The 48,587-nt window shown below is 73.2% G+C and carries 40 protein-coding genes (1 of these 40 only partly in view); 17 read left to right on the forward strand and 23 right to left on the reverse strand.

Going from position 1 to position 48,587, the window contains the following annotated elements:
- Positions 1-5,848 carry the 5' portion of an amino acid adenylation domain-containing protein gene (locus tag AB0H71_RS32235; protein ID WP_357028727.1) on the reverse strand. 47 nt of this gene lie to the left of the window's left edge, so only the first 5,848 of its 5,895 coding nucleotides appear in the window; it begins with the start codon at positions 5,846-5,848; its stop codon lies beyond the left edge, outside the window.
- A gap of 107 nt (positions 5,849-5,955) precedes the next feature.
- Between AB0H71_RS32235 and AB0H71_RS32240 the strand changes: the two genes are divergently transcribed.
- Complete coding sequence (locus tag AB0H71_RS32240; RefSeq protein ID WP_357028730.1) at positions 5,956-7,386, forward strand: amidase; 1,431 nt, start codon at positions 5,956-5,958, stop codon at positions 7,384-7,386.
- 204 nt (positions 7,387-7,590) lie between these two features.
- A complete protein-coding gene (locus AB0H71_RS32245) occupies positions 7,591-8,751 on the forward strand; it encodes a lipase family protein (RefSeq protein WP_357028859.1) in 1,161 nt (386 codons plus the stop codon).
- 67 nt (positions 8,752-8,818) lie between these two features.
- Here the strand turns inward: AB0H71_RS32245 and AB0H71_RS32250 are convergent, their stop codons facing one another.
- Together AB0H71_RS32250 and AB0H71_RS32255 are read right to left on the reverse strand one after the other, a co-directional pair.
- Entirely contained in the window at positions 8,819-9,826 is a 1,008-nt protein-coding gene (locus tag AB0H71_RS32250; protein WP_357028734.1) for a hemolysin family protein, read from the reverse strand.
- Positions 9,819-11,153, reverse strand: a complete 1,335-nt coding sequence (locus AB0H71_RS32255; RefSeq protein ID WP_357028737.1) for a hemolysin family protein — start codon at positions 11,151-11,153, stop codon at positions 9,819-9,821. The genes AB0H71_RS32250 and AB0H71_RS32255 overlap by 8 nt, the downstream gene beginning before the upstream one ends.
- A gap of 268 nt (positions 11,154-11,421) precedes the next feature.
- Here AB0H71_RS32255 and AB0H71_RS32260 point away from each other — a divergent pair, with 268 nt between their 5' ends.
- Positions 11,422-12,165: a VTT domain-containing protein gene (locus AB0H71_RS32260; RefSeq protein WP_357028862.1), complete on the forward strand. Its 744-nt coding sequence runs from the start codon at positions 11,422-11,424 to the stop codon at positions 12,163-12,165.
- A 10-nt stretch (positions 12,166-12,175) separates the two neighbouring features.
- Here the strand turns inward: AB0H71_RS32260 and AB0H71_RS32265 are convergent, their stop codons facing one another.
- On the reverse strand, positions 12,176-13,426 hold the full coding sequence (locus AB0H71_RS32265; protein ID WP_357028740.1) for a helix-turn-helix domain-containing protein: 1,251 nt from the start codon (positions 13,424-13,426) through the stop codon (positions 12,176-12,178).
- Positions 13,427-13,547: 121 nt separating this feature from the next.
- Here AB0H71_RS32265 and AB0H71_RS32270 point away from each other — a divergent pair, with 121 nt between their 5' ends.
- On the forward strand, positions 13,548-14,789 hold the full coding sequence (locus tag AB0H71_RS32270) for a PucR family transcriptional regulator (RefSeq protein WP_357028743.1): 1,242 nt from the start codon (positions 13,548-13,550) through the stop codon (positions 14,787-14,789).
- On the opposite strand, the gene AB0H71_RS32275 is transcribed toward AB0H71_RS32270, so the two are convergent.
- The 3 genes from AB0H71_RS32275 to AB0H71_RS32285 are packed head-to-tail and all read right to left on the reverse strand — an operon-like array spanning position 14,786 to position 18,451.
- Positions 14,786-16,855 carry an MMPL family transporter gene (locus AB0H71_RS32275; RefSeq protein WP_357028746.1) on the reverse strand — a complete coding sequence of 690 codons (2,070 nt, stop codon included), beginning with the start codon at positions 16,853-16,855 and terminating at the stop codon, positions 14,786-14,788. The two genes, AB0H71_RS32270 and AB0H71_RS32275, sit on opposite strands and share 4 nt — an antisense overlap.
- Positions 16,856-16,904: 49 nt before the next feature.
- On the reverse strand, positions 16,905-17,993 hold the full coding sequence (locus AB0H71_RS32280; protein WP_357028749.1) for an NAD(P)-dependent alcohol dehydrogenase: 1,089 nt from the start codon (positions 17,991-17,993) through the stop codon (positions 16,905-16,907).
- Positions 17,990-18,451 (reverse strand): DUF4334 domain-containing protein, encoded by a 462-nt coding sequence (locus tag AB0H71_RS32285; protein WP_357028751.1) that lies wholly within the window; start codon positions 18,449-18,451, stop codon positions 17,990-17,992. Before AB0H71_RS32285 ends, AB0H71_RS32280 begins: the two co-directional genes overlap by 4 nt.
- An 84-nt stretch (positions 18,452-18,535) precedes the next feature.
- Between AB0H71_RS32285 and AB0H71_RS32290 the strand changes: the two genes are divergently transcribed.
- A complete protein-coding gene (locus AB0H71_RS32290; RefSeq protein WP_357028754.1) occupies positions 18,536-19,093 on the forward strand; it encodes a TetR family transcriptional regulator in 558 nt (185 codons plus the stop codon).
- A gap of 225 nt (positions 19,094-19,318) precedes the next feature.
- On the opposite strand, the gene AB0H71_RS32295 is transcribed toward AB0H71_RS32290, so the two are convergent.
- Positions 19,319-19,891, reverse strand: a complete 573-nt coding sequence (locus AB0H71_RS32295) for a TetR/AcrR family transcriptional regulator (RefSeq protein WP_357028757.1) — start codon at positions 19,889-19,891, stop codon at positions 19,319-19,321.
- Between the two features lie 251 nt (positions 19,892-20,142).
- Between AB0H71_RS32295 and AB0H71_RS32300 the strand changes: the two genes are divergently transcribed.
- Positions 20,143-21,564, forward strand: a complete 1,422-nt coding sequence (locus tag AB0H71_RS32300; protein WP_357028760.1) for an NAD(P)/FAD-dependent oxidoreductase — start codon at positions 20,143-20,145, stop codon at positions 21,562-21,564.
- Positions 21,557-23,359: an FAD-dependent oxidoreductase gene (locus AB0H71_RS32305; protein ID WP_357028763.1), complete on the forward strand. Its 1,803-nt coding sequence runs from the start codon at positions 21,557-21,559 to the stop codon at positions 23,357-23,359. Before AB0H71_RS32300 ends, AB0H71_RS32305 begins: the two co-directional genes overlap by 8 nt.
- Before the next feature lie 139 nt (positions 23,360-23,498).
- Here AB0H71_RS32305 and AB0H71_RS32310 read toward each other — a convergent pair whose 3' ends face one another.
- Positions 23,499-24,002 carry a DUF1992 domain-containing protein gene (locus tag AB0H71_RS32310; RefSeq protein ID WP_357028766.1) on the reverse strand — a complete coding sequence of 168 codons (504 nt, stop codon included), beginning with the start codon at positions 24,000-24,002 and terminating at the stop codon, positions 23,499-23,501.
- Positions 24,003-24,102: 100 nt separating this feature from the next.
- Here AB0H71_RS32310 and AB0H71_RS32315 point away from each other — a divergent pair, with 100 nt between their 5' ends.
- Together AB0H71_RS32315 and AB0H71_RS32320 are read left to right on the forward strand one after the other, a co-directional pair.
- Positions 24,103-24,627 carry a hypothetical protein gene (locus AB0H71_RS32315; protein WP_357028769.1) on the forward strand — a complete coding sequence of 175 codons (525 nt, stop codon included), beginning with the start codon at positions 24,103-24,105 and terminating at the stop codon, positions 24,625-24,627.
- Positions 24,585-24,893, forward strand: coding sequence for a hypothetical protein (locus tag AB0H71_RS32320; RefSeq protein WP_357028772.1), 309 nt, complete (start codon positions 24,585-24,587; stop codon positions 24,891-24,893). The genes AB0H71_RS32315 and AB0H71_RS32320 overlap by 43 nt, the downstream gene beginning before the upstream one ends.
- Positions 24,894-24,896: 3 nt before the next feature.
- Here the strand turns inward: AB0H71_RS32320 and fadD11 are convergent, their stop codons facing one another.
- Entirely contained in the window at positions 24,897-26,726 is a 1,830-nt protein-coding gene (gene fadD11, locus AB0H71_RS32325) for a fatty acid--CoA ligase FadD11 (RefSeq protein ID WP_357028775.1), read from the reverse strand.
- Positions 26,727-26,827: 101 nt separating this feature from the next.
- Entirely contained in the window at positions 26,828-27,592 is a 765-nt protein-coding gene (locus AB0H71_RS32330) for a 3-hydroxyacyl-CoA dehydrogenase (RefSeq protein WP_357028778.1), read from the reverse strand.
- A 215-nt stretch (positions 27,593-27,807) separates the two neighbouring features.
- Between AB0H71_RS32330 and AB0H71_RS32335 the strand changes: the two genes are divergently transcribed.
- Positions 27,808-28,461 (forward strand): class I SAM-dependent methyltransferase, encoded by a 654-nt coding sequence (locus tag AB0H71_RS32335; protein ID WP_357028780.1) that lies wholly within the window; start codon positions 27,808-27,810, stop codon positions 28,459-28,461.
- On the opposite strand, the gene AB0H71_RS32340 is transcribed toward AB0H71_RS32335, so the two are convergent.
- Together AB0H71_RS32340 and AB0H71_RS32345 are read right to left on the reverse strand one after the other, a co-directional pair.
- Positions 28,458-29,585 carry an MFS transporter gene (locus AB0H71_RS32340; protein ID WP_357028783.1) on the reverse strand — a complete coding sequence of 376 codons (1,128 nt, stop codon included), beginning with the start codon at positions 29,583-29,585 and terminating at the stop codon, positions 28,458-28,460. The genes AB0H71_RS32335 and AB0H71_RS32340 overlap by 4 nt on opposite strands.
- A 73-nt stretch (positions 29,586-29,658) precedes the next feature.
- Positions 29,659-30,579: a hypothetical protein gene (locus tag AB0H71_RS32345; RefSeq protein WP_357028786.1), complete on the reverse strand. Its 921-nt coding sequence runs from the start codon at positions 30,577-30,579 to the stop codon at positions 29,659-29,661.
- Positions 30,580-30,835: 256 nt separating this feature from the next.
- On the opposite strand from AB0H71_RS32345, the gene AB0H71_RS32350 reads away from it, so the two are divergent.
- Positions 30,836-32,089 carry an ATP-binding protein gene (locus AB0H71_RS32350; RefSeq protein ID WP_357028788.1) on the forward strand — a complete coding sequence of 418 codons (1,254 nt, stop codon included), beginning with the start codon at positions 30,836-30,838 and terminating at the stop codon, positions 32,087-32,089.
- A 120-nt stretch (positions 32,090-32,209) separates the two neighbouring features.
- Here AB0H71_RS32350 and AB0H71_RS32355 read toward each other — a convergent pair whose 3' ends face one another.
- Both AB0H71_RS32355 and AB0H71_RS32360 read right to left on the reverse strand, forming a co-directional pair.
- Positions 32,210-32,653, reverse strand: coding sequence for a roadblock/LC7 domain-containing protein (locus AB0H71_RS32355; RefSeq protein WP_357028791.1), 444 nt, complete (start codon positions 32,651-32,653; stop codon positions 32,210-32,212).
- Positions 32,650-32,988, reverse strand: coding sequence for a hypothetical protein (locus tag AB0H71_RS32360; RefSeq protein WP_357028794.1), 339 nt, complete (start codon positions 32,986-32,988; stop codon positions 32,650-32,652). Before AB0H71_RS32360 ends, AB0H71_RS32355 begins: the two co-directional genes overlap by 4 nt.
- Before the next feature lie 508 nt (positions 32,989-33,496).
- Here AB0H71_RS32360 and AB0H71_RS32365 point away from each other — a divergent pair.
- The 3 genes from AB0H71_RS32365 (at position 33,497) to AB0H71_RS32375 (ending at position 36,016) form a co-directional block, all read left to right on the forward strand.
- Complete coding sequence (locus AB0H71_RS32365; RefSeq protein WP_357028796.1) at positions 33,497-34,234, forward strand: hypothetical protein; 738 nt, start codon at positions 33,497-33,499, stop codon at positions 34,232-34,234.
- Positions 34,235-34,356: 122 nt separating this feature from the next.
- Positions 34,357-35,049 carry a CoA pyrophosphatase gene (locus AB0H71_RS32370; protein WP_357028799.1) on the forward strand — a complete coding sequence of 231 codons (693 nt, stop codon included), beginning with the start codon at positions 34,357-34,359 and terminating at the stop codon, positions 35,047-35,049.
- A gap of 52 nt (positions 35,050-35,101) precedes the next feature.
- Positions 35,102-36,016, forward strand: a complete 915-nt coding sequence (locus AB0H71_RS32375; protein ID WP_357028802.1) for a YihY/virulence factor BrkB family protein — start codon at positions 35,102-35,104, stop codon at positions 36,014-36,016.
- Here AB0H71_RS32375 and AB0H71_RS32380 read toward each other — a convergent pair.
- Complete coding sequence (locus tag AB0H71_RS32380) at positions 36,003-39,167, reverse strand: BTAD domain-containing putative transcriptional regulator (protein WP_357028805.1); 3,165 nt, start codon at positions 39,165-39,167, stop codon at positions 36,003-36,005. The two genes, AB0H71_RS32375 and AB0H71_RS32380, sit on opposite strands and share 14 nt — an antisense overlap.
- Here AB0H71_RS32380 and AB0H71_RS32385 point away from each other — a divergent pair.
- Complete coding sequence (locus AB0H71_RS32385; protein ID WP_357028808.1) at positions 39,166-39,891, forward strand: hypothetical protein; 726 nt, start codon at positions 39,166-39,168, stop codon at positions 39,889-39,891. The two genes, AB0H71_RS32380 and AB0H71_RS32385, sit on opposite strands and share 2 nt — an antisense overlap.
- Here AB0H71_RS32385 and AB0H71_RS32390 read toward each other — a convergent pair.
- The 3 genes from AB0H71_RS32390 to AB0H71_RS32400 all read right to left on the reverse strand — a co-directional run bounded on the left by AB0H71_RS32390 (position 39,846) and on the right by AB0H71_RS32400 (position 42,673).
- Complete coding sequence (locus AB0H71_RS32390; RefSeq protein ID WP_357028865.1) at positions 39,846-41,021, reverse strand: globin domain-containing protein; 1,176 nt, start codon at positions 41,019-41,021, stop codon at positions 39,846-39,848. The genes AB0H71_RS32385 and AB0H71_RS32390 overlap by 46 nt on opposite strands.
- 2 nt (positions 41,022-41,023) lie before the next feature.
- Positions 41,024-41,491 (reverse strand): Rrf2 family transcriptional regulator, encoded by a 468-nt coding sequence (locus tag AB0H71_RS32395; protein WP_357028811.1) that lies wholly within the window; start codon positions 41,489-41,491, stop codon positions 41,024-41,026.
- A 66-nt stretch (positions 41,492-41,557) separates the two neighbouring features.
- Positions 41,558-42,673, reverse strand: a complete 1,116-nt coding sequence (locus AB0H71_RS32400) for an acyl-CoA dehydrogenase family protein (RefSeq protein ID WP_357028814.1) — start codon at positions 42,671-42,673, stop codon at positions 41,558-41,560.
- Between the two features lie 92 nt (positions 42,674-42,765).
- Here AB0H71_RS32400 and AB0H71_RS32405 point away from each other — a divergent pair, with 92 nt between their 5' ends.
- Complete coding sequence (locus AB0H71_RS32405) at positions 42,766-43,455, forward strand: winged helix-turn-helix transcriptional regulator (RefSeq protein WP_357028817.1); 690 nt, start codon at positions 42,766-42,768, stop codon at positions 43,453-43,455.
- On the opposite strand, the gene AB0H71_RS32410 is transcribed toward AB0H71_RS32405, so the two are convergent.
- The gene (locus tag AB0H71_RS32410; protein ID WP_357028820.1) at positions 43,456-44,178 is read right to left on the reverse strand and encodes a 3'(2'),5'-bisphosphate nucleotidase CysQ; all 723 of its coding nucleotides are present in this window, start codon (positions 44,176-44,178) and stop codon (positions 43,456-43,458) included.
- Between the two features lie 113 nt (positions 44,179-44,291).
- Between AB0H71_RS32410 and AB0H71_RS32415 the strand changes: the two genes are divergently transcribed.
- Entirely contained in the window at positions 44,292-45,758 is a 1,467-nt protein-coding gene (locus tag AB0H71_RS32415; RefSeq protein ID WP_357028823.1) for an ornithine decarboxylase, read from the forward strand.
- Positions 45,759-45,761: 3 nt separating this feature from the next.
- Here the strand turns inward: AB0H71_RS32415 and AB0H71_RS32420 are convergent, their stop codons facing one another.
- The 3 genes from AB0H71_RS32420 to AB0H71_RS32430 all read right to left on the reverse strand — a co-directional run.
- Positions 45,762-46,976, reverse strand: a complete 1,215-nt coding sequence (locus AB0H71_RS32420; RefSeq protein WP_357028826.1) for a cytochrome P450 — start codon at positions 46,974-46,976, stop codon at positions 45,762-45,764.
- Positions 46,977-46,986: 10 nt separating this feature from the next.
- The gene (locus AB0H71_RS32425; RefSeq protein WP_357028829.1) at positions 46,987-48,225 is read right to left on the reverse strand and encodes a cytochrome P450; all 1,239 of its coding nucleotides are present in this window, start codon (positions 48,223-48,225) and stop codon (positions 46,987-46,989) included.
- Positions 48,222-48,587: ATP/GTP-binding protein (locus AB0H71_RS32430; RefSeq protein WP_357028832.1), on the reverse strand; the 366-nt coding region annotated here is incomplete at its 5' end. The genes AB0H71_RS32430 and AB0H71_RS32425, both read right to left, overlap by 4 nt.

Here is a 48,587-nt window from a genome sequence, read left to right on the forward strand (position 1 = left end):
ACCGCCGCAGGCACCGGTCGATCACCGCCGCGTCCACCGCCGGGCAGGTGATGCCGGTGCCGGTCAGCGCGCGCCGGGTGGCGGTGTCGTCGAGCACCAGGTCACCGACCCCGGAGTTCAGGTCGGCGTAATTGCCGACCAGCAGCGCGGCCCTGGCGAGGTCGTCGCCGGGCGCCCCGCCCGCGGCCAGCCGGGCCGCGAGCACCTGCTGCGCCTCGTCCGGCGTCACCGTGCGCAGCTCGTAGCCGAGCCGCTCCAGGCCGCGCAGGAGCTCCCGGACCGGGGTCGGCGCGGTATTCACCAGGTGGTACCGCTCCCCCGCCGGGACACCGCCGGTGACCAGCGCCGCGAGCGCGCGCGCCACGTAATCCACCGGCGCCAGCGACACCGCGGCCGCCGGCGGCACCGCGGGCGCGATGCCGAGCAGCGCGGCGGCCCTGACCATGGTCCAGAGCGAGTCGTCGGCCGCGATCAGCCCGGTGCGGGCCGAGGCCCCGACCAGCCCGGGCCGGTACACCGCGATCGGCAGGCCGCGCTCGCCCGCGCGCCGGACCAGCTGCTCGGCCACCCACTTGCTCGCCACGTAGCCGTGCCGGTTCACCTCGTCGGCGGCCAGCACGCTGCGCTCGGTGACCACGCCGGTGCGGTCCGCCCCGAGCACCGCGTCAAGGGTGCTCACCAGATGTACCGGCACCGCCCGCGCGGTGCTCGCCAGCCGCAGCAGCTCGCGGGTGCCGCCGACATTGGCGGTGCGCAGTTGCTCGTAGGTCGCCAGGTGGTTGACGAGCGCGCCGTTGTGCACGATCGCCGAGAGCTGCCCGGCCAGCGCCGCGAAGACCGGCTCGTCCAGCCCGAGCCGGGGCCGGGCCAGGTCGCCGGGGAGCACGGTGACCCTGGCCTCCAGCTCGGCGGTGGCCAGCTCGTAGTGCTCGAGCGCCCGGCGCAGCCTGCGCAGCCCGTCGGCCGGGTCGGCGGCCCGGACCAGGCAGTAGATCGGGCGCTCGGTGTGGTCCAGCAGCTCGCGCAGCAGGTGGCTGCCGAGGAAGCCGGTGGCGCCGGTGAGCAGCAGCGGCCCGGCGGGGTTCGCCGGTTCCAGCCCGTCGAACTCGAGATCGTCGGCGAGCGCCGCGTCCGCGGCCAGCCGGGCGGCGAAGGCGGCCGGGTCGTCCGCCGCGCTCGCCGCGGCCAGCGCCCGCACGGTGGCCCTGGCGAAGAGCGCACGCGGCTCCACCCGCAGCCCGAGCCGGTCGGCCAGCGCGGTGCGCAGCGTGAAGACGAGCAGCGAGGTGCCGCCGAGCTCGAAGAAGTCGTCCTCGGGGCCGACCTCGGCCAGATCGAGCACCTCGGCGAAGACCGCGGCGATGGCCTGCTCCCGCGCGGTCATGGGGGCGATCTCGCGGGCCGCGCGGCCGGTGTGCGCACCGCGCGCGCCGGCCGGGTCGGCCACCGCCTCGCCGCCCGCCTCGGCCAGCACCCCCACCGGGGCGGCCGGGTCGACCAGGGCGGCGGCCAGCAGCGCGCGGTACCCCTCGGCGAACCCCTCGACGCTGTCCCGGTCGAAGACCGCGGTGTCGTACCGGAAGACCGCGCGCGGCGGGTTCTCCCGCACCGTGAGGGTGAGGTCGAACTGCGCCGTCGGCTGCGGCACCTCCAGCACCTCGACCCGCAGCCCGGCCAGGGTGAGCGGCGGCGGTGCCGGCAGGTTCTCGTAGGAGAACACCGTGCGCAGCAGCGGGTGCCCGCCGTCCAGTCGGGGCGCCCGCACGGCCTGCACGATCCGGTCGAAGGGGACGTCGGACCGTTCGAAGGCGTCCAGCGCGGTGGCGCGCACGGCGGCGACCAGCTCGCCGAAGGTGGCCTCCGGGTCGATCCTGGTGCGCAGCGGCACGGTATTGACGAACATGCCGACCAGGGCGTCCAGCGCGGGGTGGCCGCGGCCGGCCACCGGGGTGCCGATCACCAGGTCGTCCTTGCCGGAGAGGCGGTGCAGCAGCACCGCGTAGGCGGCGAAGGCGATCATGAACGGGGTGCCGTCGGCGATGCCGCCCGCCGGGACGTCGAGCGGGATCTCCACCGCGGCGCCGTCGCCCGCCCGCTCCTGCGCCACCCGGGTCGGCAGCGGCAGGCTGTCCGGGACGTCGGTCAGCACCGTGCGCCAGTACGCCAGCTGCCGCGCGGCGCGGGATTCCGGGTCGGCCGGGTCGCCGAGGCGCTCCAGCTGCCAGAGCGTGTAGTCCGCGTACTGCAGCGGCAGCGCGGGAAGCTCCGCCGAGCCGCCGGCGTGCGCCGCGGCGTAGGCGGCGGTGAGGTCGGCGACCAGCGGGCCGAGCGACCAGCCGTCGGCCGCGATGTGGTGCGCGACCAGCGCGAGCACGTGCCGCTCGGGCTCGATCCGGAACAGCCGGAGCCGGACCGGCGGGTCCACCGCCACATCGAACGGCTCGGAAGCCAGCGCGTGCAGCGCGGCCCGCAGGTCACCGGCCGGGGCGCGGGGTTCGAGGTCGAGCCCGGCCAGCACCGCGGAGACCGGGAGCACCTGCTGCCTGGCCCCGGCGCCGGACTCCGGGTAGACCGTGCGCAGCACCTCGTGCCTGGCCAGCACCGCGCTCACCGCCGCGTGCAGCGCGGGCAGCGCGAGCGGGCCGTCCAGCCGGACCGCGACCGGGAGGTGGTAGGCCGCCGAGTCCGGGAGCAGCTGGTTCAGCAGCCAGAGCCGGAGCTGGGCCGGGGCGGGCGGGATCACCTCGGGGCGCTCGCCCGCCACCGGCTCCGGCCCGCCGGACTCGGTGCCGAGCAGCGGTGCGAGCCCGGCCACGGTCGGGGTGTCGAAGACCGCGCGGACCGGCACCCGGAGCCGGGCCGCGACCCGGGTGGCGGAGAGCGAGGTGCCGCCGAGCGCGAAGAAGTCGTCGTCCGCGCCGATTCGGCCGGAGCTCTCGAAGACCTCGGCGAAGACCTCGGCCACCCGCTGCTCGGCCGGGCCCGCGGGGGCGCGGAACTCGGTGCGGCCGAAGGTCGGGGCGGGCAGCCGTCGCGTGTCGAGCTTGCCGTTTGCGGTGAGCGGCAGGGTCTCCAGGATCTCGTAGGCGGCCGGGCGCAGGTACGCGGGGAGCGCGCGGGCCAGCTCGGCGCGCACCGCGGCGAGCTCGATCCGCTCGCCTTCAGCGGGGACCAGGTAGGCGACCAGGTGGGTGCCGGTGCGCGGGTCGGTGTGCGCGGTGACGGCGGCGCGGGCGATACCGGGCAGCGCGGTGAGCGCGGTCTCCACCTCGCCCGGCTCGATCCGGTGCCCGCGCACCTTGATCTGGAAATCGCCGCGGCCCCGGTAGTCGAGCGCGTACGCATCGTCGAGATCGGTGACGGTGACCAGGTCGCCGGTGCGGTAGAGCCGGCCGCCGGGCGGGCCGTACGGGTCGGCCACGAAGCGGCCCGCGGTGAGCGCGGGGCGGCCGTGGTAGCCGCGGGCCAGCGCGGGGCCGCCGAGGTACAGCTCGCCGAGCACGCCGGGTGGCGCCGGGCGCAGCGCGGCGTCGAGCACCAGCGCGTGGAAGCCGCGCAGCGGGGCGCCGATCGTCACCGGGCGGCCCGCGACCAGCTCGCCGATGGTGGCGATATCGGTGGCCTCGGTGGGGCCGTAGCCATTGCGCATGGCGCGGCCCGGCGCCCAGGCGTTCACCAGGTCGGCGCGGATGGCCTCGCCGCCCACGCCGAGCACCGTCAGCTCCGGCAGCTCGGCGGGGTCGAGGGTGGCCAGCACCGCCGGGGTGATGATCGCGTTGCTCACCCGCTCGCGGCGCAGCAGCGCGGCCAGGTCGGGGCCCGCCACGGTGAAGCGGGAGGCGACCACCAGGGTGGCGCCGCCCGCCAGGGCGCAGAGCTGCTCGCCGACCGCCATGTCGAAGCCGGGCGAGGCGTGGTGCAGGGTGATGGCGCCGGGGCGCAGGGCGTAGCGGTCGTGCCGCTCGGCGGCCAGGTTGGCGAGGCCGCCGTGGGTGACGACGACGCCCTTCGGGCGGCCGGTCGAGCCCGAGGTGTAGATGAGGTACGCCGGGTGCTCCGGGCGCAGTGGTGACAGCCGCTCCGCGTCGGTGATCGGGCCGTGCCCGGGCGCGTCCGGGCTGCTCTCCGCGAGGGCGTCGTCGATCAGGATGCGCGGCATCGCCGCGGGCAACCGGTCCGCGTACTCCGCGGTGGTGAGCGCGAGCGCGGCCCGGCTGTCCGCCAGGACGTAGGCGATCCGCTCCTCCGGATACCCCGGATCCACCGGGACGAAGGCGCCGCCCGCCTTGGTGACCGCCCACACCGCCGCCACCGACTCCGCGGAGCGCTCGAGCAGCGTCACCACCCTGGTCTCCGGCCCGACCCCCGCGGCGATCAGCGCACGGGCGAGCCGATCGGTCCGCGTGTCGAACTCCCGGTAACTCCAGCGCCGCTCCTCGTGCACCACCGCGGTGTGCTCGGGCGCCCGCGCCACCGCGGCGGCGATGATCTCGGCCAGCGGCCGCGCGGCCACCGCCGCCGGCCCCCGCCACGGCACCAGCGCGCGCCGCTCCTCCGGGTCGAGCGGGTCGAACCCGCCGAGAGTGGCGCCCGGGTCGTCGGTGAGGTGCGCGAGCAGCCGCAGGAACCGCGCGTGGTGCGCGGCCAGCTCGGCCTCGGTGTACCGGTTCGGATTCCCCTCGAACTCCACCCGCAGCCCGGACGCCGACCCGGGGTAGATGTTCAGCGTGAGATCCGGCACCGGACCGGTGGTGAGCAGGTGCAGCGTGCCGCGCGCCGGGCCGAGCTCGACCGTGGAATGGAAGTTCATGATGTTGACCGCGGGCCCGAACCCGGCCCCGGCCCCGCCGCGATCGCGCTCGATGTCCTCGCCGCGGTACCGCTGGTGCCGCAGCGCCCCGCCGACCTCGGAGCGGGTCGCCGCCACCAGATCGGCGGTGGTCGCCGCGTCCGGCACCGCGATGCGCAGCGGCACCACATTGCTCACCAGCCCCGCCGCCCGGCGCAGCACCGCGGTGGTGCGCCCGGTCACCGGCAGGCTCAGCGACACCTCCGCGGCGCCCGCGCTCCGCCCCAGGTACCCCGCGAACGCCCCGATCAGCACCGCCGCCGAGCCCGCCCCGGCGCCCGCCGCCTCGAGCGCCGCGACCCGCTCCGGCCCGAGGTCAGCACCGGCGATCACCGACCAGGGCGCGAGCGCACCCGGACGATTCGACAAACTGACCGGATCGGGCAAACCGGTGGCGTGTTCCGTCCAATATTCCCGGTCGGTCCGGAACCGCGCGGACTCCCGGTACGCCCGGTCGGCGTCGAGCAGCACCCGCGGCGAGCCAGGCTCCGGCTCCGGCAGCGTCCCGCCGGCGACCAGCTGCCCGTAGAGCTCGGCGTGCCTGCGCGCGACGGTCATGGCGCCGAAGCCGTCCAGCACCAGGTGGTGCACCCGGGTGTAGACCAGGTGCCGCTCGGGGCCGAGCCGCAGGATGGACGACCAGGACGCCTCTGCGGCGGTGATGTCGACCGGGCGGCGCTGGTCGGCGCGCATCCAGGCGAGCGCGGCGGCGAACGGGTCGGCGGCGGCGCCGAAGTCGTGGAAATCGACCTCGTCGTACTGGTCGTAGTCGAGACGCTGCCACGGCGTGCCGTCGGCGTCGCGGCCGAAGCGCAGGTAGGAGCCGAATTCCCGGGCCGTGTGCCGAGCCGCGAGCGCGTAGGCCGCGCGATCGAGCGGACCGTGCACATCCACGTACTGGGTGATCGTGAGGGGGACGTCTCCGAGCAGCTGCTGGGCGAACCACACCTCGCGCTGCGCCGATGTCAGCGGCAACGTCGCCTGCGGGCGGGTAGTCATGCTTTTCCTCGATCTGTCGAACAACGCAGGAAAGGTTAGCCTTTCCTGACCTGACGTGGGAACCCGATTCTCACCCCCGGCGGGTGGCGTCTTCTAGATTTGGTCAGGTGACCACCGACGCTCGCATCCCCGCCGCCGCCCGCATCCACGCCTTCACCGACGACGCGCTCGGCGAGCACGATGCCCTCGCGCTCGCCGAGCTGGTGCGCCGCGGCGAGCGATCCCCCGGCGAACTCGCGGCGGCGGCGGCGCGCCGCGCGGCGGCGGTCGCGGAGCTGGCCGCGGTGGCCTACCGGAGCTTCGCCGAGCCGGTGTTCCCGGTGCGGGCCGACGGCGTCTTCGCCGGGGTGCCCACCTTCGTCAAGGACAATTCAGACATTACAGGCATGCCGAGCAACCACGGGACGGCGGCCTTCACCGCTCGGCCCGCCCGCGGCACCGACGCCTACGTCCGGGAGTTCCTGAGCACCGGCGCCGTGGTCATCGGCAAGAGCGCGCTGCCGGAGTTCGGCTTCAATGCCAGCACCGAGCCGGAGTTCGCCGCGCCGACCCGGAATCCGTGGAACCCCGCGCACTCCGCGGGCGGCTCCTCCGGCGGGGCCGCCGCGCTGGTGGCGGCGGGGGTGGTGCCCTTCGCGCACGGCAACGACGGCGGCGGCTCGATCCGGATCCCGGCGGCGAGCACCGGGCTGGTCGGGCTCAAGCCGAGCCGGGGCAGGCACGCCGACTCCCGGCTGGCCCGGCTGCTCCCGCTGAACATCGTGAGCGAGGGAGTGCTCACCAGGACCGTGCGGGATACCGCCGCCTTCACCGCCGCCATCGAGCGCAGGCACCCGAGCCGGGCGCTGCCGCCCATCGGCTCGGTCGAGGGGCCGCCGGAGCGGCCGCTGCGGATCGCGGTGCTGCTGGAGTCGGCCGCCGGGCCGGTGGCCGACCCGGCGGTGCGCGAGTCGGTGCGGCGGGTCGCGGAGCTGCTGAGCGCGCACGGCCACCGCGTCGAGGAGATATCGCTGCCCTTCGTCGCGGCCGTGGAGACGGCGTTCCTGCACTACTGGGCCCTGCTCGCGGCGGTGGTCACCGATACCGGCAAGCTGCTGGCCGACCGGCACTTCGACCGCTCCCGGCTGGACGGGCTGACCAGGGGGCTGCGCGGCAAGTTCTACCGCGAGATCTGGCGCACCCCCGGCGCGCTGCGCACGCTGGCCCGCGCGTACCGCACCTACGAGGCCGAGATGGGCGCCTACGACGCGGTGCTCATCCCCACCCTCGGCCACAGCACCCCGCCGCTCGGCCACCTCGCCCCCACCGTGCCCTTCGACGAGCTGCTCGACCGGCTGCGCGTATACGTCGGTTTCACCCCGCTGAACAACATCACCGGCACCCCGTCGATCTCGGTGCCCGCCGGCCTCGCCCCCTCCGGCGTCCCGCTCGGCGTGCAGTTCGCCGGGGTGCGCGGCGCCGAACGGACGCTGCTGCAACTGGCCTACCTCGTGGAGGCCGAGCTGCCGTTCCCGAAGATCACCGCGCCCCGCATCTGAAGGCGGGCGACCGCACTTGACCGGCGGCAATGTGCGTACCCGGTGTGAAACACACAAAACACGAACGACCGCGTTTGTGAACCTTCCTCCCTTCGATTCGGCGAGTGGAAGATCATTCTCGAAGTTCGATACTGTGCGCCCGTTCCCCGCGCTTCATCCGCAGATCGAAGGAAGACCGTGCCCAGAGTTCGAACCAGAATTCTGATCGTCCTGCTGAGCCTGTTCTCGGCCGGAGCGATCGCGGCGCCCGCACAGGCGCAGCCGCTGTTTCCGACCCCGGATCCCGATCCGTTCTTCACCGCGCCGGCGAACCTGGCCGACTACGCCCCCGGCGATGTCGTGCGCACCAGGAAGGTCGACTCCGGCATGTACGTCGGGACCGACATCCACCAGGTGGCGTTCCGCTCCACCGACTCGTCGGACCACCCGATCATGGGCATGACCACGGTGCTGCTGCCGATCGGCGTGCAGAACCCGCCGCTCGTCTCCTACCAGGCGCTGATCAACTCGCTGGGCACGCAGTGCAACCCGTCCCGCTCGCTCTTCAACGGCGAGCTGCAGGACGCCCCCGGCGCCATGCTGCCCATCGGCAGGGGCTGGGCCATCAGCATGCCGGACTACCTCGGCCCGCACGTCGCCTACGGCGCCGCCAAGCTGGGCGGGCAGATGACGCTGGACAGCGTGCGCGCCGTGCAGAAGGCCACCGAGCTGGGGCTCGGCAACTCCAAGGTGGCGCTGGCCGGGTACTCCGGCGGCGGCATGGCAACCGCGTGGGCCGCCGCGCTGCAGCCCACCTACGCCCCCGAGCTGGAGCTGACCGCGGTCGCCGCGGGCGGTGTCCCCGCCGACCTGGAGCAGATGGCGCTCTCGCTCGGCTTCGAGCCGCACATCGGCTTCGGCCTCGCCTTCGCGGCCGCCATGGGGCTGGAGCGCGAGTACCCGGACCGGCTGCCGATCAGCGACCAGCTGAACCCGAACGGCCTGTGGTTCCGCGAGTTCACGCACGACGCCTGCCGCCGCTTCCTGCTCTTCCACGGCGCGTACCGGAGCGCGGACCAGATGGCCGCCAGCAAGGCGCTGATGGACTCGCCGGAGGCGCGCGCGGTGCTGCACGAGAACAGCCTGGTCGACTTCCCCGGCACCCCGACCGCGCCGATCATGCTGTGGCAGGGCCGGTACGACCAGCTCACCGCCTTCGCGCCGCTGGAGCGGACGGCGAACCGCTGGTGCGCCGCGGGCACCCCGCTGAAGTTCTCGCCCTACGACATCGCCGAGCACATGACCACCGCGGTGGCCGGCTTCGGCGAGGCGTGGAGCTACATCGAGTCCCGCTTCAACGGTGAACCCGCCGAGGTCACCTGCTGACACCGCGGAGAGTACGGAACGGAGCGGGCCGGGTTCGAGCGAACCCGGCCCGCTCCTTTTCGCGGTGTCAGGCCGTCCTGGTCGGCATGAGCGCGCGCAGGATGTCGGTCAGCGTGATCACGCCGAGCAGCCGCTCGTCCCGGTAGACCAGGGCGAGGTGGTTGCGCGAATCCTGCAGCGTCTGCAGCACCTGATAGGCCGGGGTCTGCGCGGTGAGCACCGGCACCGGCCGCATCAGGTCGCGGGCGCGGGCGCCCGCCGGGGCACAGAGCGTGTCCCGTGCGTGCACGACGCCGGTGATGGCGCCGTCCTCGGTGACCAGCAGCCGGAGGTGCCCGGCGGCGCGCGCCCGGTCCCGGATCCGGGCGGGCTCGGCGTCCGCGGGGACCGAGCTCGGCTCGGCCCCGGTGTCGACCATGTCGCCCACGGTCCGGTCCTCCAGCTCCAGCGCGGCGGCCAGCCTGCGGTGGTCGTGCGGGTCGAGCGCGCCGACCGTCGCGGAGTGCTCGACCAGGTGCCGCAGCGTCTCCGGGTCCTGCCCGGCCGCGACCTCGTCCACCGGCTGCACCCCGACCACCCGCAGGCAGCGGTTGGCCAGCCGGTTCAGCGCCACGATCAGCGGCCGGGTGAACCACATGAAGCCGCGCATGGGAATCGCCAGCAGGATGGCCGAGCGCTCCGGGTGCGCGATGGCCCACGACTTCGGCGCCATCTCACCGATCACCAGGTGCAGGAAGGTGACGACGAAGAGCGCCAGCACGAAGCCGCCGGCGTCGGCGAGCCCGGACGGCGCGCCGATCGCCGCCAGCCCCGGGGTGATCCAGTGGTGCACCGCGGGCTTGGTGATGGCGCCGAGCGCCAGCGTGCAGACGGTGATGCCGAGCTGCGAGCCGGCCAGCAGCACCGAGAGCTCGGTGGCGCTGCGCAGCGCGGCGCGGGCCGCGCGGCTGTGCGCCGCGGCGTCCTCCAGCCGATTGCGCCGCGCCGCGATCAGCGCGAACTCCACCGCCACGAAGAACGCGCTGGCGGCGATGAGCCCGGTCGTGATCAGGGCGACGAGCACCGGGTCATCCATCGGAGGTCACCACCCGCACGAAGAGCGCCGACGGCACGTGCTTGCCGATGGCGACCACCTCGGCGCGCAGCAGCGCCCGCTCCGGGCCGGGGTGCAGCGGGTCGTGCTCGGCGGGCAGCGGCACCTCGACGGTCTCGCCCACCGCGGGCAGCCCGCCGTGCGCGGTGATGACCAGCCCGGCCAGCGTCTCGTAGTCGCCCGCCGGGAGCGGCCGCTCCAGCACCCGCTCGGCCTCGTCCAGGTGGATGTCGCCGGGCAGCTCCCAGCCGCCGTCCACCCGGCGCACGGTGGCCGGGTCGACCGCGGGGTCGTGCTCGTCGGCCAGCTCGCCGACCAGCTCCTCGGCCATGTCCTCGACGGTGACCAGCCCGGCGAAGCCGCCGTACTCGTCCACCACCAGCGCCATCTCCTCGCCCGCCTCGACCAGCCGGTCGAGCACCTCGGTGAGCGGCAGCGTCTCGGGGACCACGACGGCGGGCCGCGCGGCCGCGCCCGCGGTGCCGGAGACGGTGTCGGCCAGCAGGTCGGGCAGGTGCACGATGCCGATGAGGTCGTCGCTGGTCTGCCCGATCACCGGGTACCTGGTGTGGCCGCGGCCCATGAGCGCGCGCACCTCCAGCACCGGGTCGTCGGCGTTCACCGTGTCCACCCGGGGGCGGGGCACCATGGCGTGCTCGGCGGTGCGGGTCGGGAAGTCGAGCATCCGATCGAGCAGCACCGAGAGCCGCGGCGGCAGCTCGCCTGCGTCCCGCGACTCGGCGACGATGTGCGCCAGGTCGCGGGTGGTGGCCGAGTGCTCGACATCGTGCACCGGCTCGATCCGGAGCAGCCGCAGCAGCAGGTTGGAGGCGGCGTCGAAGAGCCGGATGAGCCAGCCGAAGAGCCGCAGGTACCAGGTGGTGGAGAGCGCGAGCGCGCGCGCCACCGGCTCCGGCTTCGCGATGGCCAGGTTCTTCGGGAAGAGCTCGCCGAAGACCATCTGCACGACGGTGGAGAAGGCCACCGCGGCGACCGCGCCGACGCCGACCGCGATCGCGGCCCCGCCGAACAGCTCGCCGATCCCGCGGCCGATGAGCGGCTCCGCGACGTAGCCGACCAGCAGGCCGGTGACGGTGATGCCGAGCTGGGCGCCGGAGAGCATGAAGGAGGTGCGGCGGGTGACGGTGAGCGCGCGCTCCGCGCTCGCGTCCCCGCCGGCCGCCCGCGCCGTCAGCCGGGAGCGATCCACGGCCATGTAGGCGAATTCCTGGGCGACGAAGTAGCCGGTCAGTGCGGTGATGGCCAGCACGACCACGATGCCGAGCGCGATGGTCGCGACGGTCAGCATCGGCGTGCTCCGGGTTCAGGCCGGGATCGGGGCGGAACGGGTTTTCGACGGCGCGTTCGGCGCTTCATGACCTGCTTTCGCTCGAGAGTGTGCTGGGAGTATCGCCCGGGGCGACCACTCCAGAATAGGGCATATCGCCCAGTCAGCCCGGTGCGCGACGTGCCGCGGGGTGTTCGGAGCGTGCCCCCGGCACCCCCGGGGCAAACCTGGAGCTCGATCGGGGCGGATCGATCGTCCCGGTATTCGGTACGGTGGCCTCGTGCTTTCGATCCCCGACACCGTTCTGGCCTCCGATGTGACGAATCTGGCGCTGCTGCCCGGGTTCCTCGACCCGGTGAACCTGCTCAACTCGTTCGGCACCTGGATGCTGGTCGGGCTGCTCGTCGTGGTCTTCATCGAGTCCGGCCTGCTGTTCCCGCTGCTGCCCGGCGACTCGCTGCTCTTCACCGCGGGGCTGATCGTCGCGGGCAAGTCCGCCGACATCGAGCCGTTCGCGCCGCTCTGGCTGCTGCTGATCCTGATCCCGGTGGCCGCGGTCCTCGGCGACCAGGTGGGCTACTCGATCGGGCGCGGCGGCGGCATGAAGCTCTTCAAGAGCGACGACGCCAAGATCTTCAAGAAGAAGTACATCGTCGAGGCGACGCTGTTCTTCGAGAAGCACGGCCCGATCACCATCGTGCTCGCCCGCTTCGTCCCCATCGTGCGCACCTACGCGCCGCTGGTGGCGGGCGCCGCGAAGATGAACTACCCGGTCTTCCTGACCTACAACGTGGTCGGCGGCGTGCTCTGGGGCTCCGGCGTGACGATGCTCGGCTACGCGCTCGGGCAGATCGAGGTCATCCGCGACAACGTCGACCTGATCTTCCTGCTGATCGTCCTGCTCTCGGTGCTGCCGATCCTGTGGGAGATGCTCAAGCGCTTCCGCGGCCGCGGCAAGGACGCGGAGCCCGCGGGCGTCGACCCGGAGGCGACGGCGGTGCTGCCGATCGAGACCGGGCAGCAGCGCCCCTGAGCGCCCCGGTTCAGCGGGTGCGGGCCGGTTCGCCGCCCGCCCCCGCCCGGTAGCTCCGCGCCACCAGCGCCGACCGCAGATACCAGAGGCCCTTCACCTGTCCCGGATCGAAGCCGGTGAGCTGGCCGATGCGTTTGAAGCGGTGGTCGATGGTGTTGGCGTGCACGTAGAGCACCCGCGCGGTGCGCTGCCGGTTCAGGTTGTTGCTGATGTGCACGCGCAGCGTCTCCAGCAGCTCGGGGTTGTCGTCCAGCGGGTCGAGCACCGCGCCGAGGGTGGCACGGGCGGGGCCGGGGCGGGTCAGCTGGTATTCCAGCGCCAGATCGCCGAAGCGGTAGAGCCCGCCGACCAGGTCCAGCCGCTGCACGATGTCGAGCAGCTCGTGCGCCCGGTCCGAGGAGGCGGGGATGTCGTCGGTGGCGCTGTGCACCAGGGTGGCCCGGATCGGCACCTGGGCCGCGGCCGAGAGCTGCTCGACGAACTCGTCGCCGCGCTCCGGGTCGAAGTGCTCCTCGGGGATGAGCACGGTGCCGCCGTCCACGCTGAGCAGCGCCAGCGCGTGGCCGCCGCAGCGGCGGGCCAGCTCGGCCTGCACCCGGCGCAGCTTGCGGCGCGCCACGACGGCGCTGTCCAGCGCCGGGTCCGACTCGTCGCGGTGCGGCGGGACGGCGAGCGCGAGCACGTGGTACGAATCCGCCACCGCGATCCCGCACTCGCGCGCCATGGTCGAGGTGCTGTGCCCGCCGAGCAGCGCGGAGGTGAGCGTGTGCACCGCCGTGTGGTGCTCGTTCACCACGCTCCGCAGCTCCCGCACATAGGCCAGCGCCACGGTCGAGGTGATGCTGTCGACGATGTCGAGGAAGCGGCGCGCGATATCGACCATGGAGTGGTAGTCGCGGGCGGTGGCCTGCGCGCTGATCCGGTCGAAGGCCATCTTCAGCCCCTCGTGCACCGCGTGGTGGATGGTGTCGATCGGAATGCCCTCGCGCGCCCACTCACCGGCGGCCGCGCGCAGCCGGTCGGACTTCTCCGGCGAGGAGTCACCGTCCAGCATCCGCGCGGCGAGCTCCAGGCACACCCGGGTCACGGTGGTGACGTCGCCGCTGATCGCCTCGCCAGGCAGCGTCCCGCAGGTCGCCACGGTGCTGACGAAGTGCCGGACCACCTGCCGCGACATGGTGCGGACATCGCCGAGGTGGGTGGAGGCGGGGCGGCCGGAGACCACCAGATCGCGCTCGACGACGTGCTGTTCGATGGTCATACCGTCCTCTCCGGCGGGCATCCCGCGCGCCCGCGAAGACTCTTCATGCTTCCGTGACCCGCCCCGTGGGCCAAGATCGATTCCGCACCGGATCGGGCAGCCGATGGTGCACAATGCACCGGTGGGATCGGCGGTCGGCTCGGGTGTACGGCAACCTTCGGCACGGGCACGGGAGTTGATCCGGCAGGGCGCCGAGGTCGCGCTCACCGTGCCGCCGGAGTGGCTGGAGGAGCTGCACTCCGCCACCCTCGCCGCCGACGGCATCCGCCCCTACGCCGAGGACCCGCTGCTCATGGCCGCGGTGCGCCGGGTGAACCGGGCCAACATGCTGCACTGGACCACCGCCAATATCCGCGATCCCGGCGCCCCGGTCTCGGTCGCGCTCGACCGGGAGCAGCTCGACCTGGCCCGCGGCGCCGCCCGGCTCGGGCTGAACGAGTCGGCGCTGGAGGCGTACCGGGCCGGCCAGGCCGTCGCCTGGCAGCGCTGGATGACGATCGTCTTCGAGATCACCTCGGACCCACAGGAACTGCAGGAGGTGCTGGAGGTGACCGCGGCCTCCATCGCCCGCTATATGGACGGCATCATCGAGGCGCTCATGACGGTGGTGGCGGTCGAGCGCGCCGCGCTGGACGAGGGCACCGACCCCGCGCGCCGCGAGCTCGTCACCCGGCTCCTCGGCGGCGACCAGGCCGATATCGCCGACGCCGGCAGCCGGCTCGGCTACCCGCTGGACCGGCACCACACCGCCGCCATCGCCTGGACCGACGGCGCCGAGCTGCCCGCCGCCGCCGTGACCGCGGCCTTCGCCCGCTCGGTCGGCGCGTCGGAGGCGCTCGCGGTGCCGCACTCGGCGGCCACGCTGTGGCTCTGGGTGCCCGGCCCCTCGGTGCCCGATCCCGCCATTCTCAACGGTGCGCTGGATCAGCTGCCCGGGGTGCGGATCGCCATCGGCTCACGGGCTTTCGGGCTGGAGGGGTTCCGGCTCGGGCACCAGGACGCGCTCGCCACCCAGCGGGTGCTGGCCCGGCTGCCGGACCGGCGGCTCGCCGATTTCGCCGCGGTGCAGCTCACCGCGCTCCTCGCGGAGAACACCGAGCAGGCGGCGCGATTCGTGCAGCAGACGCTCGGCGGCTTCGCCGACGCCAGCCGGGAGCTGCGCGATTCGGTGCTCACCTTCGTGCAGGAGCAGTGCAATGCCTCGCGCGCGGCCACCCGGCTCTACACGCACCGGAACACGCTGCTGCGCAGGCTCGCTCGCGCCGACGAGCTGCTCCCCCGGCCGCTCGCCGGCAACTCGGTGCACGTGGCGGTCGCGCTGGAGTTGCTGCTCTGGCACGGCGTCGGCCGCCCGCCGGGCTAGGAACCGCTGCGGGACAGCGCATTCGGCCACCAGATGCGCGGCCCGGTGATCGCGAAGAGCGCCGGGATCACCACCGTGCGCACCAGGAAGGTGTCGAGCAGGATGCCGATGCCGACCACGATGCCGAGCTGCGTCAGGGTGATCAGCGGCAGCACCCCGAGCACGCAGAACACCGCCGCCAGCACCACGCCCGCGCTGGTGATCACCGCGCCGGTGGCGGCCACCGCGCGCACCATGCCCGCGGTGGTGCCGTGCTCCGGCGTCTCCTCCTGCGCGCGGGTGACCAGGAAGATGGTGTAGTCCACGCCGAGCGCCACCAGGAAGAGCAGCGCGTAGAGCGGGGTATTGGTGTCGAGGGCGGGGAAGCCGAAGACGTGGATGCTGAGCAGGCTGCCGACCCCGAGCGCGGCCAGCGCGCTGAGCACCGTCACCGCCACCAGCAGCACCGCCGCGGGCACCGCGCGCAGCAGCGCGAGCAGCACCAGGAAGACCACGGCCAGGATCAGCGGAATGACCACCTTCTGGTCGCGCTGCGCGGCATCGCGGATGTCGAGCGCCTCGGCGTCGCTGCCGCCGACCAGCGCCTCGGCGCCGGGAATCCCGGCGACCGCGGCGCGCAGCCCCTCGACCGTCGCGAAGGCCTCGTCCGAGGCGGGCGCCGCCTCCAGCACCACGCTCCAGCGCCGCAGCCCGGTCTCGGAGTCCCCGGTGGCCGTCACCCGGTCCACCCCGTCGACGCCCTCGAGCGCGCGCTGCACCGCATCGCCCGCCTCGGCTCGCGCGACCACCGTGGTCGGGTCGGCCGCGCCGGAGGGGAAGTGCTCGGCGAGCGTGTCGAAGCCGTCCACCGACTCCGCGCTGACCCGGAACTGCTCGGTCTGCGAGAGCCCGACCTCCGCGCCGAGCAGCGCCAGCGCGCAGAGCACGAGCCCCGTGAGCGCCACCCCGGCCACCAGCACCGGCCGGCGCACCACCCCGGCCGCCACCCGCTGCCAGACGCCCTCGCCCGCGCTGTCCCGCTCGTCGACCGGCGGCACGAAGGGCCAGAACACCTTCCGCCCGCAGAGCGCGAGCGCGGGCGGCAGCGCGCCGAGCACGAAGACCGCCGCCACCACCAGCCCGGCGGCGGCGAGAGCGCCGAGGCTGCGGGTGTTCGGCAGCACCGCGAGCAGCAGCACCAGCAGCGCGAGCACCACCGTGGCATTGCTGGCCAGGATGGCCGGGCCCGCGCGGCGCACCGCCCGGCGCAGCGCCTCCCGGTGGTCGGCGTGCCGGTGCAGCTCGTCCCGGTAGCGGGAGACCAGCAGCAGCGCGTAGTTGGTGCCTGCGCCGAAGACGAGCACGCTGGTGATGCCGGAGGTGGAGCCGTCGAAGCTGAGCCCGGTGAGCTCGGCCAGCCCGGTGCCGACCGAGGTCGCCACCCGGTCGGCCAGCCCGACCACCAGCAGCGGCACCAGCCAGAGCACCGGCGAGCGGTAGGTGGCGATCAGCAGGATCGCGACCACCAGCGCGGTCACCGCGAGCAGCGTGACATTGGCGCCGGAGAAGGAGTCGGCGATATCGGCGCCGAAGGCGGGGCCACCGGTGACCTGCACCGCGAGCTCCGGCGGCAGGCCGTCCTTCGCTGCGGTGCGCAGCTCGGCCACCGCGTCGGTGAGCGCGAAGCCGTTGAGCGCGGCGTCCACCGGCACCTGGCCGAGCGCCGCCGCGCCGTCCGGGGCGGGGATGATCGGCGTCGGCGGGCCGTCGGGCCGCGCCACGCTCGTCGCGCGCATGCGGTCCAGCGTCGCACTCGCCGCTGCCAGGTCGGCATCGGTGAGCCTGCCGTCGTCGGTCCGGGTGACGACGGCGATGGCCGCGGCCACGTCGGCGCCGGGGAACTCCTCCAGCGCGGCGGCGGCGCGCGCCGACTCCGCGCTGTCCGGCAGCGAGTTCGGCGCCTGCCCCGCCGAATCGTTCGAGCCGATCAGCCCGATGGCGGCGACGCCGGCCAGCAGCAGCGCCACCAGCAGCAGCCATGACTTCTTCGCGGAAACCACGGCCGCGTACCGGTCCCAGAAACGCACGGCGCCACTATTTCAGAAAATTAACTGTTAAGCAACGTAACGACCTCGCTCACCAGGTGAGCACCGGTTTCACCACCTCGCCCGCGCGCTGGGCCGCCAGCGCCGCCTCGATCTCGGCGTACGGGAAGGTGGTAACCAGCCGTTCCAGCGGCAAACGTCCCTCGCGGTGCCAGCGCAGCAGCCGCGGGATGAAGACCTGCGGAATGGAGTCGCCCTCCAGGCAGCCGCGGATCGACTTGCCGTTCAGCACCAGGTCGCCCAGGTCGACCGGGGGCACGCCCTGGCCGAGCCCGACCGCGACCACGGTGGCGCCGGTCGCCAGCGCCGCCACCGCGCCGCCGAGCACCGCCGGGATGCCGGTGGTCTCCAGCGCGTGCGTGGCGCCGCCGCCGGTCAGGTCGCGGATCGCGGGCGGGATCTCGGTCTCGGCCGGGTCGAGCGCCGCCTGCGCACCGAGCTCCAGCGCCAGCGCGCGCCGCGCCGCGGAGGTTTCGACGACCGTGATCGCGACATCGTCCAGCGCTTTGGCCGCCAGCAGCGCGGCCATGCCGACCGCGCCCGCGCCGTAGATCACCAGCTGCGCGCCGGGTGCGGGAGCCAGCACGTTCAGCACCGCGCCCGCGCCGGTCTGGAAGCCGCAGCCGAGCGGGGCGGCCAGCGCGAGGTCGGTCTCCGGCCCGACGACGACGGTGTTGTCCTCGGTGGCGAGCGCGTACCCCGCCAGGCTGGACTGCCCGAAGAAGCCGTCCAGCACCGGCGCGCCGTCCAGCGTGACCCGCGGCCCGCCCTCGGCGCGGCGGCCGAAGTTGTTCAGCGCGGTCGCCTTTCGGCAGTAGGCCGGGCGGTCGGCGAGACAGTTCGGGCAGCGCCCGCAGTGCCGGAAGGTGAGCACCACGTGGTCGCCCGGGCGCACATCGGTCACTTTCTCGCCCACCGCCTCGACGATGCCCGCGCCCTCGTGGCCAAGCAGCACCGGCCGGTCGGCCGCGCCCGCCGCGCGCGAGATCAGGTCGGTGTGGCAGACCCCGGAGGCGGTGATCCGCACCAGGATCTCGGTGCCGAGCGGCGCGTCGACCTGCACCTCGGCCAGCTCGAACGGCGCGCCCGGGTCACGGGAGAGCAGCGCGCTCGCCCTCACACCCGCTCCAGCAGGAAGTAGAAGAACTCGCCGTCGGCCAGCACCAGCTCCGGGCGTCCGTTCATGATGCCCATGAGCGTGTTCTCGTCCAGCCACTTGAAGTGGTCGAAGACCGCGCGGCCGTCGTAGACCATGGTCGCCGTGGTCTCGCCGCGGAACTCGATATTCCACAGCGTGGCCTCGCCACCGCCCAGCTCGACATTGGAGAAGAGCGACCCGTCCTCGGCCCGGCAGATCAGCGGCTTGGCATCGTTCAGCGCGTTGAACGTCTTGCCGTACCAGCGGCTCTTCGGCAGCGCCCGGCACAGCGGGTGACCGGTCTGGAAGGCATCACCCTTCCACTGGCCGAGAATCTCCTCCGCGCGAGCGGGCTTCAGCCGGGCCCAGACCTCGTCCAGCTCCGCCGGGGCGACCCCGCCGCTCTCCGCCCGCAACTGCTGCCACCGTGCTTCGCTCATGCGCCCGTCCTCCGCTTCAGAACCGGATGGTTCGGGAACCAGCGTAGAGCCGAACCGGATGGTTCGGCAAGATAGGATCTCGGGATGCGCGCAGCAGGCCACGCCACCCGGGAACGCATTCTCACCGCCGCACGCGCGGAATTCGCGCGACACGGCGTAGCCGGTGCGCGGATCAATCGGATCGCCGCCGACGCGAACGCCAGCAAAGACCGGCTCTACGCGTATTTCCCCGGGAAGACCGAGCTGTATGCGGCGGTCACCGAGCAGTGGGCCACCGAGACCACCAGCAGCACCGCGCTGCGGGCCGAGGATCTCCCCGGGTACGCGGGGCGGTTGTTCGATCACTTCGTCGCGCACCCCGATGATGCGCGGTTGCAGGCCTGGGCGGATCTGGAGGCGCTGGATCCGCGGGTCGATGCGGTGTTGCGGAGGGCTATTACGCCGAAGTTGGAGGAGGTTCGGCGGGGGCAGCGGGATGGGTTGATCACCGCTGATTTCACGCCGGTCGCGCTGTTGCGCATGCTTACCGACCTCACTCGCACTGCCGCTACGCACGCGGTGCAGGCGCGAAAGGCGGACGGTGCGGTTGAGCGCCAGCGGTCGGCTGTTGTTCTTGCCGTGCGGCGTTTGGTCGCACCGTAGGCAGCTTCGAGAGAGGTATGGCTGTGGCCAGCACGGAAGGACACACCCTCATCGGTGATGTGCACCTTCTGCTCACCGACGATCAGGGCCGGATCCTGTTCGGTCGGCGGGCGGGCACCGGATACGCGGACGGCGCGTTCCACCCGCCCTCGAGGCCGGGGAATCGGTGGTGGAGGCGCTGGTGCGCGAGGTCGCTGTCGCTGTACGGCTGGTGATCCGTGCCGTTCAGCTTCTTCCCGGCGCGTCCCCGTAGACGGTGAACCAGATACCGCGCCCGAGCGCCTCGGCCAGCGCCTCATCCCCCACCCCGGTCGGCGCCCCGAACGTGACGGTGATCGACCGCTCGACCATCGAGGTCAGCACGATCGCCGTAGCCGCCGGATCGACCGCCGCACTGATCCGCCCAGCCGCCCGATCGGCATCCAACCGCGTCCGAACCATCTCCATGAACAGCGCCAGCCGCGTATGCCAGTACTCCCGAACGTCCCGGTCGTAGGCGGCGAGTTCGTTCAGCGCGAGCAAGAGATAACGATGTTGGCGAAAACCGGTAATCATCGCCCGCATGGCGCGGATGACGCCCGCCTGCTTGTCGGTGTGCGCGGAACTCCACCACTGCTCGGCGGCGGCGAAGAGATCGGCGGTGGCCAGCTCCGCCATCCGGATCAGGAGGCTGCTCTTGTCCGGGAAGTAGCGGTAGAAGGTGGAGCGCGCCGAGCCGGAGGCGGTGGCGATCCGCTGCACCGCGATCTCGGTGAACGGCGTCCCGTCGGCCAGCAACTCCTCCACCGCGGCCAGCACCCGCTGTTCGAATTCCGCGCGGCGGTCGTCGGTACCCTTCCGTGCGGTGCGGGGAACGCGGGTCAGCGAGGGCACGCCGGGCTCGTCATCCGTCGGTTCGATTCGCGCATGCGTTCCATTCTGCCCCGCCGCACGCGGTCGTTGACTTTTCCCGGACGGGACCGCACTCTTATCGGACATAGTGTCCGAGACTCGGTGACCGACTCCGAAAAGCGTCGTTGACCGGGCGATCTCAGCGTCGAGGCGGTCCCATGCCTGCACCCTCCGTGACGACCATCGACCGCGCGGACGTCGTGGTCGTCGGCGCCCGCTGCGCGGGCAGCGCGGCCGCGCTGACGCTGGCGAAGGCCGGGCGCCGGGTCGTCGCCCTCGATGCCGCCCGCTTCCCGTCGGACACGCTCTCCACGCACCTGCTCTGGCCCTCCGGGCTGGCCGAGATCGAGCGGCTCGGCGCGCTCGACGCCGTCGCCGCGCTCGGCGCGCCCAGACTCACGCACGCCATGGCGGCCATCGCCGGGTACAAGGTCGCCTCGCGCTTCCCCGGCGTCGGGGATATCGACTACGCCATGTGCGTGCGGCGCACCGGGCTGGACGACGCGCTGCTGCGCACCGCCGTCGCCGCCGGGGTGCAGCTGCGCGAGCGCTGCCGGGTCACCGGCCTGCTCTGGGAGGGCGAGCGCTGCGCGGGGGTCAGGTACACCGACCCGGAGGGCGCCGAGGTGGAGCTCCGCGCCACGCTGGTGATCGGCGCCGATGGCAGGCGCAGCACGGTGGCCCGGCTGGTCGGCGCCGACGAGCCGTTCGCGCACCGACCGAGCGGCCGCGACTGCTACTACGCCTACTGGAAGGACACCAGGGAGGACTGGCGGCACATCGCCGCGCAGTGGCGCACCGGCAGCGATCTCGGCACCGCCTTCCCGTGCGACGACGGCCTGCTGCTCTGTCTGGTGCAGCCCGCCGCCACCGGGGAGCGCGGCGGGGTCGGCGCGGCCGAATCCCGCTACGCCGCGGCCATCGAGAACATCCCGGAGCTGGTGGAGCGGCTGCGGGGCTGCACGAAGGTGGGCCGGGTGCGCTCGGCCACCGATATCGCCTCCTACTTCCGCCACTCCAGCGGCCCCGGCTGGGCGCTCCCCGGCGACGCCGGCCACTTCAAGGACCCCGTGACCGCGCAGGGCATCCGGGACGCGCTGCGCTACGGCAGGCTGCTCGGCGAGGCCGCCGCCCCGGTCCTCGACCACCCGGAGCGGCTGGACCGCGCGCTGCGCGACTGGGAGCAGACCCGGGTGCGCGACTGCGTCGACATCTACCAGTGGACCAACAAGCTCGCCCGCGGCGAGACCATCAGCCCGCTGGAACACGCGCTCTACCGCGCCGCCGACACCGACCCCGCCATCTCCGAGACCGTCATCGCGATCTTCTCCCGCACCGTCGACCCCAGCTCCTTCTACACCCCGAAGCGCGCGGGAAAGCTTGCGCTGCAGGCGCTCTGGAACGCGCGCACCGACCCGCTCCCGGTCCTCGCCGATATCGCGCGCACCGCGCGCGACACCCTCGCCGAGCTGGCCGAGGCCCACGAAATCCGCCGCCGATCGCACCGCCCGGCGCCGCCGATGTCCCGTCCCGTCGAACCCTCGCTCACCACGTCCTCTCCAGGAGACGACCATGCCTGACCAGCCCGCGACAGTGCCGTTGCCGGAGCCACGTCCCTCCACCACCGTCCCCCGCCGCGACGTCCTCCGCGGCGCGCTGACCGCGAGCGCCGTCCTCGCCGCCGGCGCCGCCGCGGCCCCCGCCCAGGCGAGCCCGGCCCGCCGCAGCCCCGCGCTACACACCGGCGGCCGCAGCGTCGCGGTGTTCGGCGGCGGCATGGCCGGGCTCTCGGCCGCGCACGAGCTGGTTGAACGCGGCTATCAGGTGACCGTGTACGAACCCGCCTACCTGGGCGGCAAAGCGCGCAGCATGGGGGTCCCGGGCACCGGGCAGGGCGGGCGCATGGATCTGCCCGGCGAGCACGGCTTCCGCTTCTTCCCCGGCTGCTACCAGAACGTCCCGGACACCATGGCTCGCATCCCGTTCCCCGGCAACCCGAATGGCGTGCGGGACAACCTGATCCGGGTCGAGGGCACGGTCGCCGGGTTCCGCGGCAGGCCGCCGCTCTTCGCCCCGATCGAGATCGGCTCGCTGGACCAGCTCACCCCGGAACTACTGGCCAACACCATGATCGGCGCCTTCAGCTTCCTGCCCGAGCTGCCGCCGCACGAGCTCGCCTTCTTCGGCAAGCAGATGACCATGTGGTTCAGCTCCTGCGAGGAGCGCCGCTTCGGGCAGTGGGAGTACGTCACCTGGGCGCAGATCATGCGGGCCGCTGGGAAGTCGCACGCGTACCAGGAGTACCTGGTGAGCGCGCTGACCCGGATCACCGTCGCGGCCAAGCCACACCTGAGTTCGGCGCGCACCATCGGCACCATCGGTGAGGCGCTGGTGCTGGCCGCGACGGGGTTGATTCCGCAGTTCTCCGGTGGTGTGGACCGGATTCTGAACCGGCCGACCAACGAGGCGTGGATCGATCCGTGGGTCGCCTACCTCATGTCGCGCGGGGTGCAGTTCGTGCTGGGTTCCGCGTTGACCCGGCTGAATCTGAGCAATGGCGTCATCGGCTCGGCCACGGTCGGCGGTCGCACCGTCGAAGCCGACTACTACGTGTGCGCGATTCCGGTGGACCGCGCGGTCCCGCTTCTGACCGGCGACATTCTGGATGCCGACCCGGCCCTGGGTGGGATGAGCCAGCTGCTCACCGACTGGATGGTGGGCATCCAGTACTTCCTGCGCCGCACCACCGGGATGCCGGAGGGGCATATCGCCGCGCTCGGCTCGCCGTGGGCGCTCACCGCGCTGCGGCAGGCGCCCATGTGGGTGGGCGATTTCCCCGCCCGGTACGGCGACGGAAGTGCGGTCGAGTGTCTCTCGGTGGACATCTCGGACTGGGATTCGCCCGGGATCGTCTTCGGGCGGACGGCGAAACAGTGCTCGGCCGAGGAGATCTCGATCGAGGTGTGGGCGCAGTTGAAGGAGTGGCTGAATACCAATACCGGGTGGTTGCGGGACGAGGATATCCACTCGTGGCATCTGGATCCGGGGGTGAGCTGGTCCGGTGGGGTCGCGTACAACGAGACGCCGCTGCTGGTGAACACCATCGGTTCGTACGACAACCGGCCCAATGCGCACTGTGCGATTCCGAATCTGTTCTTCGGCGGGGATCATGTGCGGAGCCATATCGATCTGGCGACGATGGAGGGGGCGAACGAGTCCGGGCGGATGGTGGCGAATGCCGTCATGGACGCGGCCGATGATCCGCAGCCGCGGGCCGCTGTTTTCCCGCTGGTCGCGTTGCCCGCTTTCGAGGGGGCGAAGGCGGTGGATCGGGATCGGTATCGGGCCGGGTTGCCGCACATTTTGGATTTCTGAGGGGTTCGGCGGGCAGTGGAAGGGGTTGTCCGCCGATTTCCTCGGGTCGGGCAGTGCGCACGAACCTCGGGGTGTCGGGCGCTATTCGGTGGGCTCGAAGGGGTCGGGCGCCGGCGTTTCGCCGCAAGCGGGTGAGCCGCTACGACCCGGCCGTTCCGCTGCGCCGCCACCAACGGCGCTTCGCTCGCGGGAGCGTTGGTGCGGCCGGTTTCGCGACGGCGCGGGTTGCGCGACGCTGCTCCTCCCGCTCCCGCCGCCACTCCGCGACCACCGCCTCGATATCCACGGTGGACACGGGCACCACCGGCCCGGACGGTATCCGCAGGTACTCGATAATCCGCCGGTTCAGCGCGGCGACTTCGGCGCGCACCTGCTCCTCGGTGGAGCAGTCGCGCACCGTGACCCCGATCCGCTCGGCGTCCCTGCGCAGGAGCAGCGGGGTGGGCAGCATGAGCCCGGTGTCGGCGCCCTCGCGCTGCAGGTAGCTGCGCAACCAGGCATCGTCCTGAACCGGGGCCCCGGCGCCGGGGATCGGCTTTCCGGCACCGCGCAGGTTGCGGAACTCCCCGCGCTCCTCCGCCTCCCTGATCTGCTTGTCCACCCAGGATTCGAAACTCTGCCGCGCCGGTTTCCGCTCCGTCACCGGCGCGCGCTCCCGTCTGCGCCCATGACTCCAGGGTACGGAGACTGCCGTCCGATCGAAGGACACCGCGAACCCGCCGCACCCAGCACCATCGGACGGCATGGAGCACGCCGCGCAGTCCGCGATCGTCACGCCGGGCAGGCGCGTGGCCGCTTGGTCGCTGGACTTCGGCGTCGTGGTCCTGCTGACCGTCGCGCTCGGCTGGGTCACCCAATGCCGGATCGGCGACTATCTGTCCGACTGGCCCTCGCTCGGCGCGAGCAGTGCGTGGGAGCTCATGGAGTCGGAGGGTGACGTCAAAGCGGCGGGGGTCGAGGTCGGCTCCGGGGTGATGGGTGAGCTCATGTCGCTGGTTACGCAGGGATTTCTGGCGTTGATCGCGCTCACCGCGCTGCTCCGCTTCGCCACACTCGCGTGGACGGGCCACAGCGCGGGCGGCGCGCTCGCCGAGGTGCGGATCGCCGCGCACGGCCCCGACCAGCGGCTCTCCCGCGGCCGGGCGGCCCGGCACGCCATCAGCACGACGGTGAAGGACGTCGGGCTGTATGCGACCGCGTGCATCGCCCTCGTCCAGGCGCCCTCGTGCTCTCCGCACTGCTCTGGCTGCTCGCGGTCGCCGTCCTGATCGCCGACGCGATCCCCGCGCTCCGCCCCGGCGGTCGCAGCCTCTGCGATCGCCTCAGCGGCACCGCCCCGACCCGCGCCTGCCTCTACCGCCGCGCCCTCGACCAGAGCGCCCGCCTGCGCCGCGCGGGTATCGAGGGCACCCAGCAGGCCGTCGCCGCGGGCCGCCGCATCGCTCCCGCCCTCACCTCGTCGGAGCGCGCCCGCCAGGCGAAAGCCGCCGGTCAATGCCTCGGCAACCGCCTGCGCGGCACCCGCTCCGACTGAGCATCACACCGGCTCCGGAACCCCTCCCGGCTCCAGGACCTCACCCGACGGCTCCGCCGCGTAGAGCTCCGCGATCTCCGCGGCGTACTTCTCCGCGATCACCCGCCGCTTCAACTTCAGGGTGAGCGTGAGCTCGTCCCCACCCGCCTCCCAGAACACCGGCAGCACCCGGAACCGCCGAACCTGCTCCACCCGAGCGAGCTTCGCATTCCCCGCGGCCACCCCGGCCGCGATCGCCGCGCGCACCCCGGGATCAGCGGCGAGCGCGGCAGCGGAGGCATCGCCGAGCCCGTGCTGTGCGGCGTAGCGCGGCGCCGTCTCGGCGTCGAGCACCACCAGCGCGGTGTTGTACGGCCGCCCGTCCCCGATCGCCGCCATGGCCCCGATCAGCGGCGTCGCCGCCTTGACGGTGTTCTCGATCGCGGTCGGCGACATGTTCTTGCCGGAAGCATTGATGATCAGCTCCTTCTTCCGGTCGACCACCCGCAGGAACCCGTCGTCGTCGATGGTCACCACGTCACCGGTGTGCAGCCACCCGTCGGCGTCGATGGCCTCGGCCGTCTTCGAGGGCTCCCCGCGATACCCCTTCATCACCAGCGGCCCGCGCACCAGCAACTCCCCGTCGGCGGCCACCCGAGCCTCCATCCCGGGCAGCAGCGTGCCGACGCTTCCGAGCTTGGCATCCGCGGGATGGCTGACGCTGCAGATGCAGGCCAGCTCGGACATGCCCCAGATCTCCGCGATGGGAATGCCGAGCCCGGCGAAGAAGCCGAGCGTCTCCGGCGGGATGGGCGCGGCGCCGGACATGGCCCAGCGCACCCGGTCCAGCCCGAGCTTGGCGCGCAGCCGGCCGAGGACCAGCGCGTCGGCGCGCTGCCACTCGACGGCCAGCTCCTCGGGCACCGGGGCACCGGCCAGCTGCCTGGCGCTGCGCCGCGCGGCGACGTCGAGCGCCCAGCGCAGGCCGGTGCGCTTCTGCTCGTCCGGCTCGGCCGCGACCGCGAATTCGACGGCGGCGCGCAGTTTTTCCCACACGCGCGGCACCGCGCCCCAGATGGTGGGGCGCAGCTCGGCGAGCGCGGGCGCGATCCCGGCCGGGTCGGCGACGCAGGTGACCTGGGTGCCGAAGACCTCCTGGAAGTAGAGCGCGGTGAGCCGGTCGGCGATGTGCGCGGTCGGCATGTAGGAGGTGATGGTGTCGCCGAAGCGGATGCCGAGCACCTCCTCGACCGCGTACGACTCGAAGAGCAGCGCGGCGTGCGTGGTCTCCACGCCCTTGGGGTTGCCGGTGGTGCCCGAGGTGTAGATGAGGGTGGCGACGTCGTCCGGCCGGACCGCCCGCCAGGCCGCGTCGAAGTCGAACTCCGGATCGCCGCCCGCGATCAGCTCCGCGACCCCGACGGTGCCCTCCGGCGCCTCGTCCACGCAGACGATGTGGTCAAGCTCGGCGCCGCTGGCGCGTAGCCGCGGCACGTACTGCGGCTCGCAGATCACAACGCGCGCACCGGAATTGCCGAGCACGTGCGCCAGCTGCTCGGGCGCGAGCGTGTTGTAGACGGAGAACGAGGTGGCGCCGAGGTGCTGCGCCCCGACCTCCAGCGGATAGAACTCCACCCGGTTGCCCATCATGAGCGCGACGGTGTCGCCCTTGCGCACGCCGAGCGCGGCCAGCCCGGCGGCGACCGCGCGCACCTCGGCGGCGTAGCCGCGCCAGGTGAGCGTGGTGGTGTCGCCGGGGGTGCGCAGCGCGATGTCGTCCGGCGCGCGGCCCGCGGTGTGCTGGAAGGCGGCGACCAGGGTGTCGAAGCGGGGGTGTTCGGTGGTTCGGCTCACACCCGAGAACGTACATCGCAACAGAAAGTATGGCAATGTTGCATTCGGCGGGCAGCCGACGACCGCGACCGGAGCGCGCCGGCCGCGGTCGCGGGGAAGAACTAGCGCGGGGCCATGCGGATGGCGCCGTCGAGCCGGATGGTCTCGCCGTTCAGCATCGGGTTCTCCACGATGTGCCTGGCCAGCGCGCCGTACTCGACCGGGTTGCCGAGCCGCGAGGGGTGCGGCACCTGCGCGCCGAGCGAGTCGATGGCCTCGTCCGGCAGGGTGGCGAAGAGCGGGGTGTGGAAGAGGCCGGGGGCGATGGTGAGGACCCGGATCTTCAGGCTCGCGAGGTCGCGCGCGACCGGCAGCGTCAGCCCGACGATGCCGCCCTTGGAGGCCGAGTACGCCGCCTGCCCGATCTGCCCGTCGAAGGCCGCGACCGAGGCGGTGTTGATGATGACGCCGCGCTCCTCGCCCACCGGCTCGGTGGCGGCGATGCGCTCGGCGGCCAGCCGGATCACATTGAAGGTGCCGATCAGGTTGACATTGATCACCTTCTGGAAGGCCGCGAGCGGGAAGGCGCCCTGCTTGCCGACGGTCTTGATGGCATTGCCGATCCCGGCGCAGTTCACCGCGATCCGCAGCGGGCCGAGCTCGGCGGCGGCGTCCAGCGCCGCGGTCACCTGCTCCTCGTCGGTGACGTCGGCCGCGGCGAAGACGACGCCGTCGCCGAGCTCCTTGGCGACGGTCTCGCCGGGCGAGGAGGGCAGGTCGACGATGACGACCTTCGCACCCTGCGCGTGCAGCTCCTTGACGGTCGCCAGCCCGAGGCCGGAGGCACCACCGGTGACCAGCGCGACGAGGTTGCTGTCGATCTGCATGTGAGTTCCCTTCTGCTCCGGCCGCGCGTGGTCGACACCGGCCGTGGCATCGAGAGTATCCATCGCGGCAGCAACAAGTAAACAGCGGTTCGCATAGCGGGACGGTGAGAACGCCATTTCGGCGGCGCCGATGTTCGGGCGCATTCACCTGCAACAGGTTCTAGTTATACCACGCCCCTTGACCTCGAGCGCGGTACAGGTTGCACGGTGGAGCCATGACCGAGACCACCGAACGCTGGGACTCCGTATACGACGACGACACCGCGCCGTGGGTGATCGGCCGCCCGCAACCGGCCGTCGCCGAGCTGGAGCGCGCGGGCGGCTTCGCCGGCCGGGTGCTCGACATCGGCTGCGGCGCCGGCGAGCACACCATCCTGCTGACCGGGCGCGGCCACGACGTCCTCGGCGTCGACTTCTCGCCGAGCGCCATCGATTTCGCCCGCCGCAACGCCGAGTCCAAGGGTGTGCCGGAGGCGCGGTTCGCGGTGGCGGACGCGCTCGCGCTCGGCGCCGACCCGCACTTCACCGGCGCTTACGACACCGCGCTCGACAGCGCGCTCTTCCACATCTGGGGCACCGAGCCGGAGACGCGGGCGCGCTACGCTCGCTCGCTGCACGGCGTACTGCGGCCGGGCGGGGTGCTGCGGCTGCTCGCGCTCTCCGACGCCGAGCCCGGCTTCGGCCCGCGGATCGGCGCGGATATCGTGCGCGGCGCCTTCACCGACGGCTGGCAGCTGGTCTCCCTGGAACCCACCCGCTACCTGGGCCGGGTCACGCCGGTGGTCGCGGACAACGTCGCCGGGCTCGCCGTCTCCCCGGAGGGGCTGGTGGACGCGTCGGCGTGGATCGCCGAGATCCGGCGGAGCTAGGCCCGCGCGAGCTTGTCCACCCGCCGCACCAGCGGCAGCACCAGCAGCAGGCAGAGCGCGGGCAGCAGGAAGGCCGTCCGCAGCGCGGGCCCGGCCGAGATCAGGCCGGGCAGCACCGCGCCGGCGAGCGCGCCCGCGTAGTTGAAGAGGTTGACGGTCGCGATGATCTCGTCCGAGCGCTCCGGCCGCACCTCGCCCGCCGCGCTGAAGGCGATCGGCACCAGCGCGCCCGCGCACAGCCCGGCCGCCGCGAAACCGAGCACGGCGCCGGGCACCAGCGGCAGCGCCGCCACCAGCGCGCACCCCGCGAGCCCGGCCGCCACCGCGCCGAGCGCCACCGGCGCCCGGCCGAACCGCCCGACCGCCGCGTCCACCGTCAGCCGGGCGCCGAGCACCGCGGCCTGGTAGGCGGCGTAGCCGAGCGGGGTCACCGCGGCGACCGCGCCGAGCCCGTCGGCCAGGTACACGGTGCTCCAGGTGGAGACCGCCGCGTCCACCACGAAGGCGGCGAAGATGAGCGCGCCGACGATGCGGATGGCGGGCCACGGCAGCGGGCCGCCGGTCTCGCGCTGCCGCACGGTCCGTTCGGGGTCGAACCCGAGCAGCGCCACCCCGACGTGCAGCGCCGCCGCGGCGAACAGCGCGGAGATCGGAGGCAGCTCGAGCGCGAGCAGCCCGGCGACCAGCAGCGCCCCCGCGATGGCGGCCGCCGTGTACCCGGCGTAGAAGCGGCCGAGCAGCTGCCGCCCCGCCTTCCGCTGCACCAGCACGCCCTGCATGTTCGAGGCGGCGTCGACCCCGCCGAGCCCGATTCCGTACAGCGCCAGCGCCACCGCGAAGAGCGGCAGGTTCGCCAGCGTGGCGGCGCCGAGCAGCGCCACCGCCTGCGCGCCGAACGCCGCCGCCAGCGCCCGCCCGCTCCCCCAGCGCACCGCGATCGCCTCCGCCGCGACCGAGCCGAGCGCCGCCGCGAGGCAGGTGCCGAGCAGCAGCACCGACACCACCGTGTCCGAGATCCCCAGCCGATCCTCGAATTCCGGCAGGACCGTGACGATGGTGGCGTAGCCGAAGCCCTGCGCGCCGTACGCGGCCGCCACCGCCCGCACGTGGCGGTTCTCCGTCATGACCGAACCCCCGGGGTTGAGCTGGACGGTTGTCCAGAGGTCGGGCGAGCGTACACCCGGGCGGCGGCTCCGGTCAGCCGAAAGGCCTGGCCACGTACCAGGAGCCGCCGACGACGGCGTGCAGCTCGGCGCCGAGCCCGAACAGCGCGAGCCGCCCCGATCCCGGCAGCGCGACCCGCTCGACCCGTTCGACCAGGTACCGGTCACCGGCCAGCCGCCCGATCGCGAGCCGCTCCCGCTCCCCCGAGTACCCGCCGTAGAGCGCCACCCGCGCACCGTCGACGGCGAGCACCTTCGCGCCCGCGATCTCCTCGTTGCGCCAGAGCGTGGTGTGCCCGTCCGCGATCCTGGCGATCGGGAAGTCGGTGTAGTAGCAGGCCCACGCGGTGTCACCGGAGAGGGTGAGGGCGTAGCAGTCGACCATCCCGGGCCCGTCGAAGGTCCAGGTGGGGCGCAGCGCGCGGTCGAAGCGGACGATGCCGGGGTGCCCGATCGGCTCCGGCCCCGCTCCGCCCCAGCCGAAATTGCCGAAGACCCCCTCGTCGAAGAAGCTCACCCAGATATCGCCGGACGGCGAGACCGCCACATCCTCGATACCGTCGCCGAGCACCCCCGTGCACTCCACCGTCCCGTCCGGCAGCACGACCATCGCATTGTGCTCCGGCCCGCTCGCCGACCACCGGCACCGGTGCCCCACCACCAGCACGGCGCCGTCCGGCAGCAGCCGCACCGAGGGGAACGCGATCGTCAGATCGTGGATCGGCACCACCCCGCGCAGCTCCGGCCCGAAGAGCACCACCCGCGCCGACACCGGCTCCGCCGCCCTCGTCAGCGGGAACGACGCCCCGCCAGGGGATTCCGTGCGCGCGGTGAGCAGCGCGGCCCCCGCATCCGTCGTCCACAGGGTCACCAGGGTTCCGTCGTACCCGGGGGCGGCGTCGAGCAGACGATCATGCCCGTCGACCGGGCGTGGCTCGGCGAGAAGTTCGAACACGTCCGCATTGTGCCGCACCCGGGGAAACTCCCGTGCCCGCTTTCCTCGCCTGCGATGCGAGCGGTATGCGTCGGGCGGCAGGTCGGTCGCCAGGGCAGCGGCAGATCGTTCACCAATCCAGCGGCAGATCGTTCACACCGTCAGCGGCAGATCGTTCACACAACTTGCGGCAGATCGTTCACAGCCCTGGCGGCAGATCGACCAGTACACTGGCGGCAGAATGATCACCCAACCGAGTCATCGAGGAGCTTCAGCCGTGCAAACCCGCCTCGGACCTGCGCTTCCGCGCCGAGCGGAGGCGATCGTCCGCGCGGCACTCGATGACACCAGGGTCGTCCTGGTGAACGGCGCGAGGCAGTGCGGGAAAAGCACCCTGCTGCGGCTGCTCGTCAGGGACCGCGCCGCCGAGTGGCGCGACCTCGACAGCGCCCTCACCCGGCAGGCCGCGCTGGCCGACCCCGACGGCTTCGTCGACTTCCCCGAGCTGATGGTGATCGATGAGATCCAGCGCAATCCCGAGCTGCTGCTGTCGATCAAGGCTCGCGTCGACGCCGACCCGCGGCCCGGCCAATATCTGCTGACCGGCTCCGCCCGCGTACTCGGCCTGCGCTCGCTACCGGACACCCTGGTCGGGCGCATGGAGACCATCGAGCTTTGGCCCTTCTCGCAAGGTGAGATCGATGGCACGCCTGACGGTTTTGTCGACGCTGTCTTCGCCGACGGCGACCGGGTGCGGCATCACTCGTCGGTGACCCGCGCCGACTACGCGGAACGGCTGGTGCGCGGCGGCTTCCCGGAGGCGGTGGCGCGCACGAACGACCGGCGCCGACGCGCCTTCTTCGACTCCTACCTCGGTGATCTCATCGCCCGCGACATCCAGCAGCTGACGGAGATCGAGCGCGTCGCCGAGATGCGCACCCTCGTCCGCCTGCTGGTCGCCCGCTCCGGCGGACTGCTGTCCACGGCAACACTGAGCAATGAACTCGGCTTGGGCGTCTCCACCGTCAAGCGGTATCTGGCGCTGCTGGAGGAGGTTTTCGTGGTCAAGCGGATCCCCGCCTGGTCGCGGAATGTCAGCAGCCGCGCGACCACCGCGCCCAAGCTGGCCTTCGTCGACTCCGGGATCGCGGCCCACCAGATCGGCGCCGATGCCAGGAGCCTGCTCCGCCCCACCGGACAGCTCGGCCCGCTGCTGGAGGGCTTCGTGCTGTCCGAGCTGGCCCGCCAGCTCACCTGGGCGGCGGAGGACGCCGAGCTCTTCCACTACCGCACCCGCGATCAGATCGAGGTCGACGCGGTGCTGGAGAACCGGCGCGGCGAGGTGGTCGGTATCGAGGTCAAGGCCGCCTCCACCGTCGGCGCCGACGACTTCCGCGGTCTGCGCCACCTCGCCGAACGGCTCGGCGCCGACTTCCGCACCGGCATCGTCCTGCACACCGGGCAGCAGACGCTGCCCTTCGGCCCGAAGATGCTCGCGATGCCGATCAGCGCGCTGTGGGAGCTGGGGTAGCGCTCACCCGAGTGGCGCCCATGACGTGCAGATCCGGAGGTGCCTACCGTGCCGCACGCCGGCGATAATTCCCGCGTCCCCCGAACAACCGACCACCCACCGGCCCCCGCGCGCCCCGGCTCAGTAGACGGGGGCGAGGAGCATGCCGAGCACCCGCTTGGCCGCGGCATTGAACCGCCCGAGACTCACCCCGGGCGCACTGGTGACGACGAGCAGCAGCGTAGAACTCACCGGGAAGACGCCGACGCACCCGCGATCCGCCTCGAAGACCGCGGACTGCAACCTGCCCTGGTGCAGCAGCCCGGTGAAGTGGTCGCCGATGCCGATGGCCGCCGCCGCCATGGCGGAGCCGCGCATGGCGATGGAGTCGCCGCCGTCGTACCCCGCCGACGCGGTGTCGGAGGCGACGACCAGGCCGTCGCGGCTGGTCATGACGGCGTGCTCGACCTCGTAGAGCTCGTCGCAGGCGCGCTGGAGCAGCCGGCCGACGACTTCCGGGTCACCGAGCGCGATCTCGGTCCGGTCGAGCGAGCGCGTGCCGGGCCGATGGTAGGGGGCGCTCATAGTGTGATCGCCTGTTCGATGCGGCGTAGCTGGTGCCGGGCGAGCGCGAGGTTGCCGCGCGCCTTGTCCAGGGCCAGGTAGAGGAAGAGCTGTTCGTCGTCGTTGCGCAGCAGCGGCATGATCAGGTGGTACTGCGTGCCCAGCGTCACCAGGATGTCCTGGACTTCGTCGCCGAGCTGCAGCGCCTCCACCGCGCGGGCCTTGGCGCGCAACACCTCGGTGTTCAGCGCGCCGGCCATGTCCAGATCGAAGAGCGCGTTCCCGCCCTGCTTCGCCAGCACCATCCCACTCTGCATATCGATGAGCGCGATGCCGATGGCGCCGTCCATGCTCATTCCGTCACGCAGAGTTTCTTCGAGCCTCATTTTTACCGTGCACCCTGAATCGCTCCGCCGTTCGGTCGAATTCATCCGAAGAGCGGAGCGATACCTTTCACTCGTGATCCCGCAGAAAGCTTGAGCAGTAAGAAACCGGGCGGTTTCCCTCCGCGACAGCAGCGTAGCAATGCCCCGGCGATCGGGCGAGATGGACGGGAACAGTCACGGAAAGTCACGATCGGGCAACGCGACCGAGACCTTCCATCCCAGACGCGGCGGCCCGCTCGATCACCCCTTACCCAGTGGTAACACCGCCGCGGGGCGACCGCCGGGCAGCACCGGCGAATCGGACATTCCAGTCGCGTAACGGTTACTGCGCAGCCGCAGGAAACTGTCCCGGACAGAATGGTCGAGTTAATCATCGGCGGCTGGGGTCTCATTCGGCTTCGCTATGCGGAGTGGCGTTTCTCGCCAATGCCGACCACGCGGTATGCACGTCCATCGGAAACGGTGTGAGGATGCCCGGGTGCATGAAGATATTCGGCGGCCCTATCCGGTCGCCATCACCGCGCCGGGAAAGGATTCGGTGGTGGCGGACGCCATCGCCTGGGTACTGCACGCCTCGCACGAATCGGGGGGAATTCCGCTGGTGTTCGTGGCCGACGAGAACCGGGTGCGCGGCAGCGCGTGGCTGCGCGCGTTCGTGGCGGACGCCGGGCTGCCGGTCGCCACCGCGCCGGACCCGAACTGGCGCGGCGGCGTGGTGCTGGCGGCCTGGCCGCGGGCCGAGCAGCTGGCGGCGATCGCCGCCGATCCGCGCACCCGCGGGCTCTGCGTGGTGCCGGACGATCTCACCGAGGTCGGGGTGTGGGCGGAGTCCGCGCACCCGCACCTGCTCGGTTCCACGGCGCCGCCGGAGTGCCCGGCCCCGCTCGATCCGGTGATCGCCGAGGCGCTCACCACGCTGAGCGGGCTGGTGAACCCGTCCGGCACGCTGGCCGGGTTGCAGGCCCGGCGCGATGCGGTGGCGCTGCTGGTGATCGCGCACGAGGGCGGTCATCGCGGCACCCGCGAGCAGATCTACGCCTGGAGCCTGGCGCACGGCTGGTCGGCGCGGGCGGCCCGCAGGCTGGCGGCGCTCGCCGCGCACGTGGCGGGGCGCAGGCCCGCCGCGCCCGCGGGGCCGTTCCGCTCGGACATCCTCGGGCTGTGGCGGGATCGGGCCGCCGCCCGGCCGCACGGCTGCCCCCGCGTCGACCACTGACGGCCGGGCCACCATCCGGCGGCGCGACGGCCGGACCGCCACCTGGCGCGCGGCCCACCCCGCACGACCACCGAGCGGGTGACCCCGCGCCGGACGCAGGCCGGTACGGCACTATCGAGGGCATGAGCCAAGACCCCATCCCGGCGAGCACCACCGAATTCCGCGCGCTCGCGCACGCCCGGCTGGACGGGTTCGAGCGCGCGGCGGTGCCGGACGCGCCCGGGCTGCGCCGCGCCGCGGTGGCGCTCTGCGTGGCGGCCGACCCGGAGGGGCCGCTCTCGGTGCTGCTGATCCGGCGCGCCTATCGGGGCCGCAATGCCGGGCAGTGGGCGCTGCCGGGCGGGCGGCTGGAGCCGGACGAGACGCCGCGCGCGGCGGCGCTGCGCGAGCTGCACGAGGAGCTCGGGCTCCGCGCCGAGGAGAGCGACGTCATCGGCGCGCTCGACGATTTCCCCGCCGCCTCCGGCTTCGCCATCACCCCGTTCGTCGTCGCGCTGCGCGACCTCACCGAGCTGCGCCCGGCCCCGGACGAGGTGCACTCGGTGCACCGGGTCGGGCTGCGCAGGCTGGCCGAGCCGGACGTCCCGCACTGGGTCTCCCCCGCGGAGGCCGTTCCCGGCGGGCGCCCGCTCACCGCCGCTCCCGCACCGGCGGGCGGGATCCGGATGCTGCAGATGCGCTTCGGCCCCGGCATGACCATCCACGCCCCCACCGGCGCGCTGCTCTTCCAGTTCCGCGAGGTCGTGCTGCTCGGCCGCACGCCCGCCGAGTCGAGGGTCGCCCACTTCGCGCAGCCGGACTGGACCCATCACTGACCGGTTGACCAGCGCCATCCCGGGTATTCCCGGACCGGACAAGGGGGAATCCGTGACCGTCGCTCCGCGAGCACCGCTCGCCCCACCGCTGGACGGCGTCGTGCCGCCGGCGCGGCGCTCGCGCGGGCAGCTGGCCCGGTACCTCTTCGACCTGATCTTCGAGGACACCCTCGCCGACCACGCCGCCACGCTCACCTTCTACGCGGTGCTCGCGGCGCTGCCGGTGCTCACCACCATGCTGGCGATCGTGGGCGCGCTGAACCCGGCGGTCACCGATCCGCTGGTGGACGAGTTCCGCACGCTCGGCCCCGGCCCGGGTGCGCAGCTGCTCATCGACACGCTCGGGGAGCTGCGCGGGTCGGCGCTCTCGGCGCCGCTGATCCTGGTCGGGCTGCCGGTGACGCTGTGGATCCTGACCAGGTACCTGGGTGCGCTGGTGCAGGCGATCCAGTCCATGTACGGGATCGTCGGCGATCATCCGGGCCCGCGCACGATCCTGCTGCGCGCGCTGCTGGCGGCGGTGGCGTTCCCGCTGCTCGCCTGCTGCCTGGTCGCGGTGGTGACCACCGGCGAGATGGCGAACGGGATCGGCGAGCGGTTCGGGCTCGGCGAGGAGACCGCGGCGGCGTGGCCGATCCTGAAGTGGCCGCTGCTGCTCGCGGTGATGACCTTCCTGGTGGTGCTGCTGTACCGGCTGGTGCTGCACGGCCAGGGCACCCGCTACCGGCGGCTGGCCCGCGGCAGCCTGCTCGCGCTCACCGTGTGGCTCACCGCCTCCGCCGGATTCACCCTGTACGTGGAGCATTTCGGCTCCTACAGCCGGCTGTACGGCTCGCTGGCGGCGGCCGTGGTGCTGCTGGTCTGGGTCTGGATCACGCACTTCGCGCTGCTGCTCGGCGCCGCCTACAACGCCCCCGACCCCGGCGCGGTGCCGCGGCAGCCGACCCGCAGGCTCAATCGGGAGTGAACGGCCAGCCGGTGCGGCGCTCGGCCGCGCGGCGTTCGTAGGGGTGCGCGCCGAGTTCGCGCGAGCGCTGCTGGGCCGCCGCCACCTCCTCGTGCGCGCCGGGCAGCCCGAGGATGCCGCGGAGCGTGCCGCTGTACAGCCCGGACGGCCCGAGGCAGACCAGCCCCGGCCACTGCACGATCGCCGCCGCGCCCCAGCCCCGGGTGAGCGGCTCCAGCCCGGCGGCGTAGCCGCGCACCCGCTCGCGCAGCTCGGGCGCGGTGCGGCCGAGCGCGAGCAGCGCCTCGGCGAGCAGCGGCACCCGGACGGCGACCCGGGGCCCGTGCCAGCGGCCCGGCACCGCGAGCACCGACTCGATGGCGGCCAGCGCGCGCTCCCGGTCCCCGGTCTCGGCGGCGGCCATGGCGACGACCAGCGCGAAATCCTCGTCGAAGTCGGTGGCCATGCGGTCGGCCTCGGCGAGCACCTCGCCGAGCCTGCCGCGATGCCACAGCTCGATGGAGCCGCTGGTGAGCAGGGAGGCCTCGGCGAGCAGGCGGGCCCGCTCGTCGACCGGGCCGAGGTCGGCGGCGAAGCGCGCCATGAGCGCGCGGGAGCGGTCGTAGTCGCCGCGCAGCACGGCGAGCATGACGTCCCACCACAGCTGGGTGGCGGCCAGGTCGGTGCCGCCGTCGGCGGCGAGCCGGGTGAACTCGGCCGAGAGCCTGCGCACCAGCCGCAGGTCACCGGATTCCAGCGCGCAGACGCGGCGCAGGTGCAGCGCGGTCGCCCGCGCGGTGTGGTCGGCGCCGGCCAGCTCGGCCAGCTCCTCGGCGAGCTTGGTGCGGTCGGCGAGGGTGCCCGGCTCCCAGGTGCAGACGAACTCGGCGAGCAGCACCTGCGGCCAGGAGCGGCTGCCGGGCGCGCTGCGCGCCTTGGCCTCGGCGAGCGCGTCCAGGTCGCCGGGGAGGCCGTGCACCGCGCGGTCGGTGGCCTCGACGGCCTCCACCTCGGCGACCGCGTCGGGGTCGAGTTCCAGCCGGTGCGCGAGCGCCCTGGCACGCAGCCCCGACGAATCCGACTGCACCACGCCGTATCCGGAGAAGTAGCCGGCGACGCCGTGCGGGGCGGCGCGCAGGGCGATCCGGGCGAGCGCGGGCGGGTCGGCGTGGCGCGCGGCGCGGTCGAAGCAGCGGGCGGCGGCGTCGAAGCGGCCGAGGCGGTGGTTGGCCTGCCCGGCGAGCAGGTCGAGTTCGACCGCGGTGGCGCGGCTCGCGTGCGGGCGGCCGCGCTCGGCGAACTCGGCGCATTCGTCCGGGGCGTGGTCGCGCAGGGCGCGGGCGGCGGCGGCCAGGCAGGCCGCGGCGGCGCGCTCGTCCCCGGTGTCGAGCGCGGCGGCGCAGCGGTGGCGGGCCTGCGCGGCCAGGGCATCCGGCTGCCCAGCGGCCAGCGCGTCGGCGATGCGGGCGTGCAGCGGGGCCGCGCGGAGCGGGCCGATGGTGTCGAGCACGGCCGTGCGGACGAGGTCGTGGGTGAAGGCGATGGTGCCGTCGGTGATCGTGGTCGTTCGGGTCTGCCCGAGTTCGGCTGCGATGGCGTCGAATTCGGGGATGTCGGCGAACAGGCCGACGGGTGCGCTCGGGCCGATGAGTGCGAGGAGCTCGGCGAGCTCCCTGGCCCGGGGGGAGAGCAGGTCGACGGGGACGGCGTCCAGCGGGCGTCCGGCCAGCGCGCGGTCGCAGAGCTGGGTGGCGATGAAGGGGCTGCCCGCGGCGGTGGCCACGATTCGTTCGTGCAGTTCGGCATCGGGTAGCGCGGCGCGGACCAGCTCGGCGACCGCGGCGTCCGGGAGCGGGGGGAGGTCGACGGTGGTGATGTCGCCCAGTGCGCCGAGCGGGCCGGGGAGCGGGCCGGGGCGCTGGGTGAGGATCAGGAGCACCGGGTGGGCGCGCAGCACGCGGGCGACGGCCGCGATGATGCGCAGCGAGGCGGCGTCGGCCTGCTGCACGTCGTCGAGGACCGCGACGGCGCGGCCGGTCTCCCTGGCGATCTCGGCGAGCAGCGCGGCGAGCGGGCGCGCGGCCGGGGTGTCGGGGACGTCGCGCCCCGCCAGCGCCGCCTGGTCCAGCCAGGGGGTCAGGGTGGCGAGCGGGTCGGGGCTGCCGGTGGTGACGAGGGCCCGGTCGCCGTGGCGGCGCAGCGCGTCGGTGACCACGGCGGTCTTGCCGATGCCCGGTTCGCCGCGGACCAGCACCACGGTGCGGCCGTGCGCGGTGCGCGCCCACGCGCGATCGAGGAGCGCGGCGACCTCGGCGCGGCCGACCAGGCCGGGCGGCTGTGAATCGGGGGCGGAGGCTCGGCCGGTGCTCGCCCGCGGCGGCGGCGCGGGGGCGCGGAGTTCGCGCTCCACCCGGGCGGTGTCGGGTGCGGGGTCGAGGCCGAGGTCGTCGCGGAGCGCGCGGCGCAGCCGGACCAGCAGGTCGAGCGCCTCGGAGGTGCGGCCGCAGTCGCGCAGGGCGAGCGCGAGCAGCCGGGCGGTGCCCTCCCGGTGCGGGTGTTGCTCGTGCCCGCCGGTGAGCAGGGTGACGGCCTGCGCGGGGCGGCCGAGGACCAGCAGCCCCTCCGCGCACAGTTCGGTGAGTTCGGCGCGCAGCTCGCTAAGCCGGGCGCGCTCCGGGGCCAGTTCGGCGATATCGGCGACGTCGGCGAGCGGTTCGCCGCGCCACAGCGCGAGCGCGGGCTCCAGCAGCCGCACGGTGCCGCCGACATCGCCCGCGGCGTGCGCGGCCCTGGCGTCGCGGGTGAGCAGGTCGAGCAGGTCCAGGTCGGTGCCGGAGCCGGAGCAGCGCAGCGCGTAGCCGTTCGGGCCGGTCTCGATGGCGAGCTCGGGGACCGGGCGCAGCGCCTTGCGCAGCCGCGACACGTAGCCCTGCAGCGTCACCGTCGCGCTCTCCGGCGGGTGCCCGCGCCAGAGCAGCTCGCAGAGGTACCCCGCGCCGCGGGTGGTGCGCTCGGCGGCCAGGATCACCAGCAGCTCGGCCTGCTTGCGGGCCGGGATCGGGATCGCGGCGCCGTCCGGCCCGCGCACCGCGAGCGGGCCGAGCACCGCGACGGCGGGCGCGCCAGCGCCGGACCAGCCGCGCACCAGCGCCTCGGTCGACCCTTGCCCCATGACTTCCTCTACGGTTCTCCAGCCCACCCCGGCCACCGCCGCGGGCCCCTCCCGCGCGACTGTACTTCGCCTCAGCGGCGCCGCGCTGACCTCCGGCGGCGTGCTCTGCATCGCGGGCGGCACGCTGCACCCGATCGTCGCGGGCAAGGGCCACTCGGTCGCGGCGCTCACCAGCCCCGGCACCCCGATCGCACAGATCCTGCTCGGCATCGGCACCGCGCTGCTCGTCCTCGGGCTGCCCGGCATGTACGCCTGGCTGCGGCCGCACATCGGCACCGCCGGCTTCGCCGGCCTGCTCTGCTACCTGCTCGGCAATATCGTCACCGCCACCGGGCACCTCACCGTCGAGCTCTTCGTCGCGCACCCCTTCGCCGCCGACCCGGCCACCGCGCACCTCATCGCCGGCAACGACCAGATGCTCGACTCCACCGCCTTCGTGCTCTTCAACCAGATCGGCGGGCTGGTCATGCTGGCAGGGATGGCGCTGCTCGGCGCGAGCCTGCTCCGCAACCGCGCGGTGCCGCGCTGGATCGCCGTGCTCACCCTGGCCGGCATGGCCGGGTTCTTCCTGCCGATCCCGGCCGTGCAGGGCTTCTCCGGGTTCCTGTACGAGGCGCCGCGCGGGATCGCCGTCGCCGCCATCGGGGTGCTCATGCTGCGCCACCCCGGCGGATGGGGTCAGGCCGGGGCCGGCGCCCAGCTGTCCGGGCCGAAGACCTCGTAGTGGATGTCGGCCGCCGCGACACCCTTCGCCAGCAACGCCTTCCGCATGCCGAGCATGAAGGGCAGCGGGCCGCAGAGGTAGGCGCGGGTGCCCGCGGCGACGGTCACCTCGCCGAGGTCGGCGCGGCCCGCCCGGAGCCCGGCGCCGGGGGCGCGCGAGCCGAGATCCTCGTACCAGCGGTGCATGACCGCGAAGGGCAGCCGCTCGACCAGCTCGGCGAGTTCGGCGCGGTGCGCGTGGCTGCTCAGCGCGCGGTCGGCGTGCAGCACCGTGACCGGGCGGGGGTCGGCGGTCTCGGCGAGGTGGCCGAGCATCCCCAACATGGGGGTGCAACCGATCCCGGCCGAGATGAGCAGCAGCGGGGCGTCGTCACCCGGCAGCACGAGGTCGCCGAAGGGGGTGGTGACCTGGAGTTCGTCACCCTCGAAGATCGTGTCGACGAGGGCATTCGAGACCTCGCCCGCCCGCTTGACGGTGATCCGCCAGTCCCCGGCGGCGGGCGCCGAGGAGAGGCTGTACTGCCGGATCTGCCTGGCGCCGTCCGGCAGCCGCACGGCGACCGAAAGGTACTGACCGGGTGCGAAAGGCGGCAGTTCGGTGCCGGTGAGCACGAAGGAGACGGTGTCCGCCGACTCGTACCGCCGCTCGCGCACCCGCACCGTCCGCCACACCGCGCCCGGCGCCACCCCAGCAGCCCGGTACAGCTCGGCCTCCATGGCGATGAGCGTCTCGGCCATCAGCCAGTACACCTCGTCCCAGGCGGCGGCGACCTCCGGCGTGACGGCCGCACCGAGCACCTCGGCGATGGCTTGGAACAGGTAGGTGTGCACGATCTCGTACTGCGCGGGCTCGATGCCGAGCGAGGCGTGCTTGTTCGCGATCCGGGAGAGGATCAGCTCGACCCGCGCCGGGTCCGGCTCCAGCTGCAGCGCGGCGAAGGCGGCGATGGCGCCGGCCAGCGCCTGCTGCTGCTGCCCCTGGCGCTGGTTGCCCCGGTTGAAGAGGTCGCGCTCCAGCTCGGGGTGCGCCTCGAACATCCTGCGGTAGAAGAGCGCGGTGATGTCGCCGATGGCGGCACCGACCGCGGGCAGGGTGGCGCGGATGGTCTCCGTCGCGGTGGCCGAGAGCATGGTCATTCTCCGATCGTTCGAGCGTCCGGGGTGCTCCGCACCCCGGGGAGTGCGAGCAGCACGGCGCGCGTCGGGTCGCCGGTGAGGTCGCCGACCGTCACGGTGTCCAGCGCGGCGTAGAAGGCCTCCTGCGCAGCGCGCAGCGCCGTCCGCAACCGGCAGCCGGAGCGCAGCGGGCACGGATTCGCCCCGTCGCACTCGACCACCTCGCCCTCGCCCTCGAGCCGGCGGGCCAGCCAGCCGACCGAGGCGGTGCGCCCCAGCTCGGTGATGGCCAGCCCGCCGCCGCGGCCGCGCCGCGCGTCCACCATGCCGAGCTCACCGAGCCGGGTGATCACCTTCGCGATGTGCGCGTAGGACACCGACAGCTCGTCGGCGATCTCCCTGCTGCCCGGGCGCTCCCCGCTCGGCGCGACCGCGAGCCGCATGACGACGCGGAGGCCGAGATCGGTGAACCTGGTGAGCTGCACGGCTCGACCCTACGATAATTCGCATCCACGATACCAATTATGTGATCGGGGTCGCGGCAACGGTTTTCAGCCCAGCGGGCCGTACCCGAGCGCCACCCGACCGCTGAACAGCAGCTGCTTGGCCCTGGGCAGCGGGTGGAAGAGGATCCCGTGCACATCGCGGTAGCGCCGCTCGATATCGCAGCCGCGCGAGTACCCGGCCCCGCCGACCGTCTCCATGGCCAGCCGCACGGTGGCGATGAGCTGCTCGGCGGCGACGGTCTTGCGGCCGAGGGTGCGCGCGGCGTAGGCGTCGGTGTTGTCGAAGTGCAGGTCCTCCGAGCCCGCGAACATGGCGGTGACCAGGTCGGCGGCGGTGGTGTGGGCGTTCATCAGCTCGCCGGTGAGCTGCAGGACGTGCTGGTCGGTGCGGCCCGCGACCATCCGCAGCGCCGTCTGCACCGCGCCGTCGGCGATGCCGAGGTAGGCGGCGGTGATGAGCGGCATGGCGGCGCCGATCACGGTGTTCAGCAGTGGCGGCCAGGCGCCGGCCGGGCGGATGAGCGAGACCGCGGCGTCCGGGACGAAGACCTTCTCCAGGATCACCGTGTGCGAGCCGGTGGCGCGCAGCCCGAGGGTGTCCCAGGTCCGCTCGATGCGGACGCCGGGCGCGCTCAGCGGGACCGCGCAGTGCAGCACCCGCGGCCCCTCCGGTCCGCTGTCCCAGCGGATGCTGGTCACCAGCACGGTGCCGATCTCGCAGCCGCTGGCGGGCGCCTTGCGGGCGGAGACCAGGTACCCGCCGTCGACCCGCTCGGCGGTGCCGCTCGACTCCACCCAGTCCGAGGCGCCGGTGCTCACCAGGATCGCGCCGTCCGCGACCTTGGTGAGCACGCCGGAGGCGTCGGCGCCGTGGTTGTGCCGCCACACCTGGGTGGCGACCAGGTGGCTGTGCATGGCGAAGGCGACCGCGGTGGAGGGGTCGTGGTTGCCGAGCTCGCGCAGGATCGCGCCGACCTCGGCGTGCGTGGCGCCGCCGCCGCCGAACTCGACGGGGACGCCGGCGCCGACCAGGTCGCGCAGGGTCTCCGCGGGGGCGATCGCGCCGGTGCGGTCGCGCTCGGCGACGCCGGGGAGCAGGGTCTCGCCGACCGCCTTCGCGCGGTCGATCCAGTTCACGGTGGTGGTTTCGATGGTGGTCATGTTTCGAAGTTAGAAAGCTCCGCGATAACCGGATAGTCCAGGAAATGGACCCGTCCGGTACACGAAAAAGACCCCTCCGCGAGGTGCCACCCATGCCCGAACCGACCGCAGGCTACGGCCAGTACTGCCCGATCTCCCGCGCGCTCGAGCTGCTCGGCGAGCGCTGGTCGCTGCTCATCCTGCGCGATCTGCTGCTCGGCAGCACCCGCTTCAACGACCTGGCGCGCGGGTTGCCCGGGCTCTCCCGGAGCCTGCTGGCCAAGCGGCTGCGGCAGTTCGAGAAGGCGGGGCTGGTCGAGAAGGCCGGAGTGCGGTACCTGCTCACCGAGGCGGGGTCGGATCTCGAGCCGGTGCTCTTCGGGCTCGGCGAATGGGGCGCCAAGCACACCTTCGGCGAACCCGACCCGAGCGAACTCGACGCCGACCTGCTGGTCTGGTGGATGCACACCCGGCTGGACACCACCCCGCTGCCCGGCTTCCGGCACGTCTTCGCGGTGCGCTTCACCGACGACGTGCGGCGGTTCTGGATCGTGGTCGACCGCGGCGCGCCCTCGGTCTGCACCACCGACCCCGGGTTCGAGGTCGACGTCACCATCACCGCGGATGTGGCCGGGCTGTACCAGGTGTGGCTGGGACGGATGCCGATCGGGCACGCGGTGCGCACCGGGCGGGTCGGGTTCGCCGGGCCGAGCGCGCTCACCCGGCGGATGCCGAATGTCCTGCGGCTCAGCCCGGTCGCGCCGTACAGCGCGGTGCCGCTGCCGGTCGAGGTGAGTGCCTGATCAGCCCGCCCGGCGGGCACCGAGCGCGGTGAGTACCTGGTCGGCCAGCTCCGGGCGGCAGATCACCAGGTCGGGGAGGTACGGGTCGGGGCGGTTGTAGCGCAGCGGGCTGCCGTCCAACCGGGAGACGTGCAACCCCGCCGCGGCGGCCACCGCGACCGGCGCGCACGAATCCCACTCGTACTGCCCGCCGGAGTGCGCGTACACATCGGCCTGACCGCGCACCACCGCCATCGCCTTGGCCCCCGCCGACCCCATCGGCACCGGCCGCCCGGCGACCGCGCCGATCAGCGCCGTGACCCGGGTCGACGGCCTGCTCCGCGACACCGCGACCCGGATCGGCCCCGGCACCGCGGGCGCGAGCACCGGCGGCTCCCCGGTGTGCAGCACGATCCCCGCCGCGGGCAGCGCCACCGCGCCGATGGCGGCCACCCCGTCCACCGCCAGCGCGACGTGCACCGCCCAGTCGTCCCGCCCTCGCTCGCCGTACTCCCTGGTGCCGTCGAGCGGGTCGACGATCCAGACCCGCTCGTGCCGCAGCCGGGCCGCGTCGTCCGGCGCCTCCTCGGAGAGCACCGCGTCGTCCGGGCGGGCCGCGCGCAGCCGCTCCAGCAGCAGCGCGTTGGATTGCCGGTCGCCCGCGGCCCCGCCCTGATCCCGGATGCCGAGCAGGAGTTCGCCGGCTTCGGCGGCGAGGGACGCGGCCAGTTCGTCGTCGTTCACCCGCTTCACTTTCGCCGGGAAAGATCGTTTTGTCACCCTCCGGGGTGGCGGCGCCGCGGAAAACCCCGCACCGGCTGCGGAGTATCCCCCGCGAGCCCGGGTAGGGCGGCACCATGGACCACGCCCGCGCGCCCCTGCTCGACGCCTTGGCCGAGTACCACCACCTCGGCCGCTACGGCTTCACCCCGCCCGGCCACCGGCAGGGCAGGGGCGCCGACGAACGGGTGCTCGCGGTACTCGGCCGCGACCCGTTCCGCGACGACGTCCTCGCCTCCGGCGGCCTGGACGACCGGCTGGCCCGTGGCCGCTACCTGGCCGACGCCGAGGAGCTGATGGCCGACGCGGTCGGCGCCGAGACCGCGTTCTTCTCCACCTGCGGCAGCTCGCTCTCGGTGAAGGCGGCCATGCTCGCGGTGGCCGGGCACGACGGCGGGCTGCTGGTGCCGCGGGACGCGCACAAGTCGATCGTGGCCGGGTTGATCTTCTCCGGCGTGCGGCCGCGCTGGATCTCCCCGCGCTGGGACGCCGAGCGGCACTTCTCGCACCCGCCCTCGCCGGAGCAGGTGCGCCGGGCGTGGGCGGAGCACCCGGACGCCGCGGGCGCGCTGATCGTGAGCCCGAGCCCGTACGGCACCTGCGCCGACCTCGAGGCCATCGCCGAGGTGTGCCACGAGCGCGGCAAGCCGCTGGTCGTGGACGAGGCGTGGGGCGCGCACCTGCCCTTCCACCCCGACCTGCCCACCTGGGCCATGGACGTGGGCGCCGACGTCTGCGTGGTCAGCGTGCACAAGATGGGCGCCGGGTTCGAGCAGGGCTCGGTCTTCCACGCCCAGGGCGACCTGGTCGACCCCACCCACCTCAGCGCCTGCGCCGACCTGCTCATGACGACCAGCCCGAACGTCATGGTCTACGCCGCGCTGGACGGCTGGCGGCGGCAGATGGTGGAGCGCGGCCACGAACTGCTCGGCGCCGCGCTGGCGACCGCGAAGCACGCCCGCGCCCGGCTGGCCGAGCTGCCCGGCATCGCGGTCATGGAGGACGTCCTGCTCGGCGACGAGGCCTCGCACGACCTGGACCGCCTGCAGGTACTCCTCGACGTGTCCGAGACAGGGGCGAGCGGATACGCCGCCGCCGACTGGCTGCGCGAGAACCGCCGCGTCGACATCGGGCTCAGCGACCACCGCCGCATCCTCGCCACCCTCTCGATGGCCGACGACGACGGCACCGTCGACCTCCTGGTCGACGCCGTCGCCGCCTGGCAGCGCCAGCTCGACGACCCCGAACCGCCGGAGATCCGCCTCCCCTCCCCCGACGATCTCCAGCTCGACTCCGTCCTCACCCCGCGCGACGCCTTCTTCGCCGAGGTCGAGACGGTCCCGGCCGAGCGCGCGGCCGGGCGGATCGCCGCCGAGCAGCTCACCCCCTATCCGCCCGGCATCCCCGCCGTCGTCCCCGGCGAGCGGCTGGACGAGGCGGTGATCGAGTACCTGCGCACCGGCATCGACTCCGGCATGAACGTCCCCGACGCCGCCGATCCGGAGCTGAAACACTTCCGGGTGGTCGCCCGGCCTCGGGGCTGACGATCAGCGCAGGAGCGCGGGCAACCGCTTGTGCCCATTGGAGATGAAGCTCGGCACCCGCCCCAGCTCGTCCTCCGGCACCGCGAGCCGCAGGCCGGGGAAGCGCGCGAAGATGGCGGGCAGCGCGATCTCCGCCTCCAACCGGGCCAGCGGCGCCCCGAGGCAGTGGTGCGTCCCGTACCCGAAGGCCAGGTGCTCCTTCGTCGCCCGCCCGAGGTCGAACCGGTCCGCGTCGTCCCCGTGCAACCCGGGATCCCGGTTCGCCGCCGCGTAACTGGCGAGGATCGCGTCACCCGCCGCGATCCGCACCCCACCGACCTCGAGCTCCTCCACCGCGAACCGCAGCGGCAGATGCGCCAGCGGCGCCTCGTACCGCAGCGACTCCTCGATGAGGTCGCTCCACGGCACCGCCCCCGTCCGCAGCCGCTCCAGCTCGGCGGGCCGGGTGAGCAGCGCGTACATGGCCTGATCGAGCAGGTTGACGGTGGTCTCGTGCCCCGCGCCGATCACCAGCAGCAGGGTGTCGAGCAGCTCCTGCTCGTTCAGCCTGCCGCCGTCCTCGGCGTCCCGGTAGGTGATGAGCAGGCTGGTCATGTCGTCGCCGGGCTCCGCGCGGCGGATCTCCACCAGCTCGCCGAGCAGCCGGTACATCTCGGCGTAGTTGGCCTGCGCCGCCTCCGGCGGGAGCGAGGTGTCGAAGAAGCCGTCGACGCAGGCCCGCAGCCCGGCGTGCAGCTGCTCCGGCACCCCCATGAGGGTGCTGATCACCCGGATGGGAAGCGGGTAGGCGTACCCCTCGCGCAGGTCGACCACCCCGTCCGCCGCCGCCAGCTCGTCGAGCAGCTCGTCGGCGATAGCCTGGATCTGCGGCCGCAGCGCGGCGGTGCGGCGGTGCGTGAAGGCGGGCGCCACCAGCTTGCGCAGCCGGTGGTGCTCCTTGCCGTAGGCGCTGAGCATGTTCGTCACCGCCACCCACGGCAGCAGCGGCCAGTCCGCCGGGATCTCGCCCGCGATGAACGGCGGCCAGTGCTGCCTGGCGTCCTTGGAGACCCGCGGATCGATGAGCAGGCTCTTCAGCAGCGCCGCGTCGGTGACCGACCAGGCGGCGATCCCGCCGGGCAGCTGCACCCTGGTCACCGGGCCGAGCGCGCGGATCCGCGCGCCCTCGCCCTGGATATCGGCGCCGGTGGGATCGAGAACGAGGGGTGGCTGGGCCATGTCGGGCTCCTCAGAAACTCTGCAGCGGAGGGGAGGGCGGGAAGGTGACCGGGAGCGCGACCAGCGCCCGGTGGAACGGCCCCGGCCGCCAGGCCAGCTCGTTCGGCGGCACGCCGAGCGAGAGCTCGGGCAGCGCGTCGAGCAGCAGGTCGATGGCGTCCTGCACGATCAGGTAGGCCACCGAGCGGGCCGGGCAGGCGTGCGGGCCCGCGCTCCAGGCCAGGTGCGAGCGGTTGTCGGTGTAGCGGCCCGCGTCGATGGCCGGGTCGTTGTTGGCGCCGGCCATGCTGATCAGCACCGGCTGGTTGGCGGGCAGCCAGACGTCGTCGATGAGGATGGGCTGGCGCGGGTAGGTCATGCAGAAGTTGGCCAGCGGCGGGTCGGTGAAGAGCACCTCGTCCAGCGCGTCCCTGGTGGAGAGGCTGCCGCCGAGCATCTTGCCGCCGAACCGCTCGTCGGTGAGCATGAGCCGCACCGTGTTCACGATCAGGTTCATCATCGGCTCGATGCCGGCGCCGTAGAGCGTCAGCAGCTGCTGGATGGCCTCGTTGTCATCGAACCCGGCCTGGTGCTGCACCACCCGGGATGCCATGTCGGGCCCGGGTTCCCTGCGCTTGAGCAGCACGAGCTCGTGCAGCCCCGCGGTGAACATCGCCGCGCCCTTCTCGGCGTGCTCGACATCGAAGACCAGCGCCATCCCCTCGGCGATGGTCTGGCCGATATCCGGCGGGCAGCCGACCAGCTCGTTGACGACCGCGAAGATCAGCGGGAAGGCGTACTGGCTGATCAGATCGGCCGCGCCGGTTTCGCAGAAGCCGTTGATCAGCGGGGTGGCGATGCGCTCGACGGCGCGCTGCGCGCCGTGCATGTCCACCTCGGCGAGCGCGGCGACGCTGGCGGCCCGGTACCTGGCGTGTTCGGCGCCCGCGCTGCGCAGCGCGTTCGGCCGCCACGCCAGCATGGGCAGTACCGGGCAGTCGCTCGGCACATCGCGCTGCCACATCCGCGGGTCGGCCGGGAAGTGGTCGGGGTCGTTGAGGATCTGGACCGCGGTGCGGTACCCGATCACCAGCGTGGCGGCGACGCCGGGCGAGAGCTCCACCGGCACCAGCGACCCGAACCGCCCGCGCATCTCCCGGTACGCGCGGTGCGGGTCGGCGGCGAACTCCTCGGACCAGAGCGGGTACCGCGGCCCCTCGGTGTCGAACGGCGACCCGTGCGGGACCGGGCATCCTGCGGGTTGGCTCATTGCTGAAACTCCAGACGGTGGAACAGGAATTCGACGAGGGTGATCAGTGAGCGCAGACAGGCGCCGCGATCACGGGCGTCGAGGTGGACCAGCGGGGTGTTCGGTGCGAGGTCGAGTGCGTCGCGGACCTCCTCCAGCGGGTAACTGCGCGCCCCGTCGAACTCGTTGATCCCCACCGCGTACGGCACCCCACGCTCCTCCAGCACCGACAACACCTCATCGGCCTTGTCGATCCGGCGCGTATCGATCAACACCAACGCGCCGAGCGCACCCCGCGCCAGCTCCTCCCACAGCGGCACGAACCGCTGCTGACCCGGCGTGCCGAACAAATACAACGCCAGCTGCGGATTCAACGTGATCCG

The sequence above is a fragment of the Nocardia sp. NPDC050697 genome, from assembly GCF_040654395.1.
GTDB lineage: Bacteria > Actinomycetota > Actinomycetes > Mycobacteriales > Mycobacteriaceae > Nocardia.

Coding starts and splice junctions, on each gene's coding strand:
- AB0H71_RS32335 (WP_357028780.1), top strand. CDS start 27,808: ATGACCGAGACCACCGAACGCTGGGACTCCGTATACGACGACGACACC.
- AB0H71_RS32370 (WP_357028799.1), top strand. CDS start 34,357: ATGAGCCAAGACCCCATCCCGGCGAGCACCACCGAATTCCGCGCGCTC.
- AB0H71_RS32255 (WP_357028737.1), bottom strand. CDS start 11,153: ATGCTGACCGTCGCGACCATCGCGCTCGGCATCGTGGTCGTGCTGGCC.
- AB0H71_RS32315 (WP_357028769.1), top strand. CDS start 24,103: ATGGAGCACGCCGCGCAGTCCGCGATCGTCACGCCGGGCAGGCGCGTG.
- AB0H71_RS32420 (WP_357028826.1), bottom strand. CDS start 46,976: ATGGCCCAGCCACCCCTCGTTCTCGATCCCACCGGCGCCGATATCCAG.
- AB0H71_RS32340 (WP_357028783.1), bottom strand. CDS start 29,585: ATGACGGAGAACCGCCACGTGCGGGCGGTGGCGGCCGCGTACGGCGCG.
- AB0H71_RS32250 (WP_357028734.1), bottom strand. CDS start 9,826: ATGGATGACCCGGTGCTCGTCGCCCTGATCACGACCGGGCTCATCGCC.
- AB0H71_RS32300 (WP_357028760.1), top strand. CDS start 20,143: ATGCCTGCACCCTCCGTGACGACCATCGACCGCGCGGACGTCGTGGTC.
- AB0H71_RS32400 (WP_357028814.1), bottom strand. CDS start 42,673: ATGACCACCATCGAAACCACCACCGTGAACTGGATCGACCGCGCGAAG.
- AB0H71_RS32405 (WP_357028817.1), top strand. CDS start 42,766: ATGCCCGAACCGACCGCAGGCTACGGCCAGTACTGCCCGATCTCCCGC.
- AB0H71_RS32265 (WP_357028740.1), bottom strand. CDS start 13,426: ATGACCATCGAACAGCACGTCGTCGAGCGCGATCTGGTGGTCTCCGGC.
- AB0H71_RS32425 (WP_357028829.1), bottom strand. CDS start 48,225: ATGAGCCAACCCGCAGGATGCCCGGTCCCGCACGGGTCGCCGTTCGAC.
- AB0H71_RS32330 (WP_357028778.1), bottom strand. CDS start 27,592: ATGCAGATCGACAGCAACCTCGTCGCGCTGGTCACCGGTGGTGCCTCC.
- AB0H71_RS32390 (WP_357028865.1), bottom strand. CDS start 41,021: ATGCTCTCGGCCACCGCGACGGAGACCATCCGCGCCACCCTGCCCGCG.
- AB0H71_RS32380 (WP_357028805.1), bottom strand. CDS start 39,167: ATGGGGCAAGGGTCGACCGAGGCGCTGGTGCGCGGCTGGTCCGGCGCT.
- AB0H71_RS32415 (WP_357028823.1), top strand. CDS start 44,292: ATGGACCACGCCCGCGCGCCCCTGCTCGACGCCTTGGCCGAGTACCAC.
- AB0H71_RS32355 (WP_357028791.1), bottom strand. CDS start 32,653: ATGAGCGCCCCCTACCATCGGCCCGGCACGCGCTCGCTCGACCGGACC.
- AB0H71_RS32385 (WP_357028808.1), top strand. CDS start 39,166: ATGACTTCCTCTACGGTTCTCCAGCCCACCCCGGCCACCGCCGCGGGC.
- AB0H71_RS32360 (WP_357028794.1), bottom strand. CDS start 32,988: ATGAGCATGGACGGCGCCATCGGCATCGCGCTCATCGATATGCAGAGT.
- AB0H71_RS32305 (WP_357028763.1), top strand. CDS start 21,557: ATGCCTGACCAGCCCGCGACAGTGCCGTTGCCGGAGCCACGTCCCTCC.
- AB0H71_RS32285 (WP_357028751.1), bottom strand. CDS start 18,451: ATGAGCGAAGCACGGTGGCAGCAGTTGCGGGCGGAGAGCGGCGGGGTC.
- AB0H71_RS32290 (WP_357028754.1), top strand. CDS start 18,536: ATGCGCGCAGCAGGCCACGCCACCCGGGAACGCATTCTCACCGCCGCA.